The sequence below is a fragment of the Pseudomonas sp. NFACC08-1 genome (assembly GCF_900106735.1).
Classification (GTDB): Bacteria; Pseudomonadota; Gammaproteobacteria; order Pseudomonadales; family Pseudomonadaceae; genus Aquipseudomonas; species Aquipseudomonas fluorescens_Q.
In genome coordinates, this window is sequence record NZ_FNNL01000005.1 from 226,141 (window position 1) to 267,808 (window position 41,668).

The 41,668-nt window shown below is 62.9% G+C and carries 27 protein-coding genes (1 of these 27 cut by a window edge); 16 read left to right on the forward strand and 11 right to left on the reverse strand.

The window, feature by feature from the left end:
• Positions 1-419, forward strand: the end of a protein-coding gene (locus tag BLU76_RS13005) for a GNAT family N-acetyltransferase (RefSeq protein ID WP_092222977.1). It extends 595 nt beyond the left edge of the window; only the last 419 of its 1,014 coding nucleotides appear in the window; the start codon falls outside the window, past its left edge; it ends in the stop codon at positions 417-419.
• A 136-nt stretch (positions 420-555) separates the two neighbouring features.
• On the opposite strand, the gene BLU76_RS13010 is transcribed toward BLU76_RS13005, so the two are convergent.
• Positions 556-1,104, reverse strand: a complete 549-nt coding sequence (locus BLU76_RS13010) for an RNA polymerase factor sigma-70 (protein WP_024619408.1) — start codon at positions 1,102-1,104, stop codon at positions 556-558.
• Between the two features lie 281 nt (positions 1,105-1,385).
• Here BLU76_RS13010 and BLU76_RS13015 point away from each other — a divergent pair, with 281 nt between their 5' ends.
• Positions 1,386-14,372 (forward strand): non-ribosomal peptide synthetase, encoded by a 12,987-nt coding sequence (locus BLU76_RS13015; protein ID WP_092222980.1) that lies wholly within the window; start codon positions 1,386-1,388, stop codon positions 14,370-14,372.
• Positions 14,373-14,470: 98 nt separating this feature from the next.
• Here the strand turns inward: BLU76_RS13015 and BLU76_RS13020 are convergent, their stop codons facing one another.
• A complete protein-coding gene (locus tag BLU76_RS13020; protein WP_092144770.1) occupies positions 14,471-14,734 on the reverse strand; it encodes a hypothetical protein in 264 nt (87 codons plus the stop codon).
• Between the two features lie 174 nt (positions 14,735-14,908).
• On the opposite strand from BLU76_RS13020, the gene BLU76_RS13025 reads away from it, so the two are divergent.
• Positions 14,909-15,721: an alpha/beta fold hydrolase gene (locus BLU76_RS13025; protein ID WP_092222982.1), complete on the forward strand. Its 813-nt coding sequence runs from the start codon at positions 14,909-14,911 to the stop codon at positions 15,719-15,721.
• 152 nt (positions 15,722-15,873) lie between these two features.
• Here the strand turns inward: BLU76_RS13025 and dsbG are convergent, their stop codons facing one another.
• The 3 genes from dsbG to dsbD are packed head-to-tail and all read right to left on the reverse strand — an operon-like array spanning position 15,874 to position 19,213.
• Positions 15,874-16,641, reverse strand: a complete 768-nt coding sequence (gene dsbG / locus BLU76_RS13030) for a thiol:disulfide interchange protein DsbG (RefSeq protein ID WP_092222984.1) — start codon at positions 16,639-16,641, stop codon at positions 15,874-15,876.
• The gene (locus BLU76_RS13035) at positions 16,617-17,486 is read right to left on the reverse strand and encodes a TlpA family protein disulfide reductase (protein WP_092144766.1); all 870 of its coding nucleotides are present in this window, start codon (positions 17,484-17,486) and stop codon (positions 16,617-16,619) included. The genes dsbG and BLU76_RS13035 overlap by 25 nt, the downstream gene beginning before the upstream one ends.
• On the reverse strand, positions 17,486-19,213 hold the full coding sequence (gene dsbD, locus BLU76_RS13040) for a protein-disulfide reductase DsbD (RefSeq protein WP_092222986.1): 1,728 nt from the start codon (positions 19,211-19,213) through the stop codon (positions 17,486-17,488). The genes BLU76_RS13035 and dsbD overlap by 1 nt, the downstream gene beginning before the upstream one ends.
• A gap of 175 nt (positions 19,214-19,388) precedes the next feature.
• Between dsbD and BLU76_RS13045 the strand changes: the two genes are divergently transcribed.
• The 4 genes from BLU76_RS13045 (at position 19,389) to BLU76_RS13060 (ending at position 23,431) form a co-directional block, all read left to right on the forward strand.
• A complete protein-coding gene (locus tag BLU76_RS13045) occupies positions 19,389-20,069 on the forward strand; it encodes a response regulator (RefSeq protein WP_063322273.1) in 681 nt (226 codons plus the stop codon).
• A complete protein-coding gene (locus tag BLU76_RS13050; RefSeq protein WP_092222988.1) occupies positions 20,066-21,397 on the forward strand; it encodes an ATP-binding protein in 1,332 nt (443 codons plus the stop codon). The genes BLU76_RS13045 and BLU76_RS13050 overlap by 4 nt, the downstream gene beginning before the upstream one ends.
• A 309-nt stretch (positions 21,398-21,706) precedes the next feature.
• The gene (locus BLU76_RS13055; protein ID WP_092144760.1) at positions 21,707-23,119 is read left to right on the forward strand and encodes an aspartate aminotransferase family protein; all 1,413 of its coding nucleotides are present in this window, start codon (positions 21,707-21,709) and stop codon (positions 23,117-23,119) included.
• Positions 23,120-23,203: 84 nt separating this feature from the next.
• Complete coding sequence (locus BLU76_RS13060; RefSeq protein ID WP_063322270.1) at positions 23,204-23,431, forward strand: MbtH family protein; 228 nt, start codon at positions 23,204-23,206, stop codon at positions 23,429-23,431.
• A gap of 187 nt (positions 23,432-23,618) precedes the next feature.
• Here BLU76_RS13060 and BLU76_RS13065 read toward each other — a convergent pair whose 3' ends face one another.
• Positions 23,619-24,515: a LysR family transcriptional regulator gene (locus BLU76_RS13065; RefSeq protein ID WP_063322269.1), complete on the reverse strand. Its 897-nt coding sequence runs from the start codon at positions 24,513-24,515 to the stop codon at positions 23,619-23,621.
• A 103-nt stretch (positions 24,516-24,618) separates the two neighbouring features.
• Here BLU76_RS13065 and BLU76_RS13070 point away from each other — a divergent pair, with 103 nt between their 5' ends.
• Complete coding sequence (locus BLU76_RS13070; RefSeq protein WP_092144756.1) at positions 24,619-25,464, forward strand: type 1 glutamine amidotransferase domain-containing protein; 846 nt, start codon at positions 24,619-24,621, stop codon at positions 25,462-25,464.
• 132 nt (positions 25,465-25,596) lie between these two features.
• On the opposite strand, the gene BLU76_RS13075 is transcribed toward BLU76_RS13070, so the two are convergent.
• A complete protein-coding gene (locus tag BLU76_RS13075) occupies positions 25,597-26,415 on the reverse strand; it encodes a posphoenolpyruvate synthetase regulatory kinase/phosphorylase PpsR (RefSeq protein WP_014337326.1) in 819 nt (272 codons plus the stop codon).
• 184 nt (positions 26,416-26,599) lie between these two features.
• Here BLU76_RS13075 and ppsA point away from each other — a divergent pair, with 184 nt between their 5' ends.
• The 8 genes from ppsA to BLU76_RS13120 all read left to right on the forward strand — a co-directional run bounded on the left by ppsA (position 26,600) and on the right by BLU76_RS13120 (position 34,817).
• Positions 26,600-28,975, forward strand: a complete 2,376-nt coding sequence (gene ppsA / locus BLU76_RS13085) for a phosphoenolpyruvate synthase (protein ID WP_092144754.1) — start codon at positions 26,600-26,602, stop codon at positions 28,973-28,975.
• A 252-nt stretch (positions 28,976-29,227) separates the two neighbouring features.
• Complete coding sequence (locus BLU76_RS13090; protein ID WP_092222989.1) at positions 29,228-30,217, forward strand: alpha/beta fold hydrolase; 990 nt, start codon at positions 29,228-29,230, stop codon at positions 30,215-30,217.
• Between the two features lie 126 nt (positions 30,218-30,343).
• Complete coding sequence (gene rraA, locus BLU76_RS13095) at positions 30,344-30,835, forward strand: ribonuclease E activity regulator RraA (protein WP_003199517.1); 492 nt, start codon at positions 30,344-30,346, stop codon at positions 30,833-30,835.
• Positions 30,836-30,860: 25 nt separating this feature from the next.
• Entirely contained in the window at positions 30,861-31,856 is a 996-nt protein-coding gene (locus BLU76_RS13100; protein WP_063322265.1) for a zinc transporter ZntB, read from the forward strand.
• Positions 31,857-31,919: 63 nt separating this feature from the next.
• Positions 31,920-32,165, forward strand: a complete 246-nt coding sequence (locus BLU76_RS13105; protein WP_003199521.1) for a hypothetical protein — start codon at positions 31,920-31,922, stop codon at positions 32,163-32,165.
• 2 nt (positions 32,166-32,167) lie between these two features.
• On the forward strand, positions 32,168-32,992 hold the full coding sequence (locus BLU76_RS13110) for a mechanosensitive ion channel family protein (protein ID WP_003199523.1): 825 nt from the start codon (positions 32,168-32,170) through the stop codon (positions 32,990-32,992).
• A gap of 91 nt (positions 32,993-33,083) precedes the next feature.
• Positions 33,084-33,674, forward strand: a complete 591-nt coding sequence (gene sigX, locus BLU76_RS13115; protein WP_003183614.1) for an RNA polymerase sigma factor SigX — start codon at positions 33,084-33,086, stop codon at positions 33,672-33,674.
• A gap of 108 nt (positions 33,675-33,782) precedes the next feature.
• Positions 33,783-34,817, forward strand: a complete 1,035-nt coding sequence (locus BLU76_RS13120) for an OmpA family protein (RefSeq protein ID WP_092144747.1) — start codon at positions 33,783-33,785, stop codon at positions 34,815-34,817.
• Positions 34,818-35,014: 197 nt separating this feature from the next.
• On the opposite strand, the gene cobA is transcribed toward BLU76_RS13120, so the two are convergent.
• The 4 genes from cobA to nirB are packed head-to-tail and all read right to left on the reverse strand — an operon-like array spanning position 35,015 to position 41,265.
• Positions 35,015-35,770, reverse strand: a complete 756-nt coding sequence (gene cobA / locus BLU76_RS13125) for a uroporphyrinogen-III C-methyltransferase (RefSeq protein ID WP_063322263.1) — start codon at positions 35,768-35,770, stop codon at positions 35,015-35,017.
• Positions 35,771-35,780: 10 nt separating this feature from the next.
• Complete coding sequence (locus BLU76_RS13130) at positions 35,781-38,498, reverse strand: nitrate reductase (protein ID WP_092222991.1); 2,718 nt, start codon at positions 38,496-38,498, stop codon at positions 35,781-35,783.
• On the reverse strand, positions 38,498-38,815 hold the full coding sequence (gene nirD, locus BLU76_RS13135) for a nitrite reductase small subunit NirD (protein WP_014337336.1): 318 nt from the start codon (positions 38,813-38,815) through the stop codon (positions 38,498-38,500). Before nirD ends, BLU76_RS13130 begins: the two co-directional genes overlap by 1 nt.
• Positions 38,812-41,265: a nitrite reductase large subunit NirB gene (gene nirB, locus BLU76_RS13140; protein WP_092222993.1), complete on the reverse strand. Its 2,454-nt coding sequence runs from the start codon at positions 41,263-41,265 to the stop codon at positions 38,812-38,814. Before nirB ends, nirD begins: the two co-directional genes overlap by 4 nt.
• Between the last annotated feature and the right edge of the window lie 403 nt (positions 41,266-41,668).

Sequence of the window (41,668 nt, forward strand, 5' to 3'; positions counted from 1 at the left end):
AGCATCGCCAGTACCTGGGCAAGCTGCAGGCCGATCCCCGGGTCTTGACCCTGATCGGCTGTTTCGATGACCAGCCGTTCGCTTATTTCGAAGCCTATTGGGCCAAGGAAGATCGGATCGCGCCGTTCTATGACGTCGGCAACTACGATCGCGGCATCCACATGTTGGTGGGTGAAGAGCAACACCGAGGGCCGCACAAGGTGGCCAGTTGGCTGTCGGCGCTGGTGCATTACCTGTTCCTGGACGATCCGCGCACCCAGCGCGTGGTCGCCGAGCCCCGGGCCGACAATGCCCGGATGATCGGGCACCTGCACAACCAGTGTTTCCACTGTGAAAAGGAATTTGATTTCCCTCACAAACGCGCGGCGCTGATGATCCTGGGGCGTGAGCGGTTTTTTGATCGGTGTGGGTTGATGTAAGGGGAGGGGCGGTCATCAGGCCGCCATCGCGGGCAAGCTCCCACAGGGATTTGTGGTGAACACCAACGTTGTGAACACCCAAATCCCTTGTGGGAGCGAGCTTGCTCGCGATGGGGCCAGCAAAGCCACTGCAAAATCACCGCCGGGCGAAGGTATCCCCGCGAACCCCCGACACCTTGCGGCAATGCACCAGGGCATCGCGGATCATGAAGTTCACCAGGGTCGGCGAGACCCCCAGTTCCTTGGCGATGTCCTTCTGTGGCACGCCATGCAGGCGATACATCTCGAAGGCATAGCGGGTGCGGCTGGGCAGTTCGGTCAGCGCGTCGGCGATGTGTTCCAGCGTGGAAAAGTTGATATGGGAGGTTTCTGGCGAAGCACCCTGGATCACCACGTTCAACCCTTCCTCTTCCGGCCCCGAGTATTTCTGTTCCAGCGCCTGCTTGCGGTAGTGGTCGATCGCCAGGTTGCGCACGATCTGGAACAGATAGCTGAGCTGCGCCTTGAACGAGGAGGTGATCTGGGGCGCCGATTGCAGCCGGAAAAATGCGTCCTGCACCACGTCCTCCGCGCGGGATCGGCAGCCGGTAATGCGTGCCGCGATCTTGACCAGGATCAATCGGTTGTCCACGAATGCCTGGAGTAACGGTGAGTCGCACCTGCTTGTGGATACTTGTTCCGTCATGGAATTCACCTTGCTGCAAAAAGTTAGCAGGACGTCCGGATGCCGGACCCGTCCTACACATCGAGCGCCAAATTAGGCTTAATGATAATGATTGTCAATTGAGAAGAAGAATTATTGATGCAATAAAGTCCAGCCTCGGCGCCGCGACCCATTGCCGCGGTGCCTGGCAGCTGGCTGCTTCGCAGCAGGCCTCGGTGAGTCGGCTGCCCGACTAATTATTTGCCGCGGTTATCCGTTCCATGGGGGACAACTTGCAAGCCGAATTCAGGCAGGAAACCCCCATGACCGACGCGTTCGAACTCCCCAGCACCCTGGCTCATGCCCTCCAGCGCCGCGCCGCGTTGACGCCGGACCGGGTGGCCCTGCGCTTCCTTGCCGACACCCCCGGGCAGGGTGTGGTGTTGAGTTATCGCGACCTGGACTTGCGTGCCCGGACCATCGCCGCCGCTTTGCAGGCCGAGGCCGCGCTGGGTGATCGCGCCGTGCTGCTGTTCCCCAGCGGCCCTGACTACGTCGCGGCGTTCTTTGGTTGCCTCTATGCCGGGGTGATTGCCGTGCCGGCCTATCCGCCGGAGTCCACCCGTCGCCATCATCAAGAGCGCTTGCTGTCGATCATTGCCGACGCCGAACCGCGCCTGTTGCTCACCCGCAGTGATCTGCGCGAGCCGTTGCAAGCCATCGAATCGGCGCCGCCGGTGTTGTGTGTCGATACCCTCGACCCGTCCCGCGCCGGGCAATGGCGGATGCCGACGCTGCAGGACGATGACATTGCCTTCCTGCAATACACCTCCGGCTCCACCGCGTTGCCCAAGGGTGTGCAGGTCAGCCACGGCAACCTGGTGGCCAACGAGTTGCTGATCCGCCATGGCTTTGGCATCGACCTGAACCCTGATGACGTCATCGTCAGTTGGCTACCGCTGTACCACGACATGGGCTTGATCGGCGGTTTGCTGCAGCCGGTGTTCAGCGGCGTCCCGTGCGTACTGATGTCGCCGGCCTACTTCCTGGCCCGCCCCCTGCGTTGGCTCGAAGCGATCAGCGAATACGGCGGCACCATCAGCGGTGGCCCGGACTTCGCCTATCGGCTGTGCAGCGAACGGGTCAGTGACTCGGCCCTGCAGCGTCTCGACCTGAGCGGCTGGCGCGTGGCCTATTCCGGTTCCGAGCCGATCCGCCTCGACACGCTGGAGCGGTTTGCCGAGAAGTTCGCCCCGTGCGGTTTCACGCCGGACAATTTCATGGCCTCCTACGGCCTGGCCGAAGCGACCCTGTTCGTCGCCGGCACGCCACGCCGCCACGGCATTCCTTCGCTGCGGGTGGATGATGCGGCACTGGCGCAAAACCGAGCCGAGCCGGGGCAGGGCAGTGCGGTGATGAGTTGCGGTGTCAGTCAGCCCGGGCACGCGGTGCTGATCGTCGAGCCCGCTACGGCGCAGCCGTTGGCCGACAATCAGGTCGGTGAAGTCTGGGCTGCCGGCCCGAGCATCGCCCTGGGCTATTGGCGCAACCCCGAAGCCAGCGCCAAGACCTTTGTCCAGCACGATGGCCGGACCTGGCTGCGTACCGGCGACCTGGGTTTCCTGCGCGACGGCGAGCTGTTCATCACCGGTCGCCTGAAAGACCTGCTGATCGTGCGCGGGCATAACCTCTATCCCCAGGACATCGAGCAAGCCATCGAGCGCGAAGTGGAGGTGGTGCGCAAGGGCCGGGTGGCGGCGTTCGCGGTCAACGACAACGGCGAGGAAGGCATCGGTATCGCTGCGGAAATCAGCCGCAGCGTGCAGAAAATCCTGCCGCCCGAAGCCTTGATCAAAGCCATTCGCCAAGCCGTGGCCGAGGCCTGCCAGCAAGCCCCGAGCGTGGTGGCGCTGCTCAATCCCGGCGCGTTGCCCAAGACCTCCAGCGGCAAGTTGCAGCGCTCGGCGTGTCGCAGTCGATTGGCCGACGGCAGCTTGGACAGTTATGCACAGTTCCCGTCAGCCGAGGTAGAAGACGCTGATGAGTCTGCGCCGTCCTCCGAGCTGCAAACGCTCATCGGCCAAATCTGGCGGGAGCAGCTGCAGGTCGAACAAATCCAGGCTGATGATCACTTCTTCCTGCTGGGCGGTAATTCCATCGCCGCCACCCAGGTGATCGCACGGCTACGGGAAATCCTGGGGCTGGAACTGAACCTGCGCCTGCTGTTCGAAGCCCCGACCCTGGCCGCGTTCGCCGAAGCGGTGGCGAACCAGCAACAGGACGGCGGCCAGCCTCAAGGAGCGATCAGCGCATGGTCGCGGGACGATGCGTTGCCGCAATCCCTGGCCCAGAACCGTTTGTGGATTACCTGGCGGCTCGATCCGACGAGCCATGCCTACAATATTCCCGGCGCCTTGCACCTGCGCGGCGAGCTGGACGAAGACGCGTTGCGCACCAGTTTCCAGCAACTGATCGAGCGTCATGAGTCCCTGCGCACGCGGTTCCTGGAGCGCGATGGCGTGGCGCTGCAACAGATCGATCCAGCAGGGGAATTCAAGCTGCATGTCATCGACCTCGGCGACCTGCCTGCCGACTCGCGCGAAGCCCGGGCGCGGCAGGTTCGAGAAGACGAAGCGGCCACGCCGTTCGATCTGGAGAAAGGGCCGCTGCTGCGGGTCACCCTGTTGCGCCTCGACGAGGATGATCACCAACTGCTGGTGACGTTGCACCACATCATCGCCGACGGCTGGTCGATGAGTGTCTTGATCGAAGAATTCTCCCGCTTGTACGCCGCCGCCTCCCAAGGCCAGGTTGCTGAACTGGCGCCATTGCCGTTGCAATACGCCGACTACGGCAGTTGGCAACGCCAATGGCTCGCCCAGGGCGAGGCCGAGCGCCAACTGAGCTACTGGAAGCAGCAACTGGGCACTGAACAATCGGCCCTGGTGCTGGGCACGGATCACCCACGCAGCGCGCAACGCCAGCGCCGCGCCGCGCGGCACAGCCTGCGCCTGGACAAGGACCTCGGCGAGGCCCTGCGCCACGTGGCCCAGGCCCATGACGCGACGCCGTTCATGCTGTTGCTAGCAGCCTTCCAGGCGCTGTTGCAGCGTTACACCGGGCAATCCGACATTCGCATCGGCGTGCCCAACGCCAACCGTCCGCGCCTGGAAACCCAGGGCCTGATCGGCTTCTTCATCAACACCCAGGTGCTGCGCGGGCAGGTCGATTCCCGTCAACCGTTCGCCGCGCTGCTGGCCCAGGCCCGGGAAGCCACGCTCGGGGCCCAGGCCCACCAGGACTTGCCATTCGAACAACTGCTCGAAGCGTTTCCCGAGGCGCGCGAGCAAGGCCTGTTCCAAGTGATGTTCAACCACCAGCAGCGTGACCTGGGTGCCTTGCGCCGTCTGCCGGGGCTGCTGGCCGAGGAATTGTCGTGGCACAGCCGCGAAGCCAAGTTCGACCTGCAATTGCACAGCGAAGAAGATCGCAATGGCCGGTTGACCCTGTCGTTCGACTACGCCGACGAACTGTTCGAGGCGGCGACCATCGAGCGGTTGGCAACGCATTACTGCAATCTGTTACGGGCGGTCTGTGCCGATCCGCAGCAAGCCATCGGCGATGTACCGTTATTGACCGTCGATGAACACAGCCAACAGCAGCAGTGGAGCGCGGCCCCGTGTGCGCCGGCCAGCCAATGGCTGCCGGAGCTGTTGAACGAGCAGGCCCGCAGCACGCCGCAACGGATCGCCCTGCGCTGGGACGGTGGTCAACTCGATTATGCCGAGCTGCACGCCCAGGCCAATCGCCTGGCCCACTACCTGCGGGACAAGGGCGTGGGCCCGGACGTGTGCGTAGCGATTGCCGCCGAGCGTTCGCCGCAGTTGCTCATCGGTGTGCTGGCCATCATCAAGGCCGGCGGTGCCTATGTGCCGCTGGATGCGGACTACCCGGCCGAACGCCTGGCCTACATGCTCCATGACAGTGGCGTCGACCTGCTGCTGACCCAGACCGCGTTGCTGGAGCGTTTACCCGCCTGCGACGGCGTCAGTGTCATCGCCATGGACGCCCTGCACCTGGAACAATGGCCGAGCAACCCGCCGGGCCTGCATCTGCACGGCGACCACCTGGCCTACGTGATCTACACCTCCGGCTCCACCGGCCAGCCCAAGGGCGTCGGCAATACCCACGCGGCTTTGGCTGAGCGCCTGCAATGGATGCAAGCGACCTATGGGCTGGATGCCACCGATGTGCTGATGCAAAAGGCCCCCATCAGTTTCGACGTGTCGGTCTGGGAGTGCTTCTGGCCGCTGATCACCGGCAGTCAACTGGTCCTGGCTGGCCCCGGCGAGCACCGTGACCCGCACCGCATCGCCCAGTTGGTGCAGCAGTTTGGCGTTACCACGCTGCACTTCGTACCGCCGCTGCTCAGCCTGTTTGTCGATGAACCACTGAGCGCCCGCTGCACCAGCCTGCGCCGGCTGTTCTCTGGTGGCGAGGCCTTGCCCGCCGAACTGCGCAATCGGGTGTTGGCGCAACTGCCGTCGGTGCAATTACACAACCGCTACGGTCCGACCGAAACCGCGATCAACGTCACCCATTGGCATTGCACCGAGGCCGATGCTGAGCGCTCGCCAATCGGCCGGCCCTTGGGCAACGTCCTGTGCCGGGTACTCGACAGTGACCTCAATCCTGTGCCGGCCGGTGTGCCAGGCGAGCTGTGCATTGGCGGCCTGGGCCTGGCCCGGGGTTACCTCGGGCGTCCGGGCCTGAGCGCCGAGCGTTTTGTCGCCGATCCGCTGGGGGCGGCCGGGGCACGGTTGTACCGTACCGGGGACCGTGCGCGTTGGAACGCCGACGGCGTGATCGAATACCTCGGCCGCCTCGACCAGCAGGTCAAGCTGCGCGGCTTCCGGGTTGAGCCGCAGGAAATCGAAGCGCGCCTGCTGGCCCAGGACGGCGTCGCCCAAGTGGCGGTGCTGGTGCGCGACACCTCGGCCGGCCCGCAGTTGATCGGTTACTACACCGCGCCGGAGGTCGCCCAAGGCCAGGATGAATTGAACACCCGGCTCATGGCCGCCCTGGCCGCCGAATTGCCGGACTACATGGTGCCCGCCCAACTGCTGCGCCTGGACGTCATGCCTTTGAGTCCGAGCGGCAAGCTCGATCGCCGCGCCTTGCCCGAGCCGCAGTGGCAGGTGCGCGAGCACGTCGAGCCGGCCAGCGTCCTCGAACAGCAAATCGCCGGCATCTGGCGCGAGGTGCTGGGCCTTGCGCGCATTGGCCTGCGGGACGATTTCTTTGCGCTCGGCGGTCATTCGCTGCTGGCGACCCAGATCATTTCCCGCACCCGCCAAACCTGCGATGTCGAACTGCCGCTGCGCACTTTGTTCGAGGCCAGTGAGCTGGGGGCCTTCGCCGAACAGGTGCGCTTGATCCAGGCCAGCGGCCAGGCCAACCGCCAGCCACCGATCGAGAAGGTTGACCGCAGCCAACCGGTGCCGCTGTCCTACTCCCAGCAGCGCATGTGGTTCCTCTGGCAGATGGAGCCGGACAGCCCGGCCTACAACGTCGGTGGCATGGCGCGCCTGCGCGGGGTGCTGGATGTCGGGCGCTTCGAGGCGGCCTTGCAGGCGTTGATCCTGCGCCACGAAACCCTGCGCACCACGTTCCCGAGCGTTGACGGCGTGGCCCACCAGCAGGTGCACGGCGAGACGGGCCTGCGCATGGACTGGAAGGACTTCTCGATGCTGGCCTTTGATGTCCGCGAACAGCGGGTGCAGCAACTGGCCGACAGCGAGGCCCACAAGCCCTTCGACCTGGAAACTGGGCCGCTGCTGCGGGCCTGTCTGGTCAAGACCGCCGAGCATGAGCATTACTTTGTGCTGACGCTGCACCACATCGTCACCGAAGGTTGGGCGATGGACATTTTCGCCCGTGAACTGAGCGCGCTGTACGAAGCCTTTATCGACGATCGCGAATCGCCCCTGGAACCCTTGCCGGTGCAGTACCTGGACTACAGCGTCTGGCAGCGTCAGTGGTTGGAGTCCGGCGAGCGTCAACGGCAGTTGGACTACTGGACCACGCAACTGGGTCGCGAACATCCGCTGCTGGAGCTGCCCGGCGATCGCCCGCGTCCGTCGGTGCAAAGCCATCGCGGTGAACTGTTCCGTTTCGAACTCAGCGATGATTTGGCGGCGCGGGTCCGCGCCTTCAACGCGCAACAGGGCCTTACCCTGTTCATGACCATGACCGCCGCCCTGGCCGTGTTGCTCTACCGCTACAGCGGCCAGACCGACTTGCGCATCGGCGCGCCGGTGGCGAACCGCATCCGCCCGGAAAGCGAAGGGCTGATCGGTGCGTTCCTCAACACCCAAGTGTTGCGTTGCCAGCTCGACGGGCAGATGTCGGTGGGCGAGCTGTTCGAACAGGTGCGCCACACCGTCATCGAAGGCCAGTCCCACCAGGATTTGCCATTCGATCATCTGGTGGAAGCCCTGCAACCGCCGCGCAGTGCGGCTTACAACCCGCTGTTCCAGGTGATGTGCAACGTGCAGCGCTGGGAGTTCCAGCAGAGCCGCACGTTGGCCGGCATGACGGTGGAATACCTGGTCAACGACGCCCGGGCCACCAAGTTCGACCTCAACCTGGAAGTCACCGACCTGGACCAACGCCTGGGTTGCTGCCTGACCTACAGCACCGACCTGTTCGACGAACCGCGCATCGCGCGCATGGCCGGGCACTGGCGCAATCTGCTGGAAGCGTTGCTGGACGATCCGGCCCGACGCCTGAGCGAACTGCCGTTGCTGGACACCCGCGAGCAGCAACAACTGCTCGACAGCCTGGGTGTCGAGGCTGGTGAGCATCGCCTGGATCGATGCCTCCATGAGTTGTTCGACGAACAGGCGCGGATGCGTCCCGATGCGCCGGCCCTGACTTTTGCCGGGCAGACCTTGACGTATGCGCAACTGGACAGCAGTGCCAATCGTCTGGCCTGGATGCTGCGCGAGCGAGGCGTCGGGCCGCAGGTACGTGTCGGCCTGGCCCTGGAGCGTTCGCTGGAAATGGTCATTGGCCTGCTGGCGATTCTCAAGGCCGGCGGTGCCTACGTGCCGCTGGATCCGGAATACCCGCTGGATCGCCTGCACTACATGATCGAAGACAGTGGCATCAGCCTGTTGCTCAGCGACCGGGCGATGCTCCAGGCCCTCGGTGCATTGCCCGACGGCGTGGGCTGCTGGTGCCTGGAAGATGATTCGCCGGCCTTGGCGCAGTACCCGGATCACGCGCTGCCGTTGATCAATCTGCCGCAACACCAGGCCTACCTGATCTACACCTCCGGCTCCACCGGCAAGCCCAAGGGCGTGGTGGTGTCCCATGGTGAAATCGCCATGCATTGCCAGGCAGTGATCCAGCGTTTCGGCATGCGCCCGGACGATTGCGAGCTGCATTTCTATTCCATCAACTTCGATGCGGCCACTGAACGTCTGCTGGTGCCATTGCTCAGTGGCGCCCACGTGGTGCTGCGGGCCCAGGGCCAATGGGACGCCGAGGAAATCTGCGGGCTGATTCGCCAGCATCGCATCAACATTCTTGGCTTCACCCCCAGCTACGGCAGCCAGCTGGCGCAGTGGCTGGCGACCCAGGGACAGACCCTGCCGGTGCGCATGTGCATCACCGGTGGCGAAGCCCTGACGGGCGAGCATTTGCAGCGCATTCGCGCGGCGTTCAACCCGAGCCTGTTCTTCAATGCCTATGGTCCGACCGAAACCGTGGTCATGCCTCTGGCGAGCCTGGCCCCCGAGCAATTGGAGGAGGGCGCGGCCAGTGTGCCGATTGGCAGCGTGATTGGCGCCCGCATGGCATACATCCTCGACGCCGACCTGGCGTTGGTGCCGCCAGGCGCCACGGGTGAGTTGTATGTGGGTGGCGCCGGTCTGGCCCAGGGTTATCACCAGCGTCCGGGGATGACCGCCGAGCGTTTCGTCGCCGACCCGTTCGCCACCGACGGTGGGCGCCTGTATCGCACCGGCGACCTGGTGCGCCAGCGTGCCGATGGGCTGGTGGAGTACCTGGGACGGATCGACCATCAGGTGAAAATCCGCGGCTTCCGTATCGAGCTGGGGGAAATCGAAACCCGTTTGCTGGAACATGACGCGGTGCGCGAGGCCGTGGTACTGGCCCTCGACACGCCGGGGGGCAAGCAACTGGCCGGCTATCTGGTGAGCGACGTCGCCAGCCAGGACGACGGGCGACAAGCGGCCCTGCGCGACGCCTTGAAAAACCACCTCAAGGCCCAGTTGCCGGACTACATGGTGCCCACGCACCTGATCCTGCTGGCGAGCATGCCGCTGACCGCCAACGGCAAGCTCGACCGCCGCGCCTTGCCGATGCCCGATCCCGAACTCAATCGCCAACACTACGTGGCGCCGAGCAATGCCCTGGAACAGACCTTGGTGGCGATCTGGTGCGACGTGCTGAACGTGACGCAGGTGGGCCTCAACGATAATTTCTTCGAGCTGGGCGGCGATTCGATCCTGTCCATCCAGGTGGTCAGCCGCGCTCGGCAGCAGGGCATTCATTTCACCCCCCGGGACTTGTTCCAGCACCAGACCGTGCAGACTTTGGCCGCGGTTGCCACGCGCAGCCAGCAGGTGCTTGCCGAGCAGGGCCTGTTGCAGGGTGAGTCCGGGTTGACGCCGATCCAGCACTGGTTCTTCGAGCGCCCGATCCCCAACCGGCATCACTGGAATCAGGCGCTGGTGCTGGAGCCGACTACGGCCCTGGCGCCGCAACCGCTGGAACAGGCACTGCGCAGCCTCCTCCAGCACCATGATGCCTTGCGCCTGGGCTTCGACGAAAGCACCGGGCACTGGCGGGCCGAGCACCAGCCGTTGTCTGACGCGGCGCTGTTGCGGCACGTGTCCGTGGACACCGCGCAGGATTGCGAAGCGTTGTTTGCCGAGACGCAGAGCCGCTTCAATCTGGCCACCGGGCCATTGCTGCGCGCAGTGCTGGCGCAGTTCCCCGACGGCCAGCAACGGTTGCTGATCGTCATCCATCACCTGGTGGTCGACGGTGTGTCGTGGCGGGTGTTGATGGACGATTTGCAAACCGTCTACCGCCCGCTCGCCATCGGGCAGGCGGCGCAATTGTCAGCCAAGACCAGCCCATTGCGGGATTGGGCCGCGCGCTTGCAGGCTTACGCCGGCAGCGAATCTCTGCGCGAAGAACTGGCGTGGTGGCAAGCACAGTTGAGCGGCACGCAGGTGCCGCTGCCGTGCGCAAATCCCGAGGGCGGGCTCCTGGAACGTCATGCTGAAACCGTCAGCGTGCGCCTGGACGCCGGGCGCACCCGGCAACTGTTGCAACAGGCGCCGAGCGCCTACCGCACCCAAGTCAACGACCTGCTGCTTACCGCCCTGGCCCGTGTGCTGTGCCGCTGGAGCGGCCATGCCTCGGCCCTGGTCCAGCTTGAAGGCCACGGCCGCGAAGCGCTGTTCGACGACATTGACCTGACCCGCACCGTCGGCTGGTTCACCAGTGTCTATCCCGTGCGCCTGAGCCCAGCGGCCGAAGACTTCGGAGCGTCTATCAAGGCCATCAAGGAACAATTGCGCGCAGTGCCCCACAAGGGCCTCGGCCATGGCGTATTGCGCTACCTGGCCGACGCCGCGACTCGCCAGACGATGGCCAACCTGCCGCATGCGGCGATCACCTTCAACTACCTGGGCCAGCTCGACCAGACCTTGGGTCATGATGCGCTGTTCCAGCCGCTGGAGGCGCCGTTGGGGGCGATCCACGATCCCGATGCGCCGCTGCCCAATGAGCTGAGTATCGACAGCCAGGTCAGCGGTGGCGAGTTGGTGCTGCGCTGGACGTTCAGCCGCGAACGGCATGATCGTCAGGCCATCGCGACCCTGGCCGATGCCTACCTCGATGAGTTGCAACGCCTGATCGAGCACTGCCTGACAGACGAGGCGGGCGGCCTGACACCATCGGACTTCCCCTTGGCGAAGCTGACCCAGGGCCAGCTCGACAGCCTGCCGGTGCCCGCCGGGCAGATCGAAGACGTCTACCCGCTGACGCCGATGCAGGAAGGCATGCTTCTGCACACCTTGCTGGAACCGGGCACGGGCCTGTACTACATGCAGGATCGCTACCGCATCAACAGCGAACTGGACCCGCAGCGTTTTGCCCAGGCCTGGCAGGCGGTTATCGCCCGTCACGAAGCCTTGCGCGCGTCGTTCTGCTGGAACGTTGGCGAAGACATGCTGCAAATTATCCACCGGCCCGGCAGCACGCCGGTGGATTATCTCGACTGGTCCGAGGTGCCCGAAGACGCCCAGGAAGCCAAGCTCCAGGCACTGCTCAAGAACGAGCGAGAGGCCGGTTTCGATCTGTTGAACCAGGCGCCATTCCATCTGCGGCTGATTCGGGTCGGCGCGGCACGCTACTGGTTCATGATGAGTAACCACCACATTCTCATCGATGCGTGGTGCCGTTCGCTGCTGATGGACGACTTCTTCGAGATCTACACCGCCCTGGGTGAAAACCGCGAACCGCAGTTGACCGTGCCGCCGCGCTATCGCGACTACATCGGCTGGTTGCAGCGCCAGAGCCTGGCCGAAGCCCGCCAGTGGTGGCAGCGCAACCTGCAAGGTTTCGAGCGGACCACGCCGATCCCTGGCGACCGGCCGTTCCTGCGCGAGCACGCCGGTGACAGCGGCGGCATGATCGTCGGCGACTGCTACACCCGTCTCGATGCCCGGGACGGCGCACGGCTGCGGGAACTGGCCCAGGCCCATCAACTGACGGTCAACACCTTCGCCCAAGCGGCGTGGGCCCTGGTCCTGCGGCGGGTCAGCGGCGACCGCGACGTGCTGTTCGGCGTCACCGTGGCCGGGCGCCCGGTGGAGCTGCCGCAGATGCAACGCACTGTGGGGCTGTTCATCAATAGCATCGCTTTGCGCGTGCAGATGCCCGAGGACCATCAACGTTGCAGCGTGCGCCAGTGGCTCAGCGATTTGCTGGACCACAATATGCAACTGCGCGAATACGAATATCTGCCGCTGGTGAGCATCCAGGAGGCCAGCGAACTGCCCAAGGGCCAGCCGCTGTTCGACAGTTTGTTCGTGTTCGAGAATGCGCCCGTGGAGGTCTCGGTGCTGGACCGCGCCCAAAGCCTCAACGCCACTTCGGACTCGGGCCGCACCCACACCAACTTCCCGCTGACGGCGGTCTGCTACCCGGGCGATGACCTGGGGCTGCACCTTTCCTACGACCAGCGCTACTTCGATGAGGCCACCGTCCAGGGCTTGCTGAGTGAGTTCAAGCGGCTGCTGCTGGCGCTGATGGAGGGCTTGCACGGTGACATGAGCGAGTTGCCGCTGATCGGTGCCCAAGAGCAGGATTTCCTGATCGAAGGCTGCAACCAGAGCGAACATGCCTATCCGTTGGAACAGAGCTACGTCGAGCTGTTCGAGGCGCGGGTCGCGGCTCATCCCCACCGCCCTGCGGTCAGTTGCCTGGACACGAGCTACAGCTACGCCGAGCTGAATGCACGCAGCAACCGCCTCGGCCACGCCCTGATCGCTGCCGGTGTCGGCCTGGATCAGCCCGTAGCGCTGCTGGCCGAACGGGATGCCGAGCTGCTGGGTATGATCATCGGCAGCTTCAAGGCCGGTGCCGGCTACCTGCCGCTGGATCCCGGCCTGCCGAGCCAGCGCCTGGGCCGTATCATCGAATTGAGTCGCACGCCGTTACTGGTTTGCACCCAGGCCTGCCAGGCCCAGGCGCAGGCGTTGCTGGACGAGTTCGCCTGCTCCGGACGACCGAAGTTGCTGGTGTGGGAAGCCGTCCAGGCCAGCGCTCTTTCGCTGGAAAACCCAGGGGTCTACAGCGGGCCGAATAACCTCGCCTACGTGATCTACACCTCCGGTTCCACCGGCCTGCCCAAAGGCGTGATGGTGGAGCAGCGAGGGATGCTCAATAACCAACTGAGCAAAGTGCCGTACCTGGCGCTGAGCGAGGTGGATGTGATTGCCCAGACGGCGTCCCAGAGCTTCGATATTTCGGTCTGGCAGTTCCTGGCCGCGCCGTTGTTCGGTGCCCGGGTCGACATCGTGCCCAACGCCATTGCCCACGACCCGCAAGGGCTGCTGGAGCATGTGCAGCAGCAGGGCATCACCGTGCTGGAAAGCGTGCCGTCGCTGATCCAGGGCATGCTTGCCCAGGAACGCATCGGTCTGGACGGCTTGCGCTGGATGCTGCCCACCGGCGAAGCGATGCCGCCGGAACTGGCCCACCAGTGGTTGTTGCGTTACCCGGACATCGGTCTGGTCAACGCCTACGGCCCGGCGGAGTGTTCCGACGACGTGGCGTTCTTCCGGGTGGACCTGGCCTCGACCCGTGGTACGTATCTGCCGATTGGCACGCCCACCGACAACAATCGTCTGTACCTGCTCGACGGCGCGCTGGACCTGGTACCGCTGGGCGCGGTGGGTGAGTTGTGCGTGGCGGGCACCGGGGTCGGGCGTGGTTATGTCAGCGATCCCCTGCGTACTGCCCCGGTCTTTGTGCCCAACCCATTCGGCGCGCCGGGGGAGCGGCTGTACCGTACCGGCGACCTGGCGCGGCGGCGCAGCGATGGGGTGTTGGAGTACGTCGGGCGCATCGACCATCAGGTGAAGATCCGCGGCTACCGCATCGAGCTGGGTGAAATCGAGGCGCGCTTGCATGAACAGCCGGAAGTGCGTGATGGGGCGGTGGGTGTGCTGGAGGGCGTCAATGGCAAGCATCTGGTGGGCTATCTCGTTGCCACCGACTCGGCGCTCAAACCCGCCGAACGCCTGGAACGCATCAAGCAGCGCCTGCGGGCCGAATTGCCGGAATACATGGTGCCGCTGCACTGGCTGTGGCTCGAGCGCCTGCCGCTCAACGCCAACGGCAAGCTCGACCGCAAGGCCTTGCCGGCCCTGGAGATCGGCCAGTTGCAAAGCCAGGACTACCAAGCCCCCGGCAATGAACTGGAGCAGACCCTGGCAGACATCTGGGCCCAGGTGCTGAAAGTCGAGCGGGTGGGGGTGCGGGACAACTTCTTCGAACTGGGTGGGCATTCCTTGCTGGCGACGCAAATCGCCTCACGGGTGCAAAAGGCCCTGCAACGCAACGTACCGCTGCGGGCGATGTTCGAATGCAGCACGGTGCAGGAACTGGCCGACTACATCGATGGGCTGGCGGCCAGCGAGATCACCGAGGAGAAGGTGGATCGGTTGAATGATTTGATGGCGGAGTTGGAAGGAATGTAGTTTTGCGGCGTCTATGAAGACCTCATCGCGAGCGAGCTCGCTCCCACAGTGGTTTGTGTACGACGCGAATCTTCTGTGCGAGCTTGCTTGCGATGACTTTATTTTTTGCAACATTCTTCCGGTTTACTGAAAAAGGTCACGCCGGAAGCAAATGCGCCAATCTTCTGGAGGCTGTCATTGACCGCATCCAGCAAACCGAACTGTTCCGGGGTCTGGGAGTTGTCATACGCGGCCAGAATCGCCTCGAAGAATTGCAGTTTCCCCTTGGCTCGCTGGCCGGACGGTTTGTCCGTGTTGGCAGCCTTGGGCTTCAGGAGATCAACTTGCTCTTGGGCGAACGCTTGAAGCTCAGCTTTAGTCATGAGGATTCTCCATCCGCTGTCGTTCCGAGTGTCCAAGCTATCGCCGGCGCTGCGGCAAATCTACTGTCAGACTTTACAGGTCCGTTCAGGTAGGGATAGCTGTGGCGATTGACGATTGGCCGTTTATCGGGTCAGGCTGCCGGGGCTTTGCACATTCAGACAAGGAGTTTCTCGATGCCAATTGCAATGATCGACGGACAACCCCTTTACTACCTGGACCAGGGTCAGGGCCCGGTGGTGCTGCTGGGCGGCAGCTATCTGTGGGACCACGCCATGTGGGCGCCGCAGATCGAGGTGTTGTCCAGGCATTACCGGGTGATCGCTCCGGACCTTTGGGGCCATGGCCAGTCGGGGCAAATGCCGGAGGGCATGAGTTCGCTGAACGATCTGGCCCGCCAGATGATGGAGCTGCTGGATGACTTGAGCATCGACTGCTTCCACCTGGTGGGGCTTTCGGTGGGCGGGATGTGGGGGACGCGGCTGGCGCTGGCGGCGCCCACGCGGATCCAGTCGCTGGTGCTGATGGATACTTACGTGGGCGTCGAGCCAGAACAGACCCGTCAGTACTACTTTTCACTGTTCGACAAGATCGAAGCCAGCGGCAGCATTCCCGAGCCGTTGCTGGACATTGTCGTGCCGATCTTCTTCCGACCGGGTATCGACCCGCAATCGGCGCTCTACCAGCAGTTTCGCGCCACATTGGCCGCGCTGCCAAGCGATCGCCTGCGCGCCAGCATCGTACCGCTGGGGCGGATCATTTTCGGTCGGGACGATATCTTGCCACGCCTGCATGCGCTGGATGCCAAGGGCACAGTGGTGATGTGCGGCGACCAGGACAAACCGCGTCCGCCGTCCGAGTCGCTGGAAATGGCCGAGCTGATCGGTTGCCCCCATGTGTCGATTCCGGAGGCGGGGCATATTTCCAATCTGGAGAATCCGGAATTCGTGACCGGGGCGTTGCTGGAGTTCCTGACGCGCAAGCACTGAAATTGTGGCGAGGGGATTTATCCCCGTTGGGCTGCGAAGCAGCCCTGAAACCTGACACCTCGGTGAACCTGACAAACCAAGTCGACAGCATTGGGGCCGCTTCGCGCCCCAGCGGGGATAAATCCCCTCGCCACAGGTGTTTGTCCAGGGCTTTACTTCGGCCCGAGAATTTTCACCAGCTTGTCCGGCGACGGCGCGCCTTGCTGCTGTTGCAGCTCGCCTTTGTCATCCAGATAGAAAATCGCCGGGGTGGCGGACAGTTCCAGTTCGTCCATCAACTGCTGGTTGGCGTCCAGTTTTGCCTGGATGGCCGGCGGTATGTCCTTGAGCGGTTTGAGCGGGCTGCCCTTGCCGGCCTTTTCATGCTCGGCCAGGGCTTTTTCCGGGTCCTTGGCTGCCAGCAAGGCGGCGGATTTACCTGGGCTGTCTTCGCGGATGATGCCCACCATGATGTGGCGCAACTGCACCTTGCCGGCCTTGACCCAGGGCCGAGCCTGTTCCCAGAACATGTTGCAGTACGGGCAGTTCGGGTCGCTGAACAGGTACACCGTGCGCGGTGCGTCCTTGTTGCCGTCGGCGATCCAGTTGCTGCCCTCCATCTTCGTCCAGATGGCCTTGGCCATCGGTGCATAAACCAGTTTTTGCAGTGGCTCGGCGCTCAGGTCCTTGCCGTCGGCGTCGTACAGGTTGCCCAGCAGGACGTGTTGCCCATCCGGGGTCAGGTACAGCGCCATGCCACGGTTCTGGTATTGCGCCGCGTAACCGCGCAAGCCGTCCGGCGCGTCGAAGGTGCCGATGATTTTCGCGCCCTTGGCTTCGATCTTCTTGATCGCTGCAGGCAATTCTTCGGCCTGGAGCAGCGGGGCCTGCGACAGTGCGGTGGCGACGGCCAGGGTCAGCAGGTGGCGGAGGCGGGGCATGGCGTTTTCCTTGTGGCGGAGTGAGGCGTTGTGGACGAGTCCGGCGTTTCGAAGTTTTCCAGGGCGCGAGCCAGGCTCGCTTCCGACAATTCCCCCAGGTGGCTGCCCAGCAGGCGGCCATCGGCGCTGTAGAACAGGGTGGTCGGCAGGGCCATGGAGCCGACAGCCTGGCCGAGGCGGCCGCTGCCATCGAACAACACGTTGTCCAGGCTCAGGCCTTGGGTGGCGAGGTAGGTGCTGACGCTTTGCATGCTTTCGGCCTGATTGACGAACAGGAAGGTCAGGTCCGGACGCTGTTGCTGGGCTTCTTCGAGCACCGGCATTTCACGCCGGCAGGGCGGGCACCAGGTGGCCCATAGATTGATCACCAGGGGGCCGCCCTGGTAATCGGTGAGTTTCACGGTCTCGCCGTCGGCGGTGCGCAGGGTGATGTCTGGCAGCCGCGTGCCTTGTTCATAAATCGTCAACGACAGGGTCGCCACCAGCCAGAACAGCAAGCCGCTGCCGACGCCGAAGCCCAATGGTCGGCGCAGGGGCGGACGGCGTCGTGCCCACAACAAGGCGGCAATCAGCAGCGCCACGATGCCCGGCCAGGCCAGGAAGCCTCCGTCGCGCAGGTCGACGATCTGCCACGGGTCGTCCCGGTAATGTTGCCAATAGGCGACGACGAAGCCGACCCGTGCGGCCAGCAGGCCCAGTAGAAACAGCACGAACAGTACCGACTCGGGGTTTTCGCCCCCACGCTTGGCCACCCGCCAGCCCACGAAGGTCGCCAGCGCCAGGGCGCTGATGAGCAACAGGTGGTTGAGGGCGATGGCAAAGGTGCCCAAGGTGAACGTCAGCATCAGCGCGCGTCCCGGGTGAGGTTCCAGCGCTCCAGGAACGCCTTGGCGTCGACTTCCCCGGTGATCCGCTGGCTGCGGCGTTCTTCACCGTCGGCGCCGATCCACAGCAGGCTCGGCGGCCCCGGCACTTGATAACGGCCCAGCAGTTCCCGGCTGGCGGGGCTGTCGGCGGTGACGTCCAGGCGCAGCAGGCGCACACCGTTCAGGGCGTCGAGCACTTCGCGGCGACCGAAGACCTGTTTTTCCATGATCTTGCAGGACACGCACCAGTCGGCGTAGTAGTCCAGCAGCACCCACTGGCCCTGGGCCTTGGCGGCGTCCAGTTCCCGCTGCAGGGCGGTGGGCTCGCTGACCGTGATGAACGCATCGTGGGCACTGACGGTCGCGCGGCCATCGGTGCCGGCGTAGACCTTCAGGGGCTGGAAGAAATCATCGCCGCCGCCCGCGGCACCAATTACCAGCAGGCTGCCCCACAGGCCGAACAGCAACGAAGCGCTGCCGCAGACATAGGCGATGCGGCCGAACCCTTCGGTCTGGCGCCAGGCGCTGTAGGCGGCGATCAACAACAGCACGCCCCACAGGCCGACCCACAACGAACCGTCGATGATCGGGCGAATCATCAGCAGCGCGGTGCCCAGGAACAGGAAGCCGAACACGCCCTTGAGCAGGTTCATCCAGGCGCCGGGCTTGGGCAGGAAGCGGTTGCCCACGGTCACCAACAGCAACAGTGGCAGGCCCATGCCGATGCCCATGGTGAACAGGATCAGCCCGCCGTGCAGCGCATTGCCGCTCTGGGCGATGTACAGCAGCGCGCCGGCCAGCGGCGCGGTCATGCACGGGCCCACCAACAGGCCGGACAGCGCCCCGAGGATCCCGGCACCCACCAGGCTGCCGCCGCGGCGCTGGCGTCCGGCGTTTTCCAGGCGGTCACGCAGGGCGGCCGGCAATTGCAATTCGAAGAAGCCGAACATGGGCAGCGCCAGCAACACGAATACCGCCGCGAAGCTGCCCAGCAGCCACGGTTGTTGCAGCAGCGCCTGGAGGTTGGCGCCCAGCAGCGCGGCGAGCACGCCCATGGCGGCGTACACCAGGGCCATGCTGATCACGTAGCTGCCGGCCAAGGCCAGGCCGCGTCTCGGCCCGGCGCCGCTGCCCACCACCAGCCCGGCCAGGATCGGCAGCATCGGCAGCGAACAGGGGGTGAACGCCAGCAGCAGGCCCAAGCCGAAGAACACCAGCAGGCTCCAGCCCAAGGCCCGTTGTTGCAGGCCGCTGGCCAGGGCCTGGTCCGGCGCCTCGTCGCTGGCCGCCACCGGTGCGCTGCCACCCAGGTCGACCACTTGGGTCTGGGGTGGATAGCACAGGCCGGCGTCGGCGCAGCCCTGGAAGCCGACCTTGATCTTGCCCGTGGCACCGGCCGGAATCTTCAGCTCCAGCGCCTGGCGATAGACCTGCTGGTCGCCGAAAAACTCGTCGCTGTGGGCTTCACCCTCCGGCAGCTTGGGTTTTTGCGCCTCGGCCAGGCCATCGAACTTGAGCCGCTGCTGATACAAGTAGTACCCATCGGCGATCTGCCAGAACAGCTGGGTTTCACCGGAGTCCAGGCGTTCGGAGGTAAACACGAACGCCTTTTCCACCGGCAGGAAATCGGGCTTGGTTTCGAAGGGATTGGCGGCCTGGGCCAGGCCCGAGATCAGGAACAGCCACAGCAAAAACAATCGACGCATGGATAAAGCCTTAGAACGAAGCAAGTGGAAAACACAATGGCGGCTGGCGATTAACCGTCGATTAACCCGGCGACGACCGGCAGGCAGCAATGATCGCCCATGTTGGTCGTACTCGTCGCATAATGTCGGCTTAATCGGCCGGCGGCCTAATGTACCTTTTTCCACGGGGCTTACCATGCGCGTACTGGTCTGCGAAGACGATGAGTTGATTGCCAGCGGGATCGTTGCCGGCCTTACGGCGCAGGGCCTGACTGTCGAGCACGTCGCCACCGCATCGGCGGCGCGGGCGATGGTCGGGGTGGCGGAATTCGACGTCATGGTGCTGGATCTGGGATTGCCCGACGAGGACGGTCTCAAGCTGCTCAGGCAACTGCGTCAGCAGGGGATGCAGACGCCGGTGCTGATCCTCACTGCCCGAGACTCGGTAACCGACCGGGTCGACGGCTTGCAGGCCGGTGCCGATGACTACCTGCTCAAACCCTTCGACCTGCGCGAGCTTGCGGCGCGCCTGCACACGTTGCTGCGGCGCGTGGCGGGGCGCAGCGTCAACCTGATCGAGCACGGTCGCCTGACCTACGACCCCAGCAGTCGGGAAACCACCCTGGACGGCCAGCCGGTGGATCTGTCCCGGCGCGAGCAATCGCTGTTGCAGGCGCTGCTGCACAGTCGCGGCCGGGTGCTGTCCACCGAACAACTCAAGGACAGCGTCTACGGCTTCAACGACGAATTGGAAAGCAACGCCCTCAACGTCCATATCCATCACCTGCGGCGCAAGTTGGGCAACGGGATTGTCGAGACTGTGCGGGGCCTGGGCTATCGCCTGGGGCCGGCCGAAGGTGGAGAGCCCTCCAAGTGATGAGCCTGCGACTGCGCCTGAGCCTGACCCTCGGCGCGGCTTTTGCCCTGATCTGGGCCCTGGCTGCGGCGTGGATGCTCAGTGACCTGCGCAACCAGATGATGTTCTCCCTCGACCAGCGCCTGGTGGCCTCGGCGCGGATGGTTGCCGGGTTGCTGGAACAGATGCCGCCGCTGCCCAGCAAGGGCGACGGCACGCATTTGAGTTCCGAGCAATTGAGCATTCCTGGCGGCATGGCCTGTCAGGTCAGCTCCTTGCGCGGCGAGATTCTGGCCCGCAGCCACGGCACCCCAGAGCAAACCCTGGAAGCCGAGAAAATGGGCTTCCACGACCAGATGATCGATGGCGCGCCCTGGCGCAGCTTCACCCTGGCCCGGGGTGACTTGCGCATCACCACCGCCGACCGCCAGATCGAACGCGAAGCCCTGAACATGTCGATACTGCTGGCCGCCTCGGTGCCGGTGGGCGTGGCATTGCTTGGTTGCCTGTGCCTGTTGTGGCTGGGCATCGGCCAGGGCCTGGCGCCGCTCAATCGCATGCGCGATGCGCTGATGCGGCGTAGCGCCGATTCCCTGGAGCCCTTGCAGATCCATCCACTGCCCAGCGAATTACGACCGCTGCTGGAGACCCAGAACCAGCTGTTCCAGCGCATCGGCAAGACCATCGAGCGCGAGCGACGGCTGACCGGCGACGCCGCCCACGAGCTGCGCAGCCCGCTGACCGCGATCAAGACGCACCTGCAAGTGGCGCGCATGACCGAGGGCGCCGCACGCGACCAATCCCTGGCCCGGGCCGAGGAGGGCACCGACCGCATGCATCGAACGCTCGAACAGTTGCTGCTGCTGGCGCGGGTAGAAGGTAGCCTGTCGTTCGACGATGGCGTGCAATGCAACGCCGAGCAGGTCGCCCGGCTGGCGATCCAGGATGCCGCCAGCAGTGATTCCCGGCGGATCAGGTTGCACGTATCCCCAGGGTTGTCCGATGCACCGGTGCAGATGCCGGCGGTGCTCTCCATCGCCGCCTTGCGCAACCTGCTGGATAATGCCCTGCGCCATACTCCGGACGATACCGAGGTGGAGCTGAGCCTGGAGATGGTCGGCCAGCGCGTGCGCTTCCAGGTCCGCGACCACGGCCCCGGCATCGCCGCCGACGACATCCAACACCTGACCCAGCGCTTCTGGCGCAACGGCCAGAGCACCGGCTGCGGGCTGGGGCTGGCGATCGTCCAGGCCATCGTCCAGCGTTGCGGTTGCGGCCTGCATTTCGACACGCGCCCGGATGGGCTGCGGGTCGAGTTGACGGTGCCGGTGCAGGTAGTGCTCGGCTAAGTGGATGAACCTGTGTGGCGAGGGGATTTATCCCCGCTGGACCGCGCAGCGGGCCCAAACCGGCCATCTCGATCAACCTGATACACCTCGTTCCCTGGCTTGAGGGCTGCTGCGCAGCCCAGCGGGGATAAATCCCCTCGCCACACAGGTCATTGATCGAGCCGGTGGGGAAAGTTCGACCGGAGAGTAAATCCATGCCGCGCTGATGCGTTTCCTCAACAGGAAACCTGCATGTGCGCCCGACCGGATACGCACCTGTGCGGTGTGCCATTTGGGTCGCTACTTACAGTGGATTGCGGGGGTCGAGAGATGTCAGTCGCCAACAGCCTTATCGAAGCACAGCCGGCACGGGTCAGCCCTGCGCCGGTCGAGACGCTCTACCAGTTCAATGAGTCGCCGCTGCTGGCCCGCCAGAGTCGGCAGGAGTCCAATGCCCGCAGCTACCCACGGCGGATTCCCTTGGCCCTCAAGCGTGCCAAGGGGCTGTATGTCGAGGACGTCGAGGGTCGCACCTTCATCGACTGCCTGGCCGGCGCCGGCACCTTGGCGCTGGGGCATAACCATCCGGTGGTGATCGAGGCGATCCAGCAGGTGCTGGCCGATGAGCTGCCCTTGCATACCCTGGACTTGACCACGCCGGTCAAGGACCGTTTCGTCCAGGACCTGTTCGGCTTGTTGCCGGCGGCGCTTGCCGCCGAGGCGAAGATCCAGTTCTGCGGCCCCACCGGTACCGACGCGGTGGAAGCCGCCCTCAAGCTGGTGCGCACCGCCACCGGCCGCAGCACCGTGCTTTCGTTCCAGGGTGGTTATCACGGCATGAGCCAAGGGGCGTTGAGCCTGATGGGCAGCCTGGGGCCGAAGAAACCCTTGGGCGCCTTGCTCAGCAATGGCGTGCAATTCATGCCGTACCCCTACGATTACCGCTGCCCGTTCGGGCTGGGCGGTGTGGCGGGCGTCAAGGCCAATCTGCATTACCTGGAAAACCTGCTGAATGACCCCGAGGCTGGCGTGCAATTGCCGGCAGCCGTCATCGTCGAAGTGGTGCAGGGCGAGGGCGGGGTGATTCCCGCTGATCTGGACTGGCTACGCGGTTTGCGGCGGATCACCGAGCAGGCGGGGGTGGCGTTGATCGTCGACGAAATCCAGAGCGGCTTTGGCCGTACCGGCAAGATGTTTGCGTTCGAGCACGCCGGGATCATCCCGGACGTGGTCGTGCTGTCCAAGGCCATCGGTGGCAGCCTGCCGCTGGCGGTGGTGGTTTATCGCGACTGGCTCGACACCTGGCTGCCGGGTGCTCACGCCGGCACCTTCCGTGGCAATCAGATGGCCATGGCCGCCGGTTCCGCGGTGATGCGCTATCTGCAGGAACACGCCTTGCCGGCCCACGCCGCCGCCATGGGCGAACGCCTGAGCGAGCACCTGCACATCCTGCAGCGGGACTTCCCACAATTGGGCGATATCCGCGGTCGCGGGTTGATGCTCGGTGTTGAACTGGTGGACCCGACGGGTAAGCCGGACGCCCTGGGCCATCCGCCGGTGCACGCATGGCTGGCGCCACGGCTGCAACGTGAATGCCTCAAGCGCGGGCTGATCCTGGAGCTGGGTGGCCGACAGGGCGGCGTGGTGCGGTTCCTGCCACCGTTGATCATCACCCGGGCCGAAATCGACCGGGTCGCCGAGATTTTCGGGCGAGCCCTGCATGCGGCGGTCACCGACAGCTAATTTTCACCCGGCCCCGTACGTTCCTTTCATATCCTGGCTGCGCATGTGACGCAGCGAACCTCGAGCAAAGATGGAGAGACACCCATGACTTCAGTATTCGACCGCGAGGACATCGTCTTTCAGGTCGTGGTCAACCACGAAGAACAGTATTCGATCTGGCCAGACTACAAGGCCGTCCCCGAAGGCTGGCGTACCGTCGGCAAAAGCGGGTTCAAGAAGGAATGCCTGGCCTACATCGAAGAAGTCTGGACCGACATGCGCCCGCTGAGCCTGCGCAAGAAGATGGAAGAGCAGGCGGCTGCGGCCCACTAAATGTAGAGCCTGTGGCAGCAAGAAAGCTTTCCACAGGAAGGCTGCGGGAGAACACAAATCTTGCAGCCACATCAGAACCCCTGTGGGAGCGAGCTTGCTCGCGATAGCGGTGGATCGGCAACATCAATGCCGGCTGACACTCCGCACTCGCGAGCAAGCTCGCTCCCACAAAGGCCGACATTACCCGCTATTGCTCGATCAAAAAATCAATCAACGCCCTCGCCGCCGCCGGCAATTGCCGATGGGGCGGGTAGATGATTGAAAAGGGTCGGCTGCGCCCGCCAAAGTCCTCCAGCAAAGCCATCAATTCCCCGCGCTCGATTCGCTCCCGGACAATGAACTCATAGGTCTGGCAGATCCCCATCCCGGCCTGTGCCAGGGACACGATACCCAATACATCATCGGACACTTGCACATTGCCCGCCGGCAGCCATTCCCGGTCTTCATGATTGTCGCGAAACAGCCAGGGTGCGATGCGTCCGCTGCTGGGCATTACGAAAGGCAGGCAGGCGTGGGCAGCCAGTTCATCGACGTGCCGGGGCGTTCCGGCGCGTTCCAGGTAATGCGGCGCGGCCACCAGGCACAGGCGAGCGTCTTCGAGCTTGCGCCCGACCAGGCCGCTGTCCGGCAGCGGCCCAAGGCGGATCGCCAGGTCATACCCCTCGGCCACCAGATCGACGTTGCGGTTGGTGATACTCAACTCGACCCGAACTTGCGGGTAAGCCTCGGCGAAACGCGACAGCAGCGAGGGCAGGCGGTAATGACCGTAGGTGGTCGGCACGCTCAAGCGCACGCGACCGGTCAAGACACCGTCCTGGCCCTGGATTCGCCGCTCGGCGTCGTCAATCAGGGCAAAGGCCGAGCGTGACTGTTCCAGGTACAACGTGCCGGCGTCGGTGAGGTTCAGCCGCCGTGTAGTGCGTCGCAGCAGCTGTACGCCGAGCCGGGCTTCGAGGCGGGAGATGGCCCGGCTCAATACCGAAGGCGTGGTCCCCAGTGCCACGGCACCGGCGCTGAGGGTGCCTTTTTCCACGACCGTGACGAAGGCTTCCACGTCGGCCAGATAATCGAATCGGCGTGCCATTGTTGCCTCCAGGGGCCAAGTGATGTTCCGGCGCGCCAGTTTATCGCCGGTCAGGGCATCAATACAGTAAGCGCATCTTTTATCGAAACATCCTGGAGTCATCATGAAAAAGCTCACGACCTTGGCAACGTCTGTCGTTCTGGCGGGTATTGGCGTCGCGGCCCATGCCGATAACGTGCTGGTGGTCCTGTCGGATTCCGATCATCTGGATCTGAACAATGGCAAGGTCTTCTCCACCGGGTTTTACCTCAACGAATTGCTGCAGCCGGTGAAGCTGTTGCTCGATGCCGGTCACCAAGTGACGTTCGCCACCCCGGAGGGCAAGGCGCCGACGCTGGACCGGTCCTCGGTGGACAAGATGTACTTCAATAATGACCCGGCGGAGCTGGAGCGTTACCAGGCGTTACTGGCTCAACTGAATATCACTTCGGCCAAGGACTCACCGGTGATCAGCCTGGCCCGTGTCGAGCAGATCGGTCTGGAACAGTTCGATGCCCTGTACATTCCCGGCGGGCATGCGCCCATGCAGGATTTGCTCACGAGCGCACCGCTGGGGCGGGTGTTGACGCATTTCCATGACAAGGGCAAGACCACCGCGCTGGTCTGCCACGGCCCGATCGCGTTGCTGTCGACCTTGCCTGATGCCAAGGGCTTCGTCGGTCGGTTGGCCAGCAAAGGCCAGGCCTCGCCCCCGTCCGACTGGATCTACAAGGGGTACAACATGACGGTGATCAGCAACCAGGAGGAAGAACTCGCCAAGGGGTTGCTGGGCGGCGGGACCATGAAATTCTATCCACAGACCGCGCTGGAGCAGGCGGGCGGGCGCTACAGCAGCAATACCGCGCCATGGACATCCCATGTGGTGAAGGATCGGGAACTGATTACCGGCCAGAACCCGGCGTCGGCGCTGGAGGTGGGGCAGGCGTTGCTCAAGCGGTTGAAACCATAGGCCGGAAGGCTTCCTATCCCTTGTGGGAGCGAGCTTGCTCGCGATTGCGGTGGGTCAGCAAGATCAATGTTGGCTGACACTCCGTCATCGCGAGCAAGCTCGCTCCCACAGGCTTTCCGGCACGCCCTCTGGTTATTTGAACCGCCGCTCCACCCCTTTCTCCACCAGGATCTTCGCCGAAATCTCTTCCACGGAAAAATGCGTGGAATTGATGTGCGGAATATTCTCCCGCCGGAACAGGTTTTCCACCTCGCGCACTTCGAACTCGCACTGGGCATAGCTCGAATAGCGGCTGTTGGGCTTGCGCTCGTTGCGGATCGCGGTGAGGCGGTCCGGGTCGATGGTCAGGCCGAACAGCTTGTGCTGGTGGGCGCGCAGGGCGCTGGGCAGTTGCAGGCGCTCCATGTCGTCTTCGGTCAGCGGATAGTTGGCGGCACGGATGCCGAACTGCATCGCCATGTACAGGCACGTCGGCGTCTTACCACAGCGCGACACCCCCACTAGGATCAGGTCGGCCTTGTCGTAATAATGCGTGCGGGCCCCGTCATCGTTGTCCAGCGCGAAGTTGACCGCCTCGATCCGCTCCATGTAGTTGGAGTTGTGGCCAATGGAGTGGGACTTGCCGACCGAGTAGGAGGAATGCTCGCTCAGTTCCTGTTCCAGGGGCGCCAGGAACGTGGAAAAAATGTCGATCATGAAACCATTGGACGTTGCGAGAATCTCACGGATGTCCTGATTGACGATGGTATCGAAGATAATCGGGCGGAAACCGTCGGTTTCGGCGGCTTTATTGATTTGCTGTACCATGGCCCGCGCCTTGTCGACGTTGTCGATGTACGGCCGTATGAACTTGGCGAAGGTAATGTTTTCGAACTGTGCCAACAGGCTTTGGCCTAGCGTTTCGGCCGTAATGCCGGTGCCGTCGGAGATAAAGAAAGCAGATCGTTTCATTTGCGCCTTGGGCCTTAAGCTAGTGAGCTAGTGACGATTCTTGGATATGATAGGCGCGATTTGCTGGCCGCCAGTGGTCCGCATTCTCACTTATTTTCCAGGTCCAGGCCATATCGCCGGTCATCGCTCCCCTGGGGCCACCGGTGCCTTGAGCTTTTCCAACACAGTTAGTGGAGAGATCACCTTGGTAGAGTACGTAGTTTCCCTCGATAAGCTCGGCGTCCATGATGTGGAGCATGTGGGGGGCAAGAACGCATCCCTGGGCGAGATGATCAGCAACCTCGCCGGTGCCGGTGTATCGGTACCAGGTGGCTTCGCCACGACCGCCCAGGCTTATCGTGATTTCCTGGAACTGAGCGGCCTGAACAAGCAGATCCACGATGCGCTCGATGCCCTGGACGTCGATGACGTCAATGCCCTGGCCAAGACTGGCGCCCAGATCCGCCAATGGATCATGGAAGCCGAGTTCCCCGAAAAACTGAACGCCGAGATCCGCACCGCTTTCGCCAAGCTGTCCGAAGGCAATCCCGACATCGCCGTCGCCGTGCGTTCCTCGGCCACCGCCGAAGACCTGCCGGATGCCTCCTTCGCCGGCCAGCAGGAAACCTTCCTGAACATCCGTGGCGTGGAAAACGTCATCCGTGCCGCCAAGGAAGTCTTCGCCTCCCTTTTCAACGACCGTGCCATTTCCTACCGCGTGCACCAGGGCTTCGACCACAAGCTGGTTGCCCTGTCCGCCGGCGTGCAGCGCATGGTCCGCTCCGAAACCGGCACCGCCGGCGTGATGTTCACCCTCGACACCGAGTCGGGCTTCCGTGACGTGGTGTTCATCACCGGCGCCTACGGCCTGGGTGAAACCGTCGTGCAGGGCGCGGTGAACCCCGATGAGTTCTACGTCCACAAAGGCACGCTGCAAGCCGGTCGTCCGGCCATCCTGCGCCGCAACCTGGGCAGCAAGGCCATCAAGATGATCTACGGCGACGAAGCCAAGGCCGGTCGTTCGGTGAAGACCGTCGACGTGGACAAGGCCGAGCGCGCGCGTTTTTGCCTGAGCGACGCCGAAGTCAGCGAGTTGGCCAAGCAGGCGATGATCATCGAGAAGCACTACAAGTGCCCGATGGACATCGAATGGGCCAAGGACGGTGACGACGGCAAGCTGTACATCGTGCAGGCCCGTCCGGAAACCGTGAAGAGCCGCACCCAGGCCAACGTCATGGAGCGCTACCTGCTCAAGGAAACCGGCACCGTGCTGGTGGAAGGCCGTGCCATCGGCCAGCGCATCGGCGCCGGCAAGGTACGGATCATCAACGACGTTTCGGAGATGGACAAGGTCCAGGCCGGCGACGTACTGGTCTCCGACATGACCGACCCGGACTGGGAACCGGTGATGAAGCGCGCCAGCGCCATCGTCACCAACCGTGGCGGGCGCACCTGCCATGCGGCGATCATCGCCCGTGAACTGGGTATCCCGGCCGTGGTGGGTTGCGGCAACGCCACCCAGTTGTTGAAAGACGGCCAGGGCGTGACCGTTTCCTGCGCCGAAGGCGATACCGGCTACATCTTCGAGGGCGAACTGGGCTTCGACATCAAGAAGAACTCCGTGGACGCCATGCCGGACCTGCCGTTCAAGATCATGATGAACGTCGGCAACCCGGATCGCGCCTTTGACTTCGCGCAACTGCCGAACGCTGGCGTGGGCCTGGCCCGCCTGGAGTTCATCATCAACCGCATGATCGGCGTGCACCCCAAGGCACTGCTGAACTACGACGGCCTGCCGCAGGACATCAAGGACAGCGTCGACAAGCGCATTGCCGGTTACAACGATCCGGTCGGTTTCTACGTCGAGAAGCTGGTGGAAGGCATCAGCACCCTGGCGGCGGCGTTCTGGCCGAAAAAGGTCATCGTGCGCCTGTCGGACTTCAAGTCCAACGAATACGCCAACCTGATCGGCGGAAAGCTCTACGAGCCGGAAGAAGAGAACCCGATGCTGGGCTTCCGTGGTGCTTCGCGCTACATCAGCGAATCGTTCCGCGACTGCTTCGAGCTCGAATGCCGCGCCCTCAAGCGTGTGCGCAACGAAATGGGCCTGACCAACGTCGAGATCATGGTGCCGTTCGTCCGGACCCTGGGCGAAGCGAGCCAGGTCGTCGATCTGCTGGCCGAAAACGGCCTGGCCCGGGGCGACAACGGTCTGCGCGTGATCATGATGTGCGAGCTGCCATCCAACGCGATCCTGGCGGAAGAATTCCTTGAGTTCTTCGACGGGTTCTCCATCGGTTCCAACGACCTGACCCAGCTCACCCTGGGCCTGGACCGCGATTCCGGGATCATCGCGCACCTGTTCGACGAACGTAATCCGGCGGTCAAGAAGCTGCTGGCCAACGCCATTGCCGCCTGCAACAAGGCCGGCAAGTACATCGGCATCTGCGGCCAGGGCCCTTCGGACCACCCGGACCTGGCCAAGTGGCTGATGGAGCAGGGCATCGAAAGCGTTTCGTTGAACCCGGACTCCGTGTTGGAAACCTGGTTCTTCCTGGCTGAGGGTCAGGCGGCGGTCTGATCGAGTGAAGGGGCGGTCAACGGTAATACTGTTTACAGGTCGGTGAAGTTCATTGTGGCGAGGGAGCTTGCTCCCGCTGGACTGCGTAGCAGTCCCTTTCTTGTGAGCGCTTCGCACTCAAGCGGGAGCAAGCTCCCTCGCCACGGTTTTACTTATCCTCTTCAATGAGCAGCGTTACAGTTACACGACCCCTTTTTGATTGAAGTAGGGCGGGCTCCTGACAGATGCCGCCCTTTTTTGTGCAAGAGCATTATGCAAAGCAGCAGCAACCTCTTTCCTGTCGCCCTGATCAGCGCCGAGCGGCGCGGTGATCTGAGCGAAGACGTCTATCGCTTGAAACCCGGCAACAGCCCGGACGCCAGCGTCGAACTGGCCGTCACCCGGCTGGGCATGGCCGACGCCTGCGAAACCCGCGGGGTCCCGGTGATCCTGTTGCACGGCAGTTTTTCCAATCGGCGCTTCTGGTATTCCCCCAAGGGCCTGGGCCTGGGCGCGTACCTGACACGCCTGGGGTTCGATGTCTGGATCCCCGAGATGCGCGGCCATGGGTTGTCCCAGCGCAACCAGGGTTATCGCAACAATCGCGTGGCCGACTACGCCCGCTACGACTTGCCGGCCATTGGCGCCTTCGTGCGTGAGCAGAGCGGGCAAGTGCCTCACTGGATCGGTCATTCCCTGGGGGGCATCACCCTGGCTGCCGCCTTGGGCGGCCATTACCTGGGCAAGCCGGCGGTGGCTTCGGCGGCGTTTTTTGGTGCCCAGGTCAGCCGTACCTACTGGCCGCTGAAGATTCCGCCAGTGGAGTGGAGCGGTCGCTTCATTCTCAAGCGTTTTGCCCAATTGTCCGGTTCAAGGCTCAAGCGCGGCCCCGAGGACGAGCCCATCGGCCTGGCCCTGGAAAGCATGCGCTGGTACGGCCTGTTCGGACGTTTCGGCGATGCCGAGAAGAACTGGTGGGCCGGGTTGGCCGATGTCCAGTTACCGGTGTTGGCCGTGAGTGCCGCAGGCGATCACCAGGACCCGACCTGGGCGTGCCGCAAACTCTTCGATCAGATCGGTTCCGAGCACAAGCAGTTTGTCTGCCTGGGCCGGGGACAGGGGTTCACCGAAGACTTTGGTCACGTCGAGATGCTGGTGAGCAAGGCCGCGCATCTTGAAGTCTGGCCGCTGGTGGTGCGTTGGCTCAAGGATCAGCAGGCCCCTTTGCTGGCGGAACAGCCCCAGTTGGCCGAGGCGGTTTGAGGCGAAGGCTCTGACAAGGGCATTTCGCTCTGGTCGGCTTGCGGCTAAGATATGACGCTTCAAGCGGTTCCAGTCACAAACGGTTGCTCATTCAGTCCGACGTTCCAGCCTTTCAGGAGTTGTTCGATGAACCATTACCTCACGCCCGACCTGTGCGACGCCTACCCGGAACTGGTGCAGGTGTTGGAGCCGATGTTCAGCAATTTCGGCGGCCGCGATTCCTTCGGCGGCGAAATCGTGACCATCAAGTGCTTCGAGGACAACTCGCGGGTCAAGGAGCAGGTTGAACTCAAGGGCAACGGCAAGGTGCTGGTGGTCGATGGCGGCGGTTCCCTGCGTCGGGCGCTGCTGGGAGACATGCTGGCGGAAAAAGCCGCGAAAAACGGCTGGGAAGGGCTGGTGGTCTACGGTTGCATCCGCGACGTCGACATCATTGCCCAGACGGACCTCGGGGTCCAGGCCCTGGCCAGTCACCCGATGAAGACCGACCGGCGCGGCGTTGGCGAACTCAATGTGCCTGTGACCTTTGCCGGCGTGACGTTTCGTCCGGGCGAGTATGTCTATGCGGACAATAACGGCGTGATCGTCTCGCCAAGCCCGCTGAAAATGCCTGAATGAAGCAGTACAGCCATAAGGGATGAGGATGTTCGAGGAAGAAAACGCGCAGTGGGGGCTGGTGCATGCCCTGGTGCTGGACGGTAAAGGCGGCGCGCGTTCCATAGCCCGGACCGAACTCGACGATTTGCAGTTGCAGGCCCATGAAAGCCTGTGGCTGCACTGGGATCGCAGTCATCCGCAAACCCACACCTGGTTGCGCAAATCCAGTGGCCTGAGCGAGTTCAACTGCGACCTGCTGCTCGAAGAAAACACCCGGCCGCGGCTGTTGCCGTTGCCCAATGCCGAGCTGCTGCTGTTCCTGCGGGGGATCAATCTCAACCCGGGCGCCGAACCTGAAGATATGGTGTCGGTACGGATCTTTGCGTCCGCCCAGCGGGTGATCTCCCTGCGCCTGCGCCCGTTGCGCGCCACCGATGAGCTACTGGCGCAACTGGCCGAGGGCAAGGGCCCGAAGACGGCGTCCGAACTCATCCTCTACATGGCGCAATACCTCACCAATAAGGTGCAGGACCTGGTCACCTGCCTCTCCGAAATCGTCGATGGCGAGGAAGAAAAACTCGATACCGACGAACGGTATACTCCCGAGCACGACGCCATTTTGCACATTCGTCGACGGGCTGCCGGGCTCAAGCGATTCCTGGCGCCACAGCGGGACATCTTCGGCCAGATGACGCGGCTCAAACTGCCATGGTTTTGCGACGATGACGGCGACTACTGGAACGAATTGAACAACAGCCTGACCCGTTACCTCGAGGAGCTGGAATTGACTCGAGAGCGCGTGGGGCTTGTGCTGGAGGCCGAAGACCGACGCCTTTCGGTGCGCATGAACCGCACCATGTACCGCTTCGGTATCGTCACCGGGATTTTCCTGCCGATGAGTTTTCTCACCGGCCTTCTGGGTATCAACGTCGGCGGCATTCCGTTTTCCGAAAGCCCCTACGGTTTCATGGTCGCGTGCTTGCTGATGATCTGCGTGGCGCTGGGGCAGTGGTGGTTGTTCCGTCGTTTGCGCTGGGTGTGATGGGGTTTCATGTGACCCGACGAAATTTGATCGCGTCTTCCACAGACATCACGAGAGGTGCGTATGCACGATCCGTTTGAACAGTCTTTGCGCGACATGCTCAAGGCTTCGCCGTCCAGCCGGGACGACGATGCATGCCTGGGACGTGTACTGAAAACCGCCAACCGCCAGGTCGGCGCCGGCGATCTGTTCAGCCTGCTGGGCCGCTGGTTGCCCGCGCTGATGATTGCCCTGAATAACGGATCGGCCCATCTCTCGCCGGTTTCCCGCCGTAAACCTGTTACTCGCACCGCTGATAAGGCTGATTGAATATGGAACTTGATCTCTGGACCCAGAGCCTCGTCACGGCGATGACTGCGTTGTGGACCAAAGTAGCTAACTTCATCCCGAATCTCTTCGGCGCCCTGGTGGTGCTGCTGTTGGGCTTTGTCGTGGCCAAGCTGCTGGACACGCTGCTGTCCAAGTTGCTCGCCAAGCTGGGCCTCGATCGCCTGATGGGCGGCACCGGCCTGACCAAGTTGCTGTCCCGTGGCGGCATCCAGGTACCGATCTCGACCCTGGTCGGCAAGATCGTGTACTGGTTTGTATTGCTGATTTTCCTGGTTTCCGCAGCAGAATCCCTTGGCCTTGAGCGAGTTTCGGCGACGCTCGATATGCTCGCATTGTATTTGCCGAAGGTTTTTGGTGCTGCGCTGGTATTGCTGGTCGGCGTTCTGCTGGCGCAACTGGCCAATGGGCTGGTGCGCGGCGCGGCCGAGGGCGTGGGGCTGGACTACGCCGCTGGCGTAGGGCGAATTGCCCAGGGCCTGGTGATCATCATCAGTATTTCGGTGGCGATCAGCCAGTTGGAGGTCAAGACAGACCTGCTCAACCACGTGATCGTGATCGTTTTGATTACCGTTGGTCTGGCGGTTGCGCTGGCAATGGGATTGGGGAGTCGTGAAATCGCCGGTCAGATACTGGCGGGAATCTATGTGCGTGAATTGTATGAGGTTGGGCAACAAGTGCGTGTAGGCGAGGTCGAAGGCCAGATCGAAGAGATTGGCACGGTGAAGACCACATTGCTGACCGAGGAGGGCGAGCTGGTGTCGCTTTCCAATCGGATCCTGCTGGAACAGCATGTGAGTAGCCGCTAACCCGGCAAATCCTGCTAATGTATGCCGCCGCAAAATGCCTGCTATCGCAGGCTGCGGCGCACATTGACCTAGACTGTCGGCCCGACTTGTTTTGAACAAACCCCAATCGCTATCTACGCGCTACGACCCCCGTGATCTCTCCGATGAGGAGTTGGTCGCGCGCGCGCATACCGAGCTGTTTCACGTAACGCGCGCCTATGAAGAATTGATGCGCCGTTACCAGAGAACATTATTTAACGTTTGTGCACGATATCTTGGGAACGATCGCGATGCTGATGATGTCTGTCAGGAGGTGATGTTGAAGGTGCTGTATGGCCTGAAGAACTTCGAGGGGAAATCGAAGTTCAAGACCTGGCTCTACAGCATCACCTACAACGAATGCATCACGCAGTATCGCAAGGAACGGCGAAAGCGTCGCTTGATGGACGCTTTGAGCCTGGATCCTCTGGAGGAAGCGTCGGAAGATAAGGCGCCCAAGCCCGAGGAGAAGGGGGGACTCGATCGCTGGCTGGTCTATGTGAACCCGATCGATCGGGAAATTCTGGTGCTACGATTTGTCGCAGAGCTGGAATTCCAGGAGATCGCAGACATAATGCATATGGGTTTGAGCGCGACAAAAATGCGTTACAAGCGCGCGCTCGACAAATTGCGTGAGAAATTTGCGGGCATTGCTGAAACTTAAGTTCGGCGCAAATATCTCTTACGTGTAGGCAAGTTCTGATAGACTTGCCGCCGAGTTGTCCCCCGGTTTGCGGGACTGCTTCACAATCACCAGATGGGGATTTAACGGATGAAACTGAAAAACACCTTGGGCTTTGCCATTGGTTCTTTGATTGCTGCCACTTCGTTCGGCGCTCTGGCACAAGGCCAAGGCGCAGTTGAAATCGAAGGCTTCGCCAAGAAAGAACAATTCGACAGCGCTCGTAACTTCAAGAACAACGGCAACCTGTTCGGCGGTTCGGTTGGTTACTTCCTGACCGACGACGTTGAACTGCGTCTGGCCTACGACGAAGTGCACAACGCCCGTACTGACGACGGCACCAACGTCAAAGGCGCCAACACCGCTCTGGACGCTCTGTACCACTTCAACAACCCAGGCGACATGCTGCGTCCTTACGTCTCTGCCGGTTTCTCCGACCAGAGCATCGACCAGAATGGCAGCAACGGTCGTAACCGTTCCACCTTCGCCAACGTTGGCGGCGGCGCCAAGCTGTACTTCACCGAGAACTTCTACGCCCGTGCCGGCGTTGAAGCTCAGTACAACATCGACCAGGGCGACACCGAGTGGGCTCCAAGCGTCGGTATCGGTGTGAACTTCGGTGGCGGCTCCAAGCCTGCTGCTGCTCCAGTTCCAGCTCCGGCTGAAGTCTGCTCCGACAGCGACAACGATGGCGTGTGCGACAACGTCGACAAGTGCCCTGACACCCCAGCCAACGTAACCGTTGACGCTGATGGCTGCCCAGCTGTTGCTGAAGTCGTACGTGTTGAGCTGGACGTGAAGTTCGACTTCGACAAGTCGGTTGTCAAGCCTAACAGCTACGGCGACATCAAGAACCTGGCTGACTTCATGAAGCAGTACCCATCCACCAGCACCACTGTTGAAGGTCACACTGACTCCGTCGGTCCTGACGCTTACAACCAGAAACTGTCTGAGCGTCGTGCAAACGCCGTCAAGAACGTTCTGACCAACCAGTACGGTGTTGAATCGTCCCGCGTTCAGTCTGTTGGCTACGGCGAATCCCGCCCAGTTGCCGACAACGCCACTGAAGCTGGTCGTGCAGTTAACCGTCGCGTAGAAGCGCAGGTTGAAGCCCAAGCTAAGTAATTAGCCTGACGCTATAGAAAAGCCCGGCTTAGGCCGGGCTTTTCTTTGTCTGCGATTTGTGGGACGCAGCTTGTGCCAGACAGAACAATGCCTGTGGGAGCGGGCTTGCTCGCGATGGCGGCGTATCAGTCAACATCAATGATGCGGACCCACCGCTATCGCGAACAGGCTCGCTCCCACAGGTTCGGTGTGGTTTGTTATAGCGCCGACGCCTGGACCCACGCAGGCTGCGATCCGGCGAGTTCAGCGGCCGCTGCCACCGCACCAATCACCAGGATCGCCGGGCTCTTGAGTTGAAAGGCGTTCGCATCGGCTTCCATCGAGGCCAAGTCGCTGCGGCAGTCACGTTGATGGGGCAGGGACGCATTTTCGATCATGGCGACAGGCGTGTTCGCCGCCAAGCCACCGGCCAGCAACTGTTCGCGGATCTCGCTCAGTTTCGCCACACCCATGTACACCACCAGCGTCGTGCCGCTTTGCGCCAAGGCTTGCCAGTTCAGGCTACTGCCGTCCTGGGTGTGGGCCGTCACCAGCGTCACGCCCCGGGCAACCCCGCGCAGGGTCAGTGGAATATCGCATTGGGTCGCCCCCGCGAGGCCGGCGGTGATGCCATTGACCATCTCCACTTCGACACCCTGCTCGCGCAGCCACTGCGCCTCTTCACCACCGCGGCCGAAGATGCAGGGGTCGCCGCCCTTGAGGCGCACCACGCATTTGCCCTGGCGGGCATAACGCAGCATCAATCGATGAATGAAGGCCTGGGGTGTGGAGCGGCACCCGCCGCGCTTGCCCACGGCAATGATGCGTGCATCGGGGCAATGTTCCAGCACCGCTGCGTTGACCAGATCGTCGATCAACACCACGTCGGCCTCGCGCAGGGCGCGCACGGCTTTGAGGGTCAGTAATTCAGGGTCACCAGGACCTGCACCCACCAGCCAGACTTTTGCGTTCATAGTGTTTTCCTCACGAGATAGCCGCCAGTGGTTGCGCAGTGGCAACCAGCAGGCGCTTGATTTCCGGTACGCAGGAGCCGCATTGCGTGCCACAGCCCAGCTCCTGTTTGAGCCCCTGCAAGTCCAGGCCACGTTCAATACCTGCGCAGATCGCACGCTGGCTGACGTTCATGCAGTTGCACAGCGTTTTGCTGCCACCCGTTGCTGCGCCGACATTGCCCGGCGGCGCGCTCAAAGGCGCCAGCAGCCAGCGCCGCAGTTGTTCATCGGCACGACCTTCCAGCCACAGGTTCTGCAACCAGTGTCGGGCCAGGGTTTCGCCGGCCAGGCGAATAGCGGTGATGCGGCCGTTTTCTATGCGCACCCGCTTACCGATGGAGCGACGCGGATCGTCATAGGCCAGCACCGGCCCATCAATCAGACCCAATTGTTCGTCGATGGCCTGGAGCAGTTGCGGTTCAGGGGCAACGGCGCTGGCGGCGCGAATCAGCAATGCGGGACGCTCACGGCCAGTCAGGCTCAGGCTGACGTAGGAAAACGCCTCGCACAGGGGGCGCAGGGCCTCCAGATGCTGTTGAACATCGCCTTCGATCAAGGCGAAAAGCTGCCAAGGCAGGTTCACCGCTTCCAGGCGCACACCGCTGTGCTTGAGTTCCGGTTGTTTCGACAAGGGATCGAAGGCGGGTTGCGTCAGGGTATTGACCCCCCCCTTGAGGAACCGGTCGCCCCAGTGCATGGGCAGGAACGCCTGGCCGGGACGCACGCTGTCGTCGCTGTCCACGGCCACGATCACGCTGCCGCGACGACTCTTGAGGCTGACCAGGTCGCCCGCTTGCAGGCGATGGCGCTGCAGTTCGTCGGGATGCAGGCTGAGTACCGCTTCGTTCACATGACCAAACAACTGGGCGGCGGTGCCGGTGCGGCTCATGCCGTGCCATTGGTCGCGTAGCCGACCGGTGTTGAGGGTTAGCGGGTAGCGGGCGTCACGCAGTTCCTTGGCGGCGCGATACGGGTCGGCCACGAACCGGGCGCGGCCGCTGTCGGTGGGAAAAATCCCGTCCACGTACAGGCGCGCCGTTCCGACGGTCGCCCCTTCCGGGAAGGGCCATTGCTGCGGACCGAGTTGATCGATCAACGCATGGCTGATGCCGGACAAGTCCAGGTCGCGACCCCGGGTCAATTGCTTGTATTCATCGAACAATTGGGCCGGGGTTTCAAAGGCGAACAGGCTGGGCTGGCCGGGCCGCAGGCGTTTCTCCAGGCGCTGCGCGAAATCCACCGTGATTGCCCAATCCGGCCGTGCTTCACCCGGCGCGCCGATTGCCCGGCGGACGTGGGAAATGCGCCGTTCGGAGTTGGTCACCGAACCTTCTTTCTCGCCCCAGCTGGCCGCCGGCAGCAGCAGGTCGGCGAATGCGGCGGTTTCGGTGGTCCGGAACGCCTCCTGCAGGACCACGAACGGGCAGGCTTGCAGGGCTTCACGTACCGCGGTCTGGTCCGGCATCGATTGGGCGGGGTTGGTGCAGGCGATCCACAAGGCCTTGATCTTGCCGCTGCGAACCTGCTCGAACAATTCGATGGCGCTCAAGCCCGTGGTGGCGGGCAATTGCTCGACGCCCCAGTAACGGGCGACGTCGGCGCGATGCGCCGGGTTGGCGGCTTCGCGATGGCCCGGCAGCAGGTTCGACAGGCTGCCGGTTTCCCGTCCGCCCATGGCATTGGGTTGGCCGGTCAGCGAGAACGGTCCCGCACCCGGCCGACCGATTTGCCCGGTGGCCAGGTGCAAGTTGATCAAAGCGCTGTTCTTGGCGCTGCCGGCGGTGGACTGGTTCAAGCCCATGCACCACAGCGACAGGAAGCTTGGCGACGTGCCAACCCATTCGGCGCACTGGTGCAGTTGCTCGACGCTGATACCGCACAGTTGGGCGACCATGCTCGGCGTGTAGTCGCGTACCAGGTTTTTCAGGTCTGCCAGGCCTTCAGTGTGGGCCTTGATGAAATCGCGGTTGACCCAGTCTTCCCACAGCAGCAGGTGCAAAATCCCATGCAACAGGGCGACATCGGTGCCGGGCAGGATCGCCAGGTGCAGGTCCGCCAGGTCGCAGGTGTCGGTGCGCCGGGGGTCGATGACGATGATTTTCATCTGCGGCCGGCGGGATTTGGCTTCTTCGAGGCGGCGAAACAGGATCGGGTGGGCGTAGGCCATGTTACTGCCGACGATCATTACGCAGTCGCTCAGCTCCAGGTCTTCATAGCTGCAGGGCGGGGCGTCGGCGCCGAGGCTGCGCTTGTAGCCCACCACGGCGGAGGACATGCACAGCCGCGAATTGCTGTCGATGTTATTGGTGCCCACCAATGCCCGGGCGAGCTTGTTGAAGGCGTAGTAGTCCTCGGTCAGCAATTGGCCGGAGATGTAGAACGCCACGCTGTCCGGGCCGTGCTCGGCGATGGTCTCGGCGAAGACGCTGGCGGCGTGATCGAGGGCGCTGTCCCAGTCGCTGCGGGCCCGGGCCAGGCCTTTGCCCAGGCGCAGTTCCGGGTAGAGGGCGCGAGCGGCGAGGTCGCCGGTCAGGTGCAGGGTGGAGCCCTTGCTGCACAGTTTGCCAAAGTTGGCCGGATGGGCGGGATCGCCACTGACGCCGAGGATGCGCTCGCCGTCATGCTCGATCAGGACGCCGCAACCGACCCCGCAATAACAGCAGGTCGAGGCAGTGATCTGGCGGTTCATCAGCTTGCGTCCCGCAATGCCAGCTGCACCCGACCGTTCTCGACCCGTGCCGAATGATGATGGGCGCAGCCCACATCCGGAGCCTGGGCCTGGCCGGTTTCCAAGTCGATCTGCCAATTGTGCAGCGGGCAGGCCACGCGTTTGCCATAGACCAAGCCTTGGGACAGCGGGCCACCCTTGTGCGGGCAACGGTCATCGAGGGCGAAGACTTCATCGTCGCTGGTCCGAAAAATCGCGATATCGCCTTTCGGGCCATTGATGATGCGCGAGCCGAGGATATTGATCTCTTCCAGTGCGCAGATATCCAGCCAGTTCATGCCGGCACCTCCAGGTTTTTCACGGGGATGACCTCGAACTCTTTTTTCAGCTGGGGTTGTTCCAGGCGCTGTTTCCAAGGGTCCTGTTCCAGCGACAGGGAAAACTTCAGGCGTTCATGGAGGGCTTTTCGCCGTTCCGGGTCCTCAAGCACGGCTTTCTTGATGTGCTCCATGCCGACCCGCTGCATGTAGTGCACGGTGCGTTCGAGGTAGAAGGCTTCTTCGCGGTACAGCTGCAGGAAGGCACCGTTGTATTCACGCACTTCCTCGGCGGTCTTGAGCTTGACGAAAAACTCGGCGACCTCGGTCTTGATCCCGCCGTTGCCACCGATGTACATCTCCCAGCCGGAGTCGACACCGATAATGCCGACGTCCTTGATGCCGGCTTCCGAGCAGTTGCGCGGGCAACCGGAGACGGCCAGCTTGACCTTGTGGGGCGACCACATGTTGAACAGGTCGTGCTCCAGTTCGATACCCAGTTGGGTCGAGTTTTGCGTGCCGAAGCGACAGAACTCACTGCCCACGCAGGTTTTCACGGTACGGATGGATTTGCCGTAGGCGTGGCCGGACGGCATGTCCAGGTCTTTCCACACGCCGGGCAGGTCCTGCTTCTTGATGCCCAGCAGGTCGATGCGCTGGCCGCCGGTGACCTTGACCATGGGTACGTTGTATTTGTCGGCCACGTCGGCGATGCGCCGCAGTTCCGAAGGATTGGTCACGCCGCCCCACATCCGCGGCACGACCGAGTAGGTGCCGTCTTTCTGGATGTTGGCGTGGGCGCGTTCGTTGATCAGGCGCGACTGCGGGTCGTCCTGGGCTTCGCCGGGCCAGGTGGAGATCAGGTAGTAGTTCAGTGCCGGGCGGCAGGTGGCGCAGCCGTTCGGGGTCCGCCAGTTCAGGTAGCTCATGGCACCGGCGATGGTCAGCAGGTGCTGGTCGCGGATTGCCTGGCGGATCTGGCCGTGGTTGAGGTCGCTGCAACCACAGATGGCTTTTTCGCTCTTGGGCTTGACGTCTGCCGCGCCACCCACGGTGTTGATCAGGATCTGTTCCACCAGGCCGGCGCAGGAGCCGCAGGAGCTGGCGGCCTTGGTGTGTTTCTTCACGTCATCGACGCTGAACAGCCCGTGTTCCTGGATCGCCTTGACGATGGTGCCCTTGCACACGCCATTGCAACCGCAGACTTCGGCGCTGTCGGCCATGCTCATGGCTTTGTCCTGGCCTTGGTGACCGACGTCGCCCAAGGCGTTCTCGCCAAACATCAGGTGATCGCGGATCTCGCTGATGGCGTGGTTTTCCCGGATCTGGCGGAAGTACCAGCCGCCATCTGCGGTATCGCCGTACAGGCAGGCGCCGACCAGCACGTCATCCTTGATCACCAGCTTTTTGTAGACGCCACCGATCGGGTCGGAGAGGGTGATGGTCTCGGTGCCTTCGCCGCCCATGAAGTCCCCGGCGGAGAACAGGTCGATACCGGTGACCTTGAGTTTGGTCGAGGTCACTGAGCCCTTGTAGGTGGCGAAGCCCAGTTGTGCGAGGTGGTTGGCGCAGACCTTGGCCTGTTCGAACAACGGCGCCACCAGGCCGTAAGCGGTGCCACGGTGGCTGGCGCATTCACCGATGGCGTAGATGCGCGGGTCGTAGGTTTGCATCGTGTCGTTGACCAGGATCCCGCGGTTGCAGGGGATGCCGGATTTTTCCGCCAATTCGGTATTGGGCCGGATGCCGGCGGCCATCACCACCAGGTCGGCGGGGATGATGTCGCCGTTCTTGAACTGCACCGAGCCGACCCGGCCATTGCCGGCGTCGTGCAGGGCCTGGGTCTGCTCGCTGAGGCGGAATTTCAGGCCCCGGTTTTCCAGGGCGGTCTGCAGCAGTTGGCCGCTGGTCTTGTCCAGTTGCCGTTCCAGCAACCATTCGCCCAGGTGCACCACGGTCACGTCCATGCCCCGTAGCTTCAAGCCATTGGCGGCCTCCAGGCCGAGCAGGCCGCCGCCGATGACCACGGCATGCTTGTGGGTCTTGGCGGTGTCGATCATCGCCTGGGTGTCGGCGATGTCGCGGTAGCCGATCACGCCTTCCAGGGTGTTGCCGGGAATCGGCAGGATGAAGGGCGTGGAGCCGGTGGCGATCAGCAGGCGGTCGTATTCGGCTTCGCTGCCGTCTTCGGCGATGACCCGACGCTTGACCCGGTCGATCTCCACCACCTTGCGGTTGAGCAGCAGCTTGATGTTGTTGTCCAGGTACCAGCTTAGGTCGTTGAGCACGATCTCTTCGAACGTCTGCTCACCGGCCAGCACCGGCGAGAGCAGGATGCGGTTGTAGTTGGTGTGGGGCTCGGCGCCAAACACTGTGATGTCGTACAGCTCGTTGCTCAGCTTGAGCAGTTCCTCGAGGGTTCGAACCCCGGCCATGCCGTTGCCGATCATCACCAGTTTGAGTTTTTTCATCAGGGTTCTCCGCAAGCTCAGGTCCGCTTTATCACGGTGATCGGACTGGCTCGGTCATTTTTACGAAAACAAAAAAAGGCGTCCCGCTAGCAAGCTAGCGAGGACGCCTTTGTCCTGGTCCCGTTCTCTCGGGAAGCACCGCCTTCATCGTTGGAGGCGTTGCTTTATGTATGGTGAGAGAGGTTATGCAGTGGTTGTGCCAAGTGGCTTGAAGGTGCGGATTTATTGGGGGGAAAGACCGGGTGAACGAGAGAGAAGGGGATTTATTGCACCGAATCAAAGCGTGTTGCCCGGTAATGGAGCGTTGTCGAGCGACGAGGCATTTTATGTGGCGAGGGAGCTTGCTCCCGCTGGGCTGCGCAGCAGCCCCCTCTCAAGCTCACTCAATCAACCTGATCCACCG

Coding starts and splice junctions, on each gene's coding strand:
- BLU76_RS13010 (WP_024619408.1), bottom strand. CDS start 1,104: ATGACGGAACAAGTATCCACAAGCAGGTGCGACTCACCGTTACTCCAG.
- BLU76_RS13015 (WP_092222980.1), top strand. CDS start 1,386: ATGACCGACGCGTTCGAACTCCCCAGCACCCTGGCTCATGCCCTCCAG.
- BLU76_RS13020 (WP_092144770.1), bottom strand. CDS start 14,734: ATGACTAAAGCTGAGCTTCAAGCGTTCGCCCAAGAGCAAGTTGATCTC.
- BLU76_RS13025 (WP_092222982.1), top strand. CDS start 14,909: ATGCCAATTGCAATGATCGACGGACAACCCCTTTACTACCTGGACCAG.
- dsbG (WP_092222984.1), bottom strand. CDS start 16,641: ATGCCCCGCCTCCGCCACCTGCTGACCCTGGCCGTCGCCACCGCACTG.
- BLU76_RS13035 (WP_092144766.1), bottom strand. CDS start 17,486: ATGCTGACGTTCACCTTGGGCACCTTTGCCATCGCCCTCAACCACCTG.
- dsbD (WP_092222986.1), bottom strand. CDS start 19,213: ATGCGTCGATTGTTTTTGCTGTGGCTGTTCCTGATCTCGGGCCTGGCC.
- BLU76_RS13045 (WP_063322273.1), top strand. CDS start 19,389: ATGCGCGTACTGGTCTGCGAAGACGATGAGTTGATTGCCAGCGGGATC.
- BLU76_RS13055 (WP_092144760.1), top strand. CDS start 21,707: ATGTCAGTCGCCAACAGCCTTATCGAAGCACAGCCGGCACGGGTCAGC.
- BLU76_RS13060 (WP_063322270.1), top strand. CDS start 23,204: ATGACTTCAGTATTCGACCGCGAGGACATCGTCTTTCAGGTCGTGGTC.
- BLU76_RS13065 (WP_063322269.1), bottom strand. CDS start 24,515: ATGGCACGCCGATTCGATTATCTGGCCGACGTGGAAGCCTTCGTCACG.
- BLU76_RS13070 (WP_092144756.1), top strand. CDS start 24,619: ATGAAAAAGCTCACGACCTTGGCAACGTCTGTCGTTCTGGCGGGTATT.
- BLU76_RS13075 (WP_014337326.1), bottom strand. CDS start 26,415: ATGAAACGATCTGCTTTCTTTATCTCCGACGGCACCGGCATTACGGCC.
- BLU76_RS13090 (WP_092222989.1), top strand. CDS start 29,228: ATGCAAAGCAGCAGCAACCTCTTTCCTGTCGCCCTGATCAGCGCCGAG.
- rraA (WP_003199517.1), top strand. CDS start 30,344: ATGAACCATTACCTCACGCCCGACCTGTGCGACGCCTACCCGGAACTG.
- BLU76_RS13100 (WP_063322265.1), top strand. CDS start 30,861: ATGTTCGAGGAAGAAAACGCGCAGTGGGGGCTGGTGCATGCCCTGGTG.
- BLU76_RS13105 (WP_003199521.1), top strand. CDS start 31,920: ATGCACGATCCGTTTGAACAGTCTTTGCGCGACATGCTCAAGGCTTCG.
- BLU76_RS13110 (WP_003199523.1), top strand. CDS start 32,168: ATGGAACTTGATCTCTGGACCCAGAGCCTCGTCACGGCGATGACTGCG.
- BLU76_RS13120 (WP_092144747.1), top strand. CDS start 33,783: ATGAAACTGAAAAACACCTTGGGCTTTGCCATTGGTTCTTTGATTGCT.
- cobA (WP_063322263.1), bottom strand. CDS start 35,770: ATGAACGCAAAAGTCTGGCTGGTGGGTGCAGGTCCTGGTGACCCTGAA.
- BLU76_RS13130 (WP_092222991.1), bottom strand. CDS start 38,498: ATGAACCGCCAGATCACTGCCTCGACCTGCTGTTATTGCGGGGTCGGT.
- nirD (WP_014337336.1), bottom strand. CDS start 38,815: ATGAACTGGCTGGATATCTGCGCACTGGAAGAGATCAATATCCTCGGC.
- nirB (WP_092222993.1), bottom strand. CDS start 41,265: ATGAAAAAACTCAAACTGGTGATGATCGGCAACGGCATGGCCGGGGTT.